Origin of the sequence: Citrobacter sp. MNAZ 1397 (genome assembly GCF_023613995.1) — a bacterium.
Classification (GTDB): domain Bacteria; phylum Pseudomonadota; class Gammaproteobacteria; order Enterobacterales; family Enterobacteriaceae; genus Phytobacter; species Phytobacter ursingii.
This window is the reverse complement of sequence record NZ_JAKIVH010000011.1, coordinates 1-40638: the sequence shown is the minus strand read 5'-3', so window position 1 is coordinate 40638 and position 40638 is coordinate 1. Positions and strand designations below refer to the sequence as shown.

Annotated in this window: 35 protein-coding genes, 4 tRNA genes and 1 rRNA gene; 26 read left to right on the top strand and 14 right to left on the bottom strand. The window is 52.5% G+C overall.

Features of this window, described 5'->3' with window-relative positions:
* From rrf to birA, 3 genes are all read left to right on the top strand, one after another.
* A 5S ribosomal RNA gene (gene rrf, locus L2097_RS25050) occupies window positions 1-94 on the top strand; the annotation flags it as partial.
* 136 nt (window positions 95-230) lie between these two features.
* A complete protein-coding gene (murB, locus tag L2097_RS25045; protein WP_250353868.1) occupies window positions 231-1259 on the top strand; it encodes a UDP-N-acetylmuramate dehydrogenase in 1029 nt (342 codons plus the stop codon).
* Window positions 1256-2218 carry a bifunctional biotin--[acetyl-CoA-carboxylase] ligase/biotin operon repressor BirA gene (gene birA, locus L2097_RS25040; protein ID WP_142516934.1) on the top strand — a complete coding sequence of 321 codons (963 nt, stop codon included), beginning with the start codon at window positions 1256-1258 and terminating at the stop codon, window positions 2216-2218. Before murB ends, birA begins: the two co-directional genes overlap by 4 nt.
* A gap of 30 nt (window positions 2219-2248) precedes the next feature.
* On the opposite strand, the gene coaA is transcribed toward birA, so the two are convergent.
* The gene (coaA, locus tag L2097_RS25035) at window positions 2249-3199 is read right to left on the bottom strand and encodes a type I pantothenate kinase (protein ID WP_047372261.1); all 951 of its coding nucleotides are present in this window, start codon (window positions 3197-3199) and stop codon (window positions 2249-2251) included.
* A gap of 830 nt (window positions 3200-4029) precedes the next feature.
* Here coaA and L2097_RS25030 point away from each other — a divergent pair.
* From L2097_RS25030 to L2097_RS24960, 15 genes are all read left to right on the top strand, one after another.
* Window positions 4030-4105: transfer RNA gene (locus L2097_RS25030), tRNA-Thr, on the top strand.
* Between the two features lie 8 nt (window positions 4106-4113).
* Window positions 4114-4198 (top strand) — tRNA-Tyr (locus tag L2097_RS25025).
* A gap of 109 nt (window positions 4199-4307) precedes the next feature.
* Window positions 4308-4382 (top strand) — tRNA-Gly (locus tag L2097_RS25020).
* A 5-nt stretch (window positions 4383-4387) separates the two neighbouring features.
* Window positions 4388-4463: transfer RNA gene (locus L2097_RS25015), tRNA-Thr, on the top strand.
* 115 nt (window positions 4464-4578) lie between these two features.
* A complete protein-coding gene (gene tuf / locus L2097_RS25010; RefSeq protein WP_047372260.1) occupies window positions 4579-5763 on the top strand; it encodes an elongation factor Tu in 1185 nt (394 codons plus the stop codon).
* Window positions 5764-5991: 228 nt separating this feature from the next.
* Complete coding sequence (gene secE, locus L2097_RS25005; protein ID WP_003033128.1) at window positions 5992-6375, top strand: preprotein translocase subunit SecE; 384 nt, start codon at window positions 5992-5994, stop codon at window positions 6373-6375.
* Window position 6376: 1 nt separating this feature from the next.
* Window positions 6377-6922 (top strand): transcription termination/antitermination protein NusG, encoded by a 546-nt coding sequence (nusG, locus tag L2097_RS25000; protein ID WP_001287521.1) that lies wholly within the window; start codon window positions 6377-6379, stop codon window positions 6920-6922.
* A gap of 141 nt (window positions 6923-7063) precedes the next feature.
* The gene (gene rplK, locus L2097_RS24995) at window positions 7064-7492 is read left to right on the top strand and encodes a 50S ribosomal protein L11 (RefSeq protein ID WP_006688357.1); all 429 of its coding nucleotides are present in this window, start codon (window positions 7064-7066) and stop codon (window positions 7490-7492) included.
* Between the two features lie 3 nt (window positions 7493-7495).
* Window positions 7496-8200, top strand: coding sequence for a 50S ribosomal protein L1 (rplA, locus tag L2097_RS24990; RefSeq protein WP_039076861.1), 705 nt, complete (start codon window positions 7496-7498; stop codon window positions 8198-8200).
* Window positions 8201-8611: 411 nt separating this feature from the next.
* Window positions 8612-9109, top strand: a complete 498-nt coding sequence (gene rplJ / locus L2097_RS24985) for a 50S ribosomal protein L10 (RefSeq protein WP_002438625.1) — start codon at window positions 8612-8614, stop codon at window positions 9107-9109.
* 66 nt (window positions 9110-9175) lie between these two features.
* Window positions 9176-9541: a 50S ribosomal protein L7/L12 gene (gene rplL, locus L2097_RS24980; protein WP_002884142.1), complete on the top strand. Its 366-nt coding sequence runs from the start codon at window positions 9176-9178 to the stop codon at window positions 9539-9541.
* Window positions 9542-9861: 320 nt separating this feature from the next.
* On the top strand, window positions 9862-13890 hold the full coding sequence (gene rpoB, locus L2097_RS24975; RefSeq protein ID WP_047372259.1) for a DNA-directed RNA polymerase subunit beta: 4029 nt from the start codon (window positions 9862-9864) through the stop codon (window positions 13888-13890).
* A 76-nt stretch (window positions 13891-13966) separates the two neighbouring features.
* Entirely contained in the window at window positions 13967-18190 is a 4224-nt protein-coding gene (rpoC, locus tag L2097_RS24970) for a DNA-directed RNA polymerase subunit beta' (protein ID WP_047372258.1), read from the top strand.
* A gap of 518 nt (window positions 18191-18708) precedes the next feature.
* Window positions 18709-19962 (top strand): PTS ascorbate transporter subunit IIC, encoded by a 1254-nt coding sequence (gene ulaA / locus L2097_RS24965; RefSeq protein WP_047372257.1) that lies wholly within the window; start codon window positions 18709-18711, stop codon window positions 19960-19962.
* A gap of 55 nt (window positions 19963-20017) precedes the next feature.
* A complete protein-coding gene (locus tag L2097_RS24960) occupies window positions 20018-20341 on the top strand; it encodes a cupin domain-containing protein (protein WP_047372256.1) in 324 nt (107 codons plus the stop codon).
* A 116-nt stretch (window positions 20342-20457) separates the two neighbouring features.
* On the opposite strand, the gene L2097_RS24955 is transcribed toward L2097_RS24960, so the two are convergent.
* The 10 genes from L2097_RS24955 to L2097_RS24910 form a co-directional block, all read right to left on the bottom strand.
* Window positions 20458-20778: a PTS lactose/cellobiose transporter subunit IIA gene (locus L2097_RS24955; protein ID WP_047372255.1), complete on the bottom strand. Its 321-nt coding sequence runs from the start codon at window positions 20776-20778 to the stop codon at window positions 20458-20460.
* A gap of 4 nt (window positions 20779-20782) precedes the next feature.
* On the bottom strand, window positions 20783-21088 hold the full coding sequence (locus L2097_RS24950) for a PTS sugar transporter subunit IIB (RefSeq protein WP_039076854.1): 306 nt from the start codon (window positions 21086-21088) through the stop codon (window positions 20783-20785).
* Between the two features lie 119 nt (window positions 21089-21207).
* Window positions 21208-22776, bottom strand: coding sequence for a sensor domain-containing diguanylate cyclase (locus L2097_RS24945; RefSeq protein ID WP_250353867.1), 1569 nt, complete (start codon window positions 22774-22776; stop codon window positions 21208-21210).
* Window positions 22777-23101: 325 nt separating this feature from the next.
* Window positions 23102-24256: a 2-iminoacetate synthase ThiH gene (thiH, locus tag L2097_RS24940; protein ID WP_250353866.1), complete on the bottom strand. Its 1155-nt coding sequence runs from the start codon at window positions 24254-24256 to the stop codon at window positions 23102-23104.
* Window positions 24253-25023 (bottom strand): thiazole synthase, encoded by a 771-nt coding sequence (gene thiG, locus L2097_RS24935; RefSeq protein ID WP_139800539.1) that lies wholly within the window; start codon window positions 25021-25023, stop codon window positions 24253-24255. The genes thiH and thiG overlap by 4 nt, the downstream gene beginning before the upstream one ends.
* Before the next feature lies 1 nt (window position 25024).
* Window positions 25025-25225, bottom strand: a complete 201-nt coding sequence (thiS, locus tag L2097_RS24930) for a sulfur carrier protein ThiS (protein ID WP_085007312.1) — start codon at window positions 25223-25225, stop codon at window positions 25025-25027.
* On the bottom strand, window positions 25206-25964 hold the full coding sequence (locus tag L2097_RS24925) for a HesA/MoeB/ThiF family protein (RefSeq protein WP_047372250.1): 759 nt from the start codon (window positions 25962-25964) through the stop codon (window positions 25206-25208). The genes thiS and L2097_RS24925 overlap by 20 nt, the downstream gene beginning before the upstream one ends.
* On the bottom strand, window positions 25957-26592 hold the full coding sequence (gene thiE / locus L2097_RS24920) for a thiamine phosphate synthase (protein ID WP_250353865.1): 636 nt from the start codon (window positions 26590-26592) through the stop codon (window positions 25957-25959). The genes L2097_RS24925 and thiE overlap by 8 nt, the downstream gene beginning before the upstream one ends.
* A complete protein-coding gene (thiC, locus tag L2097_RS24915) occupies window positions 26592-28487 on the bottom strand; it encodes a phosphomethylpyrimidine synthase ThiC (protein WP_250353864.1) in 1896 nt (631 codons plus the stop codon). The genes thiE and thiC overlap by 1 nt, the downstream gene beginning before the upstream one ends.
* Window positions 28488-28849: 362 nt before the next feature.
* The gene (locus L2097_RS24910) at window positions 28850-29353 is read right to left on the bottom strand and encodes an Rsd/AlgQ family anti-sigma factor (protein ID WP_047372247.1); all 504 of its coding nucleotides are present in this window, start codon (window positions 29351-29353) and stop codon (window positions 28850-28852) included.
* Window positions 29354-29442: 89 nt separating this feature from the next.
* Between L2097_RS24910 and nudC the strand changes: the two genes are divergently transcribed.
* From nudC to L2097_RS24880, 6 genes are all read left to right on the top strand, one after another.
* The gene (gene nudC, locus L2097_RS24905; protein ID WP_047372246.1) at window positions 29443-30216 is read left to right on the top strand and encodes an NAD(+) diphosphatase; all 774 of its coding nucleotides are present in this window, start codon (window positions 29443-29445) and stop codon (window positions 30214-30216) included.
* Between the two features lie 161 nt (window positions 30217-30377).
* Window positions 30378-31442: a uroporphyrinogen decarboxylase gene (gene hemE, locus L2097_RS24900; RefSeq protein ID WP_047372245.1), complete on the top strand. Its 1065-nt coding sequence runs from the start codon at window positions 30378-30380 to the stop codon at window positions 31440-31442.
* A gap of 9 nt (window positions 31443-31451) precedes the next feature.
* Window positions 31452-32123, top strand: a complete 672-nt coding sequence (nfi, locus tag L2097_RS24895) for a deoxyribonuclease V (RefSeq protein ID WP_085007318.1) — start codon at window positions 31452-31454, stop codon at window positions 32121-32123.
* Between the two features lie 42 nt (window positions 32124-32165).
* Window positions 32166-32756, top strand: coding sequence for a YjaG family protein (locus tag L2097_RS24890; protein WP_047372243.1), 591 nt, complete (start codon window positions 32166-32168; stop codon window positions 32754-32756).
* Window positions 32757-32942: 186 nt separating this feature from the next.
* Window positions 32943-33215, top strand: a complete 273-nt coding sequence (hupA, locus tag L2097_RS24885; RefSeq protein WP_035890328.1) for a nucleoid-associated protein HU-alpha — start codon at window positions 32943-32945, stop codon at window positions 33213-33215.
* A 13-nt stretch (window positions 33216-33228) separates the two neighbouring features.
* Window positions 33229-33921: a DUF1481 domain-containing protein gene (locus tag L2097_RS24880; protein WP_142516925.1), complete on the top strand. Its 693-nt coding sequence runs from the start codon at window positions 33229-33231 to the stop codon at window positions 33919-33921.
* 3 nt (window positions 33922-33924) lie between these two features.
* On the opposite strand, the gene zraP is transcribed toward L2097_RS24880, so the two are convergent.
* Window positions 33925-34359: a zinc resistance sensor/chaperone ZraP gene (gene zraP / locus L2097_RS24875; RefSeq protein ID WP_250353863.1), complete on the bottom strand. Its 435-nt coding sequence runs from the start codon at window positions 34357-34359 to the stop codon at window positions 33925-33927.
* 259 nt (window positions 34360-34618) lie between these two features.
* On the opposite strand from zraP, the gene zraS reads away from it, so the two are divergent.
* On the top strand, window positions 34619-36001 hold the full coding sequence (zraS, locus tag L2097_RS24870) for a two-component system sensor histidine kinase ZraS (protein ID WP_284454100.1): 1383 nt from the start codon (window positions 34619-34621) through the stop codon (window positions 35999-36001).
* A complete protein-coding gene (gene zraR / locus L2097_RS24865; protein ID WP_250353862.1) occupies window positions 35998-37329 on the top strand; it encodes a sigma-54-dependent response regulator transcription factor ZraR in 1332 nt (443 codons plus the stop codon). The genes zraS and zraR overlap by 4 nt, the downstream gene beginning before the upstream one ends.
* Here zraR and purD read toward each other — a convergent pair.
* On the bottom strand, window positions 37326-38615 hold the full coding sequence (gene purD / locus L2097_RS24860; RefSeq protein WP_085007323.1) for a phosphoribosylamine--glycine ligase: 1290 nt from the start codon (window positions 38613-38615) through the stop codon (window positions 37326-37328). The genes zraR and purD overlap by 4 nt on opposite strands.
* Before the next feature lie 15 nt (window positions 38616-38630).
* Window positions 38631-40220 carry a bifunctional phosphoribosylaminoimidazolecarboxamide formyltransferase/IMP cyclohydrolase gene (gene purH, locus L2097_RS24855; protein WP_085007324.1) on the bottom strand — a complete coding sequence of 530 codons (1590 nt, stop codon included), beginning with the start codon at window positions 40218-40220 and terminating at the stop codon, window positions 38631-38633.
* Between the last annotated feature and the right edge of the window lie 418 nt (window positions 40221-40638).

Sequence of the window (40638 nt, the reverse complement as noted above, 5' to 3'; positions counted from 1 at the left end):
TCCCACCTGACCCCATGCCGAACTCAGAAGTGAAACGCCGTAGCGCCGATGGTAGTGTGGGGTCTCCCCATGTGAGAGTAGGGAACTGCCAGGCATCAAACAAGTGAAGAGCCCATCCTGACGGATGGGCTTTTTGCGTTTTTATTCCTTCCGAAACCTTCCATATAACCACAAGCGCTCACCTTGCATATGCGGTAAACTAGCCGGGTTTTTGCATCAGGACAGCGTCTATGAACCACTCCCTTAAGCCCTGGAATACCTTCGGCATTGATCACAATGCAAATAAAATAATACGTGCTGAAAGTGTGCAGCAATTGCTTGAAGCGTGGCAGGAATCCGTAAGTAATGGACAGCCTGTGTTGATGCTGGGTGAGGGCAGCAATGTTCTTTTCCTGGAAGATTTCGCAGGTACGATCATTATCAACCGTATCCTGGGTATTGAAACTGAGGAAAGCGCCGAAGCCTGGCATGTCCACGTTGGTGCCGGGGAAAACTGGCATCAGCTCGTACAGTATACGCTCTCGCACGGAATGCCCGGACTGGAAAACCTGGCGTTAATCCCCGGTTGTGTTGGTTCATCGCCTATCCAGAACATAGGCGCATACGGTATTGAATTGCAGCGTGTCTGTGCCTATGTCGATTGTATCGAATTGAGTACCGGCGATACCCGGCGATTAACCGCTGAAGCTTGCCGTTTTGGTTATCGTGATAGCATCTTCAAGCATGAGTATCAGGATCGCTACGCAATCGTTGCGGTCGGCCTGCGCTTACCTAAGCAGTGGCAGCCGGTCCTGACCTATGGCGATCTGATTCGCCTGGATCCAGCAACGGTAACGCCGCAGAACGTTTTTGAAGAGGTTTGCCGCATGCGTACCAGCAAGTTGCCTGACCCAAAAGTAAACGGTAATGCTGGTAGCTTCTTTAAAAATCCGGTTGTGAGCGCTGAAGTGGCCGCCGCGCTACTGGAAAAATCGCCGAAAGCTCCTCTTTACCCTCAACCTGACGGTACAGTAAAACTCGCTGCCGGATGGCTTATCGATCAATGCCAGTTAAAAGGCGTATCCATTGGCGGCGCTGCAGTTCATCCGCTACAGGCTCTGGTGCTAATTAATCAAGATCACGCGACCAGTGAAGATGTCGTTCGTCTGGCACGCCATGTACGCGCACAGGTTGGGGCGAAGTTTGATGTCTGGCTGGAGCCGGAGGTGCGTTTTATCGGCCATCGTGGCGAAGTGAATGCCGTGGAGGTGATTGCATGAAAGACAGCACCATTCCGTTAACCCTGGTTTCTATCCTTGCTGATGGCGAATTCCATTCTGGCGAACAGCTCGGTGAACGGTTGGGAATGAGTCGTGCAGCTATCAATAAGCATATTCAAACCCTGCGTGACTGGGGAGTGGATGTATTTACTGTGCCAGGTAAAGGTTACAGTCTTCCTGAACCCATCCAATTGCTGAATGAAGAGCAGATTGTAGCGCAGGTACAAACAGGTAAAGTGGCCGTGTTGCCGGTTATTGATTCTACTAATCAATATCTACTGGACCGTATAAGCGAATTGCGATCCGGCGATGCCTGTGTCGCAGAATATCAACAGGCGGGGCGGGGACGCCGTGGTCGTAAGTGGTTCTCTCCTTTTGGCGCTAATCTTTATCTTTCTATGTACTGGCGACTTGAGCAAGGCCCAGCGGCGGCAATTGGACTCAGTCTGGTCATTGGTATCATTATGGCCGAAGTACTACAGGAATTAGGCGCTGAAAACGTTCGGGTTAAATGGCCTAATGATCTTTATCTGGGCGACCGTAAACTTGCTGGCATCTTAGTAGAACTAACAGGCAAAACTGGCGATGCTGCGCAGATCGTGATAGGGGCGGGTATTAACCTCTCTATGCGACGTGCGGAAAGTGATGTTATCAATCAAGGCTGGGTGAACCTGCAAGAAGCGGGAGTCGTCATTGATCGCAATACGCTTGCAGTGCGTTTAATCAATGCATTACGTTCCGCGCTCCAGTCCTTTGAACAGGAAGGGTTAAGCCCCTGGCTATCTCGCTGGAAGAAACTGGATAACTTTATTGATCGCCCGGTGAAATTGATCATTGGCGAGAGAGAAATATTTGGCATCTCACGTGGTATTGATGCACAGGGCGCATTGTTGCTTGAACAGGATGGGGTAATTAAACCCTGGATGGGTGGGGAAATTTCCTTACGCAGTGCCGAATAATAACAAGGGGAGCATTTCGCTCCCCTTGTTTTATTTTCGCAGGCGTACCTGCTCGACCGCGTGATTGGCGCTTTTGGTCATGACAAGGCTTGCACGCTCACGGGTTGGAAGAATATTTTCTTTCAAATTTAGCCAGTTAATTTCTTTCCAAAGAGATGTAGCTATATTGATGGCTTCTTCTTCTGTCAATTTCGCATAGTTGTGGAAATAAGAATCCGGGTCGGCGAAAGCCCCTTCACGAAATTTCAGGAAGCGATTGATATACCATTTCTGCAACAGTTCTTCCGGCGCATCGACATAAATAGAGAAGTCGACGAAGTCAGAAACAAATACATGATGGGGATCATGCGGGTAATCCATACCGCTTTGTAATACATTGAGTCCTTCAAGTATCAAAATATCTGGCTGGGTTACTGTTTTATCCCCGTCCGGGATAACATCGTAAATTAAATGTGAATATACTGGCGCAGTAACGTTTGGCACGCCGGATTTAATATCGGAAACAAACTTTACCAGACGGTGCATATCATAAGACTGCGGAAACCCTTTCTTCTTCATCAGGCCGCGATCTTTTAAAACCTGATTAGGATGCAAAAAACCATCGGTGGTGATTAATTCAACGCGACGATGCTCTGGCCAGCGGCTTAATAACGCCTGTAGTACGCGCGCCGTCGTGCTTTTACCCACGGCAACGCTACCTGCAATGCTGATAATATAAGGAATTCTTTGCCCATTCGTGCCTAAGAATTGTTCAAGCACGGCCTGACGACGCAAATTCGAACTGATATAAAAATTGAGCAAACGCGACAGCGGCAGATAGATTTCTGCGACCTCTTCCAGAGAGAGATCTTCATTAATGCCTTTTAACCGCGCGATTTCACCCTCAGTGAGCGTCATCGGCACTGAATCACGAAGCGCAGCCCACTGGCTACGATTGAACTGCAAGTACGGAGTCATTAACGTTTGCTCTTTTTTACTCATAAGCTTTTTCTGCCTGCCATGGTGGCTCGCCACGTATGCTTCTGACACGGAGCGAGAAGCCTTCTTTTAAGGTAATGCGATGGCGCGACGTTATTGATATAAGTTAGGACAATGGGCAGGAGGTTAACACCAGATGACAGGGAATAATATGAAAAATCGCGTCTGCATGATGCTTTCCGGAGAAAGCATCACGTTTCAGAGACCGCCGACAATAGCGCAGGTTACCTGACTTACCTCGAATAAACGCGGGAAATAATTCGCAGCTGAATGTGTGCTTCCATCTGTTGAGTCCAGGTAATCTTCTATTTCACCAGCCCGGCGTTATCCCTATATACGGTTGAAACCTTCTGTGTGCGAACCGGTCCGAGAGAAGGTCGTATTGTCGGCATAACCCCGTTTCACAATTGCCTTAATAAGGCATCACCTACAGCGCTCGGCGGGGCCGGCGATGGACTCAATGCATCTTAATGGTTGCATGGTCGGGCATTCGGGCGTCTTTACGGTGCTATAAATCAACGCAGCCAGCATTCCGCCTGTTGAGGAATGACCATCTCTCCCTCCTTAAACGCGGGATTTCTTACTGATGGGTTAAGAAGACCTATGGCGAGAAGGCAAATGCACCTTATGCAAGCAAACGTGAGATACGCCTGGCATAAAAGTTGAAGGGAGATGCCCGTTAATCACGGTTCCGGTACTGGTTTTTTCCGCTGATTTGCTTGAAATAGCAGCATTTAACGGCCTTGTCGTGCAAAATGTGAGCGATAGAACAATTTGTGCAATTTTTTAGTTGCATCAAGCGCGCTGTCTCCCTAGAATGCGCGCTACTTGATGCCGACTTAGCTCAGTAGGTAGAGCAACTGACTTGTAATCAGTAGGTCACCAGTTCGATTCCGGTAGTCGGCACCATCAAGTCCGGTGGGGTTCCCGAGCGGCCAAAGGGAGCAGACTGTAAATCTGCCGTCACAGACTTCGAAGGTTCGAATCCTTCCCCCACCACCATTTTCGGTCACCTTGTGTGACCAGAGTTGGTGTCAAAACTGAATCAACTCAAAGGGAGAGTTTTCTTCTCCTGAAACACAGAAAGAATAGGGTAGCCGAGTTTTAGGATGCGGGCATCGTATAATGGCTATTACCTCAGCCTTCCAAGCTGATGATGCGGGTTCGATTCCCGCTGCCCGCTCCAGACGTGCTGATATGGCTCAGTTGGTAGAGCGCACCCTTGGTAAGGGTGAGGTCCCCAGTTCGACTCTGGGTATCAGCACCACTTCTTTATCTCTCCTCCCCTGTTTCTCTCTGTTTATTGCATTCAACAAGTCGGGCATGTTGCCTGGTTGATGTGGTGATATCACCGATTTATCCGTGTCTTAGAGGGACAATCGATGTCTAAAGAAAAGTTTGAACGTACAAAACCGCACGTTAACGTCGGTACTATCGGCCACGTTGACCATGGTAAAACAACGCTGACCGCTGCCATCACTACCGTTCTGTCCAAAACTTACGGTGGCCAGGCTCGCGCATTCGACCAGATCGATAACGCGCCGGAAGAAAAAGCACGTGGTATCACCATCAACACCTCTCACGTTGAATACGATACTGCGATCCGTCACTACGCACACGTAGACTGCCCGGGCCACGCCGACTATGTTAAAAACATGATCACCGGTGCTGCGCAGATGGACGGCGCGATCCTGGTTGTTGCTGCGACTGACGGCCCGATGCCGCAGACTCGTGAGCACATCCTGCTGGGTCGTCAGGTAGGCGTTCCGTACATCATCGTGTTCCTGAACAAATGCGACATGGTTGATGACGAAGAGCTGCTGGAACTGGTTGAAATGGAAGTTCGTGAACTTCTGTCTCAGTACGATTTCCCGGGCGACGACACGCCGATCGTTCGTGGTTCTGCTCTGAAAGCGCTGGAAGGCGACGCAGAGTGGGAAGCGAAAATCATCGAACTGGCTGGCCACCTGGATACCTATATCCCGGAACCAGAGCGTGCGATTGACAAGCCGTTCCTGCTGCCGATCGAAGACGTATTCTCCATCTCCGGTCGTGGTACCGTTGTTACCGGTCGTGTAGAGCGCGGTATCATCAAAGTAGGTGAAGAAGTTGAAATCGTTGGTATCAAAGATACTGCGAAATCAACCTGTACCGGCGTTGAAATGTTCCGCAAACTGCTGGACGAAGGCCGTGCTGGTGAGAACGTTGGTGTTCTGCTGCGTGGTATCAAACGTGAAGAAATCGAACGTGGTCAGGTACTGGCTAAGCCGGGTACCATCAAGCCGCACACCAAGTTCGAATCTGAAGTGTATATTCTGTCCAAAGATGAAGGCGGTCGTCACACTCCGTTCTTCAAAGGCTACCGTCCGCAGTTCTACTTCCGTACAACTGACGTGACTGGCACCATCGAACTGCCGGAAGGCGTAGAGATGGTAATGCCGGGCGACAACATCAAAATGGTTGTTACCCTGATCCACCCGATCGCGATGGACGACGGTCTGCGTTTTGCAATCCGTGAAGGCGGCCGTACTGTAGGCGCGGGCGTTGTAGCAAAAGTTCTCGGCTAATCGCTGATAACATTTGACGCTAAGCGTAAGAAAAGGGCATCATTTGATGCCCTTTTTGCACGCTCTCGAATCAGAACCTGGCTCATCAGTGATTTTTTTTGTCATAATCATTGCTGAGACAGGCTCTGTAGATGGCGTTAAATCCGAAACGCGCCAGAGCATTTCGGTTTGGTTGCCTCGCCTATGCGGGGCAAAAATGTTTGTCTGATTCTTGTAACAGGTTGGTTTATGAGTGCGAATACCGAAGCTCAAGGGAGCGGGCGCGGCCTGGAAGCGATGAAGTGGGTTGTTGTTGCTGTTCTGTTGCTCGTAGCGATCGTTGGCAACTACCTTTATCGTGACATGATGCTGCCGCTGCGTGCGCTGGCCGTTGTGATTCTGATTGCTGCAGCAGGTGGTGTCGCGCTGTTGACGACGAAGGGTAAAGCGACCGTTGCGTTTGCCCGCGAAGCGAGAACTGAAGTCCGTAAGGTAATTTGGCCGACTCGCCAGGAAACATTGCACACCACATTGATCGTAGCTGCCGTAACTGCGGTTATGTCACTTATTTTGTGGGGACTGGATGGTATTCTGGTTCGCCTCGTTTCCTTTATCACTGGCCTGAGGTTCTGAGATGTCTGAAGCTCCTAAAAAGCGCTGGTACGTCGTTCAGGCGTTTTCCGGTTTTGAAGGCCGCGTAGCGACTTCGCTGCGTGAGCACATCAAATTACACAACATGGAAGAGTTGTTTGGCGAAGTTATGGTGCCGACCGAAGAAGTGGTCGAAATCCGTGGCGGCCAGCGTCGCAAAAGCGAACGCAAATTCTTCCCGGGTTACGTACTGGTCCAGATGGTCATGAACGACGCGAGCTGGCACCTGGTGCGCAGCGTTCCGCGCGTAATGGGCTTCATCGGTGGTACTTCCGATCGTCCGGCGCCGATCAGCGATAAAGAAGTCGATGCGATTATGAACCGCCTGCAGCAGGTGGGTGATAAGCCGCGTCCGAAAACGCTGTTCGAACCAGGTGAAATGGTCCGCGTTAACGATGGTCCGTTTGCTGACTTTAACGGTGTGGTCGAAGAAGTTGACTACGAAAAGTCTCGCCTGAAAGTTTCCGTCTCCATTTTTGGTCGTGCGACCCCGGTGGAACTGGACTTTAGCCAGGTAGAGAAAGCCTAAAAAAAGGCGATCAAATGTTGCACAAGGCGCGAAGTTGGCATACAATTTCGCGCCTTTTGATTTTATGGGTCCAGTACCCGTAAAACGAATTTAAACACGGGGAGCCCTTCCGGGCGCTATAACCCAAACGAGGAAATTTCAATGGCTAAGAAAGTCCAGGCCTACGTCAAGCTGCAGGTTGCAGCTGGCATGGCAAACCCGAGCCCACCGGTTGGTCCGGCTCTGGGTCAGCAGGGTGTTAACATCATGGAATTCTGTAAAGCGTTCAACGCGAAAACTGATTCCATGGAAAAAGGTCTGCCGATTCCGGTTGTTATTACCGTTTACGCTGACCGTTCCTTCACTTTCGTTACCAAAACGCCTCCGGCAGCAGTTCTGCTGAAGAAAGCGGCTGGTATCAAGTCTGGTTCCGGCAAGCCGAACAAAGACAAAGTGGGTAAAATCTCCCGCGCTCAGCTGCAGGAAATCGCGCAGACCAAAGCTGCCGACATGACTGGCGCCGACATTGAAGCGATGACTCGCTCCATTGAAGGTACTGCACGTTCCATGGGCCTGGTAGTGGAGGATTAAGAAATGGCTAAACTGACCAAGCGCATGCGCGTGATCCGTGACAAAGTTGATGCGACCAAACAGTATGACATCAACGAAGCTATCTCTCTGCTGAAAGAGCTGGCCACTGCTAAATTCGTAGAAAGCGTTGACGTTGCTGTTAACCTCGGCATCGACGCGCGTAAATCCGATCAGAACGTACGTGGTGCAACTGTACTGCCGCACGGTACTGGCCGTTCCGTTCGCGTTGCCGTATTTACTCAGGGCGCAAACGCTGAAGCTGCTAAAGCTGCAGGCGCTGAGCTGGTAGGTATGGAAGATCTGGCTGACCAGATCAAGAAAGGCGAAATGAACTTTGACGTTGTTATTGCTTCCCCGGATGCAATGCGCGTTGTTGGCCAACTGGGCCAGGTTCTGGGTCCGCGTGGCCTGATGCCAAACCCGAAAGTGGGTACTGTAACGCCGAACGTTGCTGAAGCGGTTAAAAACGCAAAAGCAGGTCAGGTTCGTTACCGTAACGACAAAAACGGCATCATTCACACCACCATCGGTAAAGTGGATTTTGACGCTGACAAACTGAAAGAAAACCTGGAAGCTCTGCTGGTTGCGCTGAAAAAAGCAAAACCGACTCAGGCGAAAGGCGTGTACATCAAGAAAATCAGCATCTCCACCACCATGGGTGCTGGCGTTGCCGTTGATCAGGCTGGCCTGAGCGCTTCTGCAAACTAATGCCTTTACGTGGGCGGTGAATTTGTCTACAATTTTACCCCCACGATTCTGCAAATAGCAGATTTATATTCGAGATATTCAGGTTGTGGCAAGGCAGCAACCGAGTGAATCGCCAGGAGCATAGATAACTATGTGACTGGTGTGAACGAGGGAAGCTAACGCCGCCACGGGCTGAATAACGACGAATAGAAAAGATTTGTTCGTTGGAGCCTGGCCTAATCCAGGCCTCCGTCGAAGACCGCAGGTGTTTCGTAAGAAACTTAATCCCCTGCGTAGACGGTGACAGAACGCTAAGATTATTTTTTTGATACTCTGGCTTGTTTCTGCTCACCGTATTCAGACGCTCTTCATTTGAAGAGTGAAGTGAGTTCCAGAACATTTTGTTCTGGCAAACATCCAGGAGCAAAGCTAATGGCTTTAAATCTTCAAGACAAACAAGCGATTGTTGCTGAAGTCAGCGAAGTAGCCAAAGGCGCGCTGTCTGCGGTAGTTGCGGATTCCCGTGGCGTGACCGTAGACAAAATGACCGAACTGCGTAAAGCAGGTCGCGAAGCCGGCGTATACATGCGTGTTGTTCGTAACACCCTGCTGCGCCGTGTTGTTGAAGGTACTCAGTTTGAGTGCCTGAAAGACGCGTTCGTTGGTCCGACCCTGATTGCATACTCTATGGAACACCCGGGCGCTGCTGCTCGTCTGTTCAAAGAGTTCGCGAAAGCGAATGCAAAATTTGAGGTCAAAGCCGCTGCCTTTGAAGGTGAGTTAATCCCGGCATCTCAGATCGATCGCCTGGCAACTCTGCCGACCTACGAAGAAGCAATTGCACGCCTGATGGCAACCATGAAAGAAGCTTCGGCTGGCAAACTGGTTCGTACTCTGGCTGCTGTACGCGATGCGAAAGAAGCTGCTTAATCGCAGTTATCTTTGTAAAGCATCTGCTTACGTATAAACTTATTCTGATATTCAGGAACAATTTAAATGTCTATCACTAAAGATCAAATCATTGAAGCAGTATCCGCTATGTCCGTAATGGACGTTGTTGAGCTGATCTCTGCAATGGAAGAAAAATTCGGTGTTTCCGCTGCTGCTGCTGTCGCTGTAGCTGCTGGCCCGGTTGAAGCTGCTGAAGAAAAAACTGAATTCGACGTAATTCTGAAAGCTGCTGGCGCTAACAAAGTTGCTGTTATCAAAGCAGTACGTGGCGCAACTGGCCTGGGTCTGAAAGAAGCTAAAGACCTGGTAGAATCTGCACCTGCTGCCCTGAAAGAAGGCATCAGCAAAGACGACGCCGAAGCACTGAAAAAATCTCTGGAAGAAGCTGGCGCTGAAGTTGAAGTTAAATAAGCCAACTTTTCTGGTTGAAGCCTGAGAAATCAGGCCGATGGCTGGTGACTTTTTAGTCACCAGCCATTTTGCGCTGTAAGGCGCCAGCAGCATTTCACACTGTTTGACTGCTGGTAGTCCTGACAATGTTTGTTTCTATCGACGACTTAATATACTGCGACAGGGTTCTCGCTCTGTGTAAATCGCAATGAAATGGTTTAAGCGTGATAGCAACAGATATTGCGGAAAGTATTCAATTTTCCGGTCAACAAAATGGTGTTGCATAAACTGTCCCTCCGATGGACAGAGTGGGTCGACTTGTCAGCGAGCTGAGGAACCCTATGGTTTACTCCTATACCGAGAAAAAACGTATTCGTAAGGATTTTGGTAAACGTCCACAAGTTCTGGACATTCCATATCTCCTTTCTATCCAGCTTGACTCGTTCCAGAAGTTTATCGAGCAAGATCCTGAAGGGCAGTACGGTCTGGAAGCGGCTTTCCGCTCCGTGTTCCCAATTGCCAGCTATAGCGGCAATTCTGAACTGCAGTACGTCAGCTACCGTCTTGGCGAACCTGTATTTGACGTTAAAGAATGTCAAATCCGTGGCGTGACCTATTCCGCACCGCTGCGCGTAAAACTGCGTCTGGTGATCTACGAGCGCGAAGCGCCGGAAGGCACTGTTAAAGACATTAAAGAACAAGAAGTGTACATGGGCGAAATTCCGCTCATGACCGACAACGGTACTTTTGTCATCAACGGTACTGAGCGCGTTATCGTTTCTCAGTTGCACCGTAGTCCTGGCGTTTTCTTCGACAGTGACAAAGGCAAAACCCACTCTTCTGGTAAGGTGCTGTATAACGCACGCATCATCCCTTACCGTGGTTCCTGGCTGGACTTCGAATTCGATCCGAAAGACAACCTGTTTGTCCGTATCGACCGTCGTCGTAAATTGCCTGCAACCATTATTCTGCGTGCACTGGATTACACCACTGAGCAGATTCTTGATCTGTTCTTTGAAAAAGTTGTCTTCGAAATTCGCGACAACAAGCTGCAGATGGAACTGGTGCCGGAGCGCCTGCGTGGCGAGACCGCATCTTTCGACATCGAAGCTAACGGTAAAGTCTATGTAGAAAAAGGCCGCCGCATTACCGCGCGGCATATTCGTCAGCTTGAAAAAGACGAAATTCAACACATCGAAGTACCGGTTGAGTACATCGCGGGTAAAGTCGCGTCCAAAGACTATGTTGATGAGTCTACGGGTGAGCTGATCTGTCCGGCGAACATGGAGCTGAGCCTGGATCTGCTGGCTAAACTGAGTCAGTCCGGTCACAAGCGCATCGAAACGCTGTTCACCAACGATCTGGACCACGGTCCGTACATCTCTGAAACTGTACGCGTCGACCCAACCAATGATCGCCTGAGTGCGCTGGTAGAAATCTATCGCATGATGCGCCCTGGTGAGCCGCCGACTCGTGAAGCTGCTGAAAGCCTGTTCGAGAACCTGTTCTTCTCCGAAGACCGTTATGATCTGTCTGCGGTCGGTCGTATGAAGTTCAACCGTTCTCTGCTGCGTGATGAGATCGAAGGTTCCGGTATCCTGAGCAAAGAAGACATCATCGAAGTGATGAAAAAGCTCATCGATATCCGTAACGGTAAAGGCGAAGTGGACGATATCGACCACCTCGGCAACCGTCGTATCCGTTCCGTTGGCGAAATGGCGGAAAACCAGTTCCGTGTTGGTCTGGTCCGCGTAGAGCGTGCGGTGAAAGAGCGTCTGTCTCTGGGCGATCTGGATACCCTGATGCCTCAGGATATGATCAACGCCAAGCCGATTTCTGCGGCAGTGAAAGAGTTCTTTGGTTCCAGCCAGCTGTCTCAGTTTATGGACCAGAACAACCCGCTGTCTGAGATTACGCACAAACGTCGTATCTCCGCACTCGGCCCTGGCGGTCTGACCCGTGAACGCGCAGGCTTTGAAGTTCGAGACGTACACCCGACTCACTACGGTCGCGTATGTCCTATCGAAACGCCTGAAGGTCCGAACATCGGTCTGATCAACTCCCTGTCCGTGTATGCACAGACTAACGAATACGGTTTCCTCGAGACCCCGTACCGTAAAGTGACTGACGGTGTTGTAACCGACGAAATCCATTACCTGTCTGCTATCGAAGAAGGCAACTACGTTATCGCTCAGGCGAACTCCAACCTGGATGACGAAGGCCACTTTGTAGAAGATCTGGTTACCTGCCGTAGCAAAGGCGAATCCAGCTTGTTCAGCCGCGACCAGGTTGACTACATGGACGTTTCCACCCAGCAGGTGGTTTCTGTCGGTGCGTCCCTGATCCCGTTCCTGGAACACGATGACGCCAACCGTGCATTGATGGGTGCGAACATGCAACGTCAGGCCGTTCCAACTCTGCGCGCTGATAAGCCGCTGGTTGGTACTGGTATGGAACGTGCTGTTGCCGTTGACTCCGGTGTTACTGCGGTTGCTAAACGTGGCGGTATGGTTCAGTACGTGGATGCCTCCCGTATCGTTATCAAAGTTAACGAAGACGAGATGTACCCGGGCGAAGCCGGTATCGACATCTATAACCTGACCAAATACACCCGTTCTAACCAGAACACCTGTATTAACCAGATGCCTTGTGTGTCCCTGGGTGAACCAATCGAGCGCGGTGACGTGCTGGCAGATGGCCCGTCCACCGACCTCGGTGAGCTGGCGCTGGGTCAGAACATGCGTGTGGCATTCATGCCATGGAATGGTTACAACTTCGAAGACTCCATCCTCGTATCCGAGCGTGTTGTTCAGGAAGACCGTTTCACCACCATTCACATCCAGGAACTGGCATGTGTGTCCCGTGACACCAAGCTGGGGCCAGAAGAGATCACTGCTGACATCCCGAACGTGGGTGAAGCTGCGCTCTCCAAACTGGATGAATCCGGTATCGTTTACATCGGTGCGGAAGTGACCGGCGGCGACATTCTGGTTGGTAAGGTAACGCCGAAAGGTGAAACCCAGCTGACGCCAGAAGAAAAACTGCTGCGTGCGATCTTCGGTGAGAAAGCGTCTGACGTTAAAGACTCTTCTCTGCGTGTACCGAACGGTGTCTCTGGTACCGTTATCGACGTTCAGGTCTTTACCCGCGATGGCGTAGAAAAAGACAAACGTGCACTGGAAATCGAAGAGATGCAGCTCAAACAGGCGAAGAAAGACCTGTCTGAAGAACTGCAGATCCTCGAAGCAGGTCTGTTCAGTCGTATCTACGCGGTGCTGGTTTCCGGTGGTGTTGAAGCTGAGAAGCTCGACAAACTGCCGCGTGACCGCTGGCTGGAACTGGGCCTGACCGACGAAGATAAACAAAATCAGCTGGAACAACTGGCTGAGCAGTATGACGAACTGAAACACGAGTTCGAGAAAAAACTCGAAGCGAAACGCCGCAAAATCACTCAGGGCGATGATCTGGCACCGGGCGTGCTGAAAATCGTTAAGGTTTATCTGGCCGTTAAACGTCAGATTCAACCGGGTGACAAAATGGCAGGTCGTCACGGTAACAAGGGTGTTATCTCTAAGATCAACCCGATCGAAGATATGCCGCACGATGCTAACGGTACGCCGGTAGATATCGTACTGAACCCGCTGGGCGTACCGTCTCGTATGAACATCGGTCAGATTCTGGAAACCCACCTGGGTATGGCTGCGAAAGGTATCGGCGATAAGATCAACGCCATGCTGAAACAGCAGCAAGAAGTCGCCAAACTGCGCGAATTCATCCAGAAAGCGTATGACCTCGGTGCCGACGTTCGTCAGAAAGTTGACCTGAACACCTTCAGCGATGAAGAAGTACTGCGTCTGGCTGAGAACCTGAAAAAAGGTATGCCGATCGCAACGCCAGTATTCGACGGTGCGAAAGAGTCTGAAATCAAGGAACTGTTACAGCTGGGTGGCCTGCCGACTTCCGGTCAGATCACACTGTTCGACGGTCGTACCGGTGAGCAGTTCGAGCGCCAGGTTACCGTTGGCTACATGTACATGCTGAAACTGAACCACCTGGTTGATGACAAGATGCACGCGCGTTCTACCGGTTCTTACAGCCTGGTTACTCAGCAGCCGCTGGGTGGTAAGGCGCAGTTCGGTGGTCAGCGCTTCGGGGAGATGGAAGTGTGGGCGCTGGAAGCATACGGCGCAGCATACACCCTGCAGGAAATGCTTACCGTTAAGTCTGATGACGTGAACGGTCGTACCAAGATGTATAAAAACATCGTGGACGGCAACCATCAGATGGAGCCGGGCATGCCGGAATCCTTCAACGTACTGTTGAAAGAGATTCGTTCGCTGGGTATCAACATCGAACTGGAAGACGAGTAATTCTCGCTCAAACAGGTCACTGGTGTCGGGTTAACCCCCGACACCAGATTGTGCTAACTCCGACGGGAGCAAATCCGTGAAAGATTTATTAAAGTTTCTGAAAGCGCAGACTAAAACCGAAGAGTTTGATGCGATCAAAATTGCTCTGGCTTCGCCAGACATGATCCGTTCATGGTCTTTCGGTGAAGTTAAAAAGCCGGAAACCATCAACTACCGTACGTTCAAGCCTGAGCGTGACGGCCTTTTCTGTGCGCGTATTTTCGGGCCAGTAAAAGACTACGAGTGCCTGTGCGGTAAGTACAAGCGCCTGAAACACCGTGGTGTGATCTGTGAGAAGTGCGGCGTTGAAGTGACCCAGACTAAAGTACGCCGTGAGCGTATGGGCCACATCGAACTGGCATCTCCAACTGCGCACATCTGGTTCCTGAAATCTCTGCCGTCCCGTATCGGTCTGCTGCTGGATATGCCGCTGCGCGATATCGAACGTGTTCTGTACTTCGAATCCTATGTGGTTATCGAAGGCGGTATGACGAACCTGGAACGTAACCAGATCCTTACCGAAGAACAGTATCTGGACGCGCTGGAAGAGTTCGGTGACGAATTCGACGCGAAAATGGGTGCGGAAGCTATTCAGGCCCTGCTGAAAAGCATGGATCTGGAGCAAGAGTGCGAGCAGCTGCGTGAAGAGCTGAACGAAACCAACTCCGAAACCAAGCGTAAAAAGCTGACCAAGCGTATCAAGCTGTTGGAAGCGTTCGTTCAGTCTGGTAACAAACCAGAGTGGATGATCCTGACCGTTCTGCCGGTTCTGCCGCCAGATCTGCGTCCGCTGGTTCCGCTGGATGGTGGTCGTTTCGCAACGTCGGATCTGAACGATCTGTACCGTCGCGTGATCAACCGTAACAACCGTCTGAAACGTCTGCTGGATCTGGCTGCGCCGGACATCATCGTACGCAACGAAAAACGTATGCTGCAGGAAGCGGTTGACGCCCTGCTGGATAACGGTCGTCGCGGTCGTGCGATCACCGGTTCCAACAAACGTCCTCTGAAATCTTTGGCCGATATGATCAAAGGTAAACAGGGTCGTTTCCGTCAGAACCTGCTCGGTAAGCGTGTTGACTACTCCGGTCGTTCTGTAATTACCGTAGGTCCATACCTGCGTCTGCATCAGTGCGGTCTGCCGAAGAAAATGGCACTGGAACTGTTCAAACCGTTCATCTACGGCAAGCTGGAACTGCGTGGCCTCGCCACCACCATCAAAGCCGCTAAGAAAATGGTTGAGCGTGAAGAAGCTGTCGTTTGGGATATCCTGGACGAAGTGATCCGCGAACACCCGGTACTGTTGAACCGTGCGCCAACCCTGCACCGTCTGGGTATCCAGGCCTTTGAACCGGTACTGATCGAAGGTAAAGCTATTCAGCTGCACCCGCTGGTTTGTGCGGCGTATAACGCCGACTTCGATGGTGACCAGATGGCTGTCCACGTACCGCTGACGCTGGAAGCCCAGCTGGAAGCGCGTGCGCTGATGATGTCTACCAACAACATCCTGTCTCCGGCGAACGGCGAACCTATCATCGTTCCGTCTCAGGACGTTGTACTGGGTCTGTACTATATGACCCGTGACAAAATCAATGCCAAAGGCGAAGGCATGGTGTTGACTGGCCCGAAAGAAGCGGAGCGTCTGTACCGTTCTGGCCAGGCTGAGCTGCATGCTCGCGTTAAAGTACGTATCACTGAGTTTGAAAAAAATGCTCAGGGCGAATTTACGTCTAAAACCAGCCTGATCGATACGACGGTAGGTCGTGCGATTCTGTGGATGATTGTGCCGAAAGGTCTGCCGTTCTCTATCGTGAACCAGCCGCTGGGCAAAAAAGCAATCTCCAAAATGCTGAACACCTGTTACCGCATTCTGGGTCTGAAACCGACTGTAATCTTTGCTGACCAGACCATGTATACCGGTTTTGCGTATGCAGCACGTTCTGGCGCCTCTGTTGGTATCGACGATATGGTTATCCCGGCGAAAAAAGCCGAGATCATCGCCGAAGCCGAAGCAGAAGTTGCTGAGATTCAGGAACAGTTCCAGTCCGGTCTGGTAACAGCGGGCGAACGCTATAACAAAGTTATCGATATCTGGGCCGCGGCGAACGATCGCGTATCCAAAGCGATGATGGATAACCTGCAGACTGAAACGGTTATTAACCGTAAAGGTGAAGAAGAACAGCAGGTTTCCTTTAACAGCATCTACATGATGGCTGACTCCGGTGCGCGTGGTTCTGCAGCACAGATTCGTCAGCTGGCAGGTATGCGTGGTCTGATGGCGAAGCCGGATGGCTCCATCATCGAAACGCCAATCACCGCGAACTTCCGTGAAGGTCTGAACGTACTCCAGTACTTCATCTCCACGCACGGTGCGCGTAAAGGTCTGGCGGATACCGCACTGAAAACAGCGAACTCCGGTTACCTGACCCGTCGTCTGGTTGACGTGGCACAGGACCTGGTCGTCACTGAAGATGACTGTGGCACTCTGGAAGGCATCACCATGACCCCGGTTATCGAGGGTGGCGATGTTAAAGAGCCGCTGCGCGATCGCGTACTGGGCCGTGTCACTGCGGAAGACGTTCTCAAACCGGGTACCGCAGACATTCTGGTTCCGCGTAACACGCTGCTGAACGAACAATGGTGTGACCTGTTAGAAGTGAACTCCGTTGACTCCGTTAAGGTTCGCTCCGTTGTATCCTGTGACACCGACTTTGGTGTTTGTGCGCACTGCTATGGTCGTGACCTGGCGCGTGGCCACATCATCAACAAAGGTGAAGCGATCGGTGTTATCGCAGCACAGTCCATCGGTGAGCCAGGTACACAGCTGACGATGCGTACGTTCCATATTGGTGGTGCGGCATCTCGTGCGGCTGCTGAATCCAGCATCCAGGTGAAAAACAAAGGTAGCATCAAGCTCAGCAACGCGAAATCGGTTGTGAACTCCAGCGGTAAACTGGTGGTGACCTCCCGTAACACCGAGCTGAAATTGATCGACGAATTCGGTCGTACCAAAGAGAGCTATAAAGTGCCTTACGGTGCTGTTATGGCGAAAGGCGATGGTGAGCAGGTTGCCGGCGGTGAAACCGTAGCAAACTGGGATCCGCACACCATGCCGGTTATCACCGAAGTGAGTGGTTTCATCCGCTTCACTGACATGATCGACGGTCAGACCATTACGCGTCAGACCGACGAACTGACCGGTCTGTCTTCTCTGGTGGTTCTGGATTCTGCTGAACGTACCGCGGGTGGTAAAGACCTGCGTCCGGCACTGAAAATCGTTGACGGCCAGGGTAACGATGTTCTGATCCCAGGTACCGATATGCCTGCTCAGTACTTCCTGCCAGGTAAAGCGATTGTTCAACTGGAAGATGGCGTACAGATCAGCTCTGGTGACACCCTGGCGCGTATTCCGCAGGAATCCGGCGGTACCAAGGATATCACCGGTGGTCTGCCGCGCGTTGCGGACCTGTTCGAAGCACGTCGTCCGAAAGAGCCGGCTATCCTGGCTGAAATCAGCGGTATTATTTCCTTCGGTAAAGAGACCAAAGGGAAACGTCGTCTGGTTATCACCCCGGTAGACGGTAGCGATCCATACGAAGAGATGATTCCGAAATGGCGTCAGCTCAACGTGTTCGAAGGTGAACGTGTAGAACGTGGTGACGTGGTTTCCGACGGTCCGGAAGCGCCGCACGACATTCTGCGTCTGCGTGGTGTGCATGCTGTGACTCGTTACATCGTTAACGAAGTTCAGGACGTATACCGTCTGCAGGGCGTTAAGATTAACGATAAACACATTGAAGTTATCGTTCGTCAGATGCTGCGTAAAGCCACCATCGAAAGCGCAGGTAGCTCCGACTTCCTGGAAGGCGAGCAGGTTGAATACTCCCGCGTCAAGATTGCTAACCGCGATCTGGAAGCGAACGGCAAAATCGGTGCGACCTTCTCGCGCGATCTGCTGGGTATCACCAAAGCGTCTCTGGCAACCGAATCGTTCATCTCTGCGGCATCGTTCCAGGAGACTACCCGTGTCCTGACCGAAGCAGCCGTTGCGGGCAAACGCGACGAACTGCGTGGCCTGAAAGAGAACGTTATCGTGGGTCGTCTGATCCCGGCTGGTACCGGTTATGCGTACCACCAGGATCGTATGCGCCGTCGCGCAGCGGGCGAACTGCCGGCTGCACCGCAGGTTACTGCAGAAGATGCTTCTGCAAGCCTGGCAGAACTGCTGAACGCAGGTCTGGGCGGTTCCGACAACGAGTAATCGTTGCTGACACGTTGATGTAAGTTAAGCTGCACCCCAAAGGTTGGGTTCCAACTGAATAGGGTGCAGTTTTTTTTTGCCTTTTCATGCCAGATTTTCCTTCCCCCCCTTTTCAGTCAAACCTTCACCACACCACCATTCTCAATAAGTAAAATCCTGGATTAATTAAAATGAAATGGTGTTTTAGTTGTCTTCGTCACAATTTCTTTTCCTCTGTTTGTTAAAATACGCCCCGTTAGCATGCCTTTACCCAGGCCATTTTCGTGACCAGAAAGAAGGGGCTTTATTTTCAAATCCTGATAGTAAGTCTTATGTTCAGATTTATAACGACTGGTTAATTTTAACCAGCGCGTCGCTATAGCATTAAATAATGCAATCCTGTTTAGGTTGCTAAATTATAACAATAATTCTGAGAGTTATTCTTAGGGCTCAGCTCGTTTTAATATTACTGAAATACTAACTAAAAGATACAAATCATTATCAGTTAATAATCAATGCTTACGGTGGAAGGGTTTATTATGGATTACGTCATTAAAATATTAGGTACGCCAGCAATAATTATAGCTTTTATTGCTTTTCTGGGATTGGCTCTACAAAAAAGTAGCATTACGAATATTATCAAAGGAACGCTCCTTGCTTTTATTGGCTTTGTTTTAATAAAAACCGGTGGCAGCATACTTGGTGGTGTTCTGACGATGTTCAGTGATCTGTTCACTAATGCATTCGGCTTACGGGGAGTTGTTCCAAGCAATGAAGCTATCATGGCATTGACTATTGATAAGCTGGGCAGGCCTGCCGCATTTATTTTGTTCTTTGCGATGATTATTAACGTCCTGCTGGCACGCTATACCCGTTTTAAAGCGATATACCTGTCGCTGCATCTGATAGTCTTTATGTCATTTTCCGTTACCGCAGCCCTCATTGGCCTTGGCTATGGTGAGCAATTTGCTATTATTTTTGGCTCTGTGGTCATTGGCACTTACATGGCCGTTTTTCCTACCATATTGTCACGCTTTAGCCGTAAAATTATTGGCCATAATGATTATTGCATAGCCCATGCGGCATCCAGTTCCTATATTATTGGCTCTTATTTAGGGAAATGGTTTGGCAATACAGCGACTAACGTTGAAGAAGTGAAAGTTAGCGATAAATTCAGCTTTCTCAAGAATGCCGATGTTGCCACTTTTCTGACTATGTTTTGTCTGTTGGGTATTTCTTCTATATTCGCTGAACATGCTTTCCTCGATAAGATGTTAGCGGGTAAACCTTATCTGGTTTGGTTATTAGAAAAATCAGCTACCTTTGCTGGTGGTTTGTATATAGCCAAGAAAGGTGTGGTCATGTTTACCGAGGAAATCGTGCCCGCTTTCAAAGGCTTTTCTCAAATTGTTGCGCCTGGCTCTATTCCCGCGGTGGATCCGATGGTGTTGTTTGATAAGTCCCCGAACGCGGTACTCATTGGTTTTCTGGTGAGCTTTATGGCGGAGCTGTGCTGCGTTGCACTGTTCCCGTTTATTGGCCTGCCAGTGATTATTCCCGGCATCATGGCGAGTTTTATTACCGGCGGTAGTGCTGCTATTTTTGGTAATGCGACCGGTGGCTTGCGGGGGGCATTGATCGCCAGTTTCGTAAACGGTCTGCTGCTGTGCATTCTGCCTGCATTAGTACTGCCGTTGTTCAGCCACCTGGGTGTTGACAGTGTGACCTTCGCTGACCCTGATTTCACATTCCTGTCAGCCATTATTAAATACACGTTTGGTTTGGCTCATTAATAGTACTGCAGGCCATATATAAGGCCTGCAAAGTCTGTTTTAGCGAGGTGTAAGAATGTTTATTTATAAAAATGAGACGGTGCTGGAAGATTTGGGTAACGGTGTCAATCGCAGAATTCTGGCCCATGGTGGCACGATGATGGCGGTGGAGGTTAACTTTACAAAAGGTGCCGTAGGACCGATGCATAGCCACCCGCATGAGCAGCTCACTTATGTGTTGTCCGGACGCTTTAGCTTTACGATTGATGGCGTGACGAAAGAGGTCAGCGCTGGCGATACTCTCTACAAAAAGCCACATGTTGAGCACGGTTGTGTTTGTCTGGAAGCGGGAACGTTGCTGGATACCTTCACGCCGCAACGTGAAGACTTTTTGTCCTAAGCGTTTCCGCGCTTAATGACAATAACATCCGTATCGTACCCAGGAATGCGCGTTGGCAATGGCTAAATAGCAAAATGCCCGACTTGTCGGGCATCATGCATGACTGAAAAGAGGGATTATTGATTAACGGGCGGCAGGCGGCGGTAGAGCTCAATCATGTCTCCGGCCAAATCCTGGATGACCATCGCATTCATCAGATGATCCTGAGAATGGACGGTAATCAAGTTGACCGGCAGTTTTCCGGTACCCTCATCAAGACCAATAAGCTGGGTCTGTATTTTATGCGCGTTTTTAACGAACTCATGGGATTCTTCCATGGCCTGCTCCGCGCCGGAAAAATCGCCTTTACGCGCCAGTTGCAGCGCCGTCAGCGCCTGGCTACGTGCTGCGCCTGCATTAACTAACAGCTCCATAATGATGGTTTCTAAATCTTCCACGCGCTTACTCCATCAGCTTGAGGGCTTTTTCCAGAACGACATCACCTTTCATCATGCCGTAATCCATCATATCGATAACCGCGACCTTTTTGCCCAGCGGTTCAGCCTGCGCCTGCAACTTGGCCTGCTCATATTTCACCTGCGGCCCGAGCAGTACAATATCAGCGGTAGCGATATTGTCTTTAAACTCAGCGACGGGAACGGCTTTAATGGAAACTTCTACCCCTTTTTTCTGCGCTGCGTCTTTCATGCGTTGAACCAGCATGCTGGTGGACATCCCCGCAGCACAGCATAAAACGATGTTTTTCATAGTCAGCCTCGATGTGGATGGGATAATTGATAATTATCCCGTGCCGGCCCCTTCAACAACCGCATTTCCATGAATGTGTGTATAGCATCACAAACATTCACTACGCCGCCTGAAACCGGTTACAACGAGGTTGACGAATCGGAGGGAAGCGACTTACTGCACGACACGATTTGGTTTTTGCCCTGCTGTTTCGCCCGGTAAAGCGCCTCATCAACGCTATTAACCAGTTGCTCCAGCGGCTCCATCTGCCACTCGCCTAGCCCGGCGCTAAAGGTTACGTTAAGGCCTTCTTCGCGCCAGTCACGATTGGCCACATTGATGCGCCACTGTTCAAGGAGAGGGTGCGCATTAGCCATATGTTCACCCGGGAAGATAACGGCAAACTCTTCGCCTCCATAACGGTACAGGGAAATATGCTGAGGTTGTAAAACCTGTAGTCCCTCCCTGGCGACGTTCCGTAACACAATGTCACCGCTCAGGTGCCCCCAGGTATCGTTGATGGACTTAAAGTTGTCGATATCAACCAGCGCCAGCGCAAACTCCTTATTTTCGTTCATGAGTGAGGCAATATCGCCATCAAACGCCCGCCGGTTTTTACAGTTGGTGAGCGCATCCATGGTGGCCTGACGCACCCAGTTTTGCTCTCGTTCTTTATTGGTCAAAATCGCCTTACTGAGCATTAGCTCCAGTTTCGGGGCGCTTTTAACATCACCTGTTTCAATGGCATTAATGATATTCATCAACACCGTGCGTGAGGCATGGCGTAAATACAGACCGAACAGGATGATGATTATCGCCGCCGCAGCAAAGCCCCAGATGACCGTTAAACTTTCATGGCGCAGCAGGTTATCCATCGTCGTGTCCGTGACTTTAAAAATCGCAAACCAGTCCGGGTTGGTCAGTGAACTGTAGTAATACCAGCAATGGAATTGCTCATCATAGAGGATACCTTCGCCGCTGGTCATTTCCGCCGTTAGCGCCGGGCGGATTGCTGTATTGAACAATATCCCTGTGTCAGGATGCATCATTATTTTCCCGTCACGATCGACCACGAAAAATTCCCCCTGGGTAGGAGACTGCATTTTTCGCAGGCCGAAACTCATTGAGGCGAGATCAAGATGAAACGCCAGCGTCCCCTTTAAGCGACCTTCCGGTGAAATGACCGGTTTGTAGAGTGTGATGGTGGGTTTATGGGTAAAGTAGTCGCTGTAGGTACCGGTATACTGACTTAACATCCGCGCTTCGGCTTGATGGACAAACCACGGTCGAGTCTGCGGCTGAAAGCGCTGGCTCTCTTCGGTGTTGAGGACTTCCGGCGCGCGCAGATGATGGCCTTGTGGATCCGCAAGGGAGATAGAGGAAACGGAAGGCATTAACGACAGTATCTGCATTAATGTCTGCAAGCCTTCCTCTGCCCCTGAGTTTACCATCGTGTTGAGTCGGTCATTATGGGCAAAATAGCTGGCGGCGCGGTCAAGGATAAATTCATCCTCCTGCAGAACCGTCTCGGTATAATTTGCCGCTATGTTGTGGGTAAATGCTAGGTTAACTTTATGATAATCGTCAAGATTATCTTTGCGCTGGCTCAGTGTCACCAGAGCGGCGATCACCACAAAGCAGACAAAGATACCGATAAAGCTCACCAGAACAGGCATCGTGAAGGAAAGCTTTTTGCTGTGTATTTTCATGATCTTCGGGTGTGATGGACAGTGAACAGAAAAAGTATAGGGAAGCGTAGCGAACAGGGGGAAAACTATTACCGATACTGCATTTTTATGTTTATCTGATCAATATTACATCAATCAGCATACTGTGTGGTAATGGTGCTTTTTTAAATGAGTATTATGCTGACTTATATCAATTAAATAGTTTTATTATAATTTTAAGAGGCGGGGTGGCAGCGAGAAATATGTCCACCCCGGTCAGCATCCATTGCTGACAGGCGCAGAGTAGAAAATTGGGGCGTCGTCCTCAACGTCCCGATAGGCGTGATGCGCGGCGTCTCGAAAGATATCAGCGCGTGACTGCAACGTTGCCATTTTCTTGCGGCGTTCTTCCCAACCAACTGTCCCAGTCTTTCCACACGGGTTGTAAACCTCGTGCTGCCAGCGCGCTGGCTACCTGTTCTGGCCGACGGTTATCATGCGGTGAAAATTGTTCCAGCTCCGGATGATTATCGGCATAACCACCGGGTTGTGTTTTGGAAAATGCGCTGACGTTATTGATGGCCAGCGGCACCACATGATCACGAAACCAGGGGGATTCACGTGTTGAGAGTGACAGTTCGATTTCTGGTGAAAAGAGTCGAAAAGCGCAAATGGTCTGCACTAGCTGACGCTCATCCATAATCGACGCGGGCTCAATGCCGCCAGCGCAAGGGCGTAAGCGGGGAAACGAAACAGAAAAACGGCTTTGCCAGTAGCGCTGCTGTAGCCATAACAAATGCTCCGCCATCATGTAACAGTCCACCCGCCAGCTGTCAGAAAGGCCAATCAACGCGCCAAGGCCGATTTTATCGATACCCGCCTGGCCGAGCCTGTCCGGCGTCTCCAGGCGCCAGAAAAAATCCTGTTTCTTGCCGCGCAGATGATGCCGGGCATACTGTGCTTCGTGCCAGGTTTCCTGATACACCATGACGCCATCCAGCCCCAGTGTTTTCAGCTCGGCATATTCCTCCATGGAGAGTGGCTGTACTTCCATCTGCAATGAGGCGAACTGGCGACGAATCGTCGGCAGGTGACGGCGGAAATAGTCCATTCCCACTTTTCCCTGGTGCTCGCCTGTGACCAGCAGCAAATGTTCGAACCCCATTTCACGGATGGCTGCACATTCGCGCGCGATATCAGATTCATCGAGCGTCTTGCGCTTGATGTGGTTACTCATCGAAAAGCCACAGTAGGTACAGTCGTTGGCGCATAAGTTAGAGAGGTACAACGGGACGTAAAAGCTCACCGTATTGCCAAAGCGCTGGCGTGTGAGACGCTGTGCTTTTTGTGCCAGAGGCTCCAGATAAGCGCCGGCGGCAGGAGAGAGCAGGGCCATTAAGTCATCGCGGGTCGGGCGCGCGGCATTCAGGGCTCGCTCCACATCGACCGCCGTTTTACTGCTAATACGTAGCCGAAGATCATCCCAGTTCAGCGTGCGCCAGTAATCGGTAAACGTCTTCATACGCTGGCCTCCAGAAAACCGGTAAGCGGGCTGGTGGCAACAGCATGCGAATGACGCGCGCCGGGAACCGCCCGCCGTGCCAGCATGCCGGCCTCAACCGCCAGACGGAACGCATGCGCCATTGTTACCGGATCGTCAGCCACGGCAATCGCCGTATTCACCAGAACTGCATCAGCGCCCATTTCCAGCGCCTGCGTTGCATGGCTGGGGACGCCAATACCGGCATCGACCACCACCGGCACGGTCGCCTGTTCGATGATGATCTCCAGCATCGCGCGTGTTTCCAGCCCCTGGTTGGAACCAATGGGTGCGCCCAGAGGCATGACGGCGGCACAACCGACCTCTTCGAGACGCTTACATAACACCGGATCTGCGCCACAGTAAGGCAACACGACAAATCCCTGTTTCACCAGCGCTTCTGCCGCTTTCAGCGTCTCGATAGGGTCCGGCAAAAGCCAGCGGGCATCCGGGTGGATTTCCAGTTTCAACCAGTGCGTGCCCAGTGCTTCGCGTGCCAGTTGCGCGGCAAAAATGGCTTCTTGCGCCGTTTTCGCTCCTGATGTGTTAGGCAGCAGCGTGACGCCGGCTGCCAGTAGTGGCGCGAGGATGGCATCGTTATGCTGACGTAAATCCACGCGTTTCATCGCCAGTGTGACTAACTGGCTGCCGGAAGCGCGAATGGCATCAACCATCAGCGCTGCGTTGGCAAATTTCCCGGTGCCGGTAAACAAATGTGAATCAAATTGTTTGTCTGCAATGCGTAACATCTCAGCCCCCTGCAATAACCTGGAAAAGCAGGATCTGGTCGCCGTCCTGCACGATATGCTCTTCCCACCGCTCACGCGGGAGAATTTGCTGATTAAGCGCCAACGCGGCGCCGGGTTTTAACTGATCAAGTTGCTGCAAAAGGGCCGTGATGCTCAGCGCATCGTCGAGTTGCATTGGGCTGTCATTGAACTGGATGTGCATGTAGCCCTCCGCAAACCGGGCAATCGCTGGCCCGGCGTAATGCCAGGCTGCGCCAGTTGTTGGCGCGGGCGTCGAACAGGCGCAATTCCCCGCTGGTGGTAGTTATCCCGCTCAAAAGCTTGATGGCTTCCAGCGCCTGTAATGTGCCCATTACACCAACCACCGGACCGATCACACCGGCGGTACGACAGTTACGTTCGGGCTCCTGTTCATCTGGCCACAAACAGCGATAGCAACCATGGGTCCACGGCGGTGTGAGCACCATCAACTGCCCCCCGAAACCCACGGCGCTGGCGGTAATCAACGGTGTGCTGGTGCTGACGCAGGCGGCATTAATCGCCTGACGTGTCGCCATATTGTCGGTGCAATCGAGTACCAGATCGGCATTGTCCACCGCGTGGCGCAACGCCTCGCCGGAAAGGCGTTGCTCAAGGGCGAACAGTGAAATTTCCGGGTTGAGCCGCCCCAGGCGCTGCCTGGCGACCTGTGATTTCGACCGCGCGATATCGTCAGTGGTAAACACAATCTGCCGTTGCAGGTTACTCAGATGCACGTCGTCGTCGTCGGCCAGCACCAGCGTTCCCACGCCAGCACCTGCCAGGTAGAGCGCGGCGGGGGAGCCTAACCCGCCTAATCCGACAATCAGCACCCGACTGGCGAGCAGTTTTTGTTGCCCGTCAATGGCGATATCTTCCAGCAACATCTGGCGGCTATAACGCATAAAGTCACGATCATTCATCGCCAACCCCCGCCAGATCCAGTAATTGCGCCGTTGCCTTACGCCAGTCAGCCGCCTGCGTAATAGCGCTGACGACCGCAATACTGCCTGTGCCGGTCGCAAGCACTTCGGGCGCGCGTGCAAGGCTGATCCCGCCGATGGCGACGGTCGGATAATCGGCAAGCCTTTTGATATGGCGTGCCAGTTGTTCCAGCCCCTGCGGTGCCGAAGGCATCTGTTTCGTCTGCGTCGGGAAGACATGGCCAAGGGCGATATAGGACGGGCGTGCGGCGAGCGCCACGTCAATTTCCATATCGTCGTGAGTCGATACGCCGAGACGCAGGCCCGCCGCCTGAATCGCTTTCAGGTCGGTGGTTTCCAGGTCTTCCTGGCCCAGATGTACGCCGTACGCGTTATGTTTTATCGCCAGTCGCCAGTAGTCATTGATAAACAGGCGGGCGTTGTAGCGACGCCCCAGCGCAATGGCAGCAACCACGTCGGGCTCAACCTCTTCGTCACGCTTCTCTTTGATGCGTAACTGAATGGTTCGTACACCGGCTTCAAGCAGGCGTTCAATCCACGCCACGCTATCGACCACCGGGTAAAGGCCTAAACGCAGGGGGACCCGCGGGAAATCTGGTTGGTACATCAGACTTCCTCCTTTTTGAGATAGATCTCACCGCCTTTGGCGCGGAAGGTTTCAGACATATCAGCCATCCCCACTTCAATGGTCTGGCCTGCGGCGTAATCCCGCACTTCCTGGCTGATCTTCATTGAGCAGAATTTCGGTCCGCACATGGAGCAGAAGTGGGCGACTTTACCGGACTCCTGCGGCAGGGTTTCATCGTGATAGGCACGGGCGGTGAACGGGTCAAGCGCCAGGTTGAACTGGTCTTCCCAGCGGAATTCGAAACGCGCTTTGGACATGGCGTTATCGCGGATCTGCGCACCGGGATGGCCTTTCGCCAGATCCGCTGCGTGGGCGGCGATCTTGTAGGTAATCAGTCCTTGTTTCACATCCTCTTTGTTTGGCAGGCCGAGATGCTCTTTTGGCGTGACATAGCAGAGCATGGCGCAGCCAAACCAGCCGATCATTGCCGCGCCAATCCCGGAGGTGAAGTGGTCATAACCCGGTGCGATATCGGTCGTCAACGGCCCCAGCGTGTAGAACGGCGCTTCATGACAATGCTCAAGCTCTTCGGTCATGTTGCGGCGAATCATCTGCATCGGTACGTGCCCAGGGCCTTCAATCATCACCTGCACATCGTATTCCCAGGCAATTTTGGTCAGTTCGCCCAGCGTATGCAGTTCGGCAAACTGCGCTGCGTCGTTGGCATCCTGAATCGAGCCTGGACGCAGACCATCGCCGAGAGAGAGCGAGACATCATAGGTGGCGCAGATTTCACAGATTTCGCGGAAGTGTTCGTAGAGGAAGTTTTCCTGATGGTGAGACAGGCACCACTTCGCCATGATAGAACCGCCGCGCGAGACGATGCCGGTCAGGCGTTTGGCGGTCATCGGCACGTAGCGCAGCAGCACGCCGGCGTGAATGGTGAAGTAGTCGACACCTTGCTCAGCCTGCTCCAGCAGGGTGTCACGGAAGGCTTCCCAGGTCAGGTTTTCGGCGATGCCGTTCACCTTCTCTAATGCCTGGTAGATCGGCACAGTACCAATCGGCACCGGGCTGTTACGCAGGATCCATTCGCGGGTTTCGTGAATATAGCGGCCCGTTGAGAGGTCCATTACCGTATCCGCGCCCCAGCGCGTGGACCACACCAGCTTTTCGACCTCTTCTTCGATGGAGGAGGTGACCGCCGAGTTGCCGATGTTGGCGTTGACCTTCACCAGGAAATTGCGCCCGATAATCATTGGTTCCGATTCCGGGTGGTTGATGTTGGCGGGAATGATGGCGCGTCCGGCTGCCACTTCGTCGCGCACGAATTCCGCGGTGATATTTTCTGGCAGGTTAGCGCCAAAGCTGTGGCCAGGATGCTGCTGGCGCAACACCTCGCCACGGATACGCTCGCGACCCATGTTTTCACGAATGGCGATGAACTCCATTTCCGGGGTCACAATCCCCTGGCGCGCATAATGCAGTTGGGTAACACACTGGCCCGCTTTGGCCCGTTTCGGTGTCAGTAAACCGCTAAAACGCAGGTCGTTCAGGCCATCATCCGCAAGCCGCTCCCTGGTGTACACAGAACTGCGATCGCGCAGTTCTTCGGTATCATCACGGGCGTCAATCCACGGCTGACGCAGTTTTGCCAGCCCTTGCTGTACGTCGATAGCCACATTCGGGTCGCCATAAGGACCGGAGGTGTCATAGACCGGAATCGCCTCATTTTCTTCGTATTGGGGGTTGTCTTTCGAGCCGCCGATAAGCGTCGGGCTAAGCTGGATTTCGCGCATCGGAATACGAATATCAGGCTGGGAGCCGGTGATGTAGATGCGTTTTGAGTTCGGGAATGCGGTGCCTTCCAGCGTGTCGATAAAATGTTGCGCCTGGGCGCGTTGTTCACGGCGTGTAAGTTGATTTGCAGACATAGCTCATTCCGGATGTTAAGGACATGGCTTGTCAGACGACGGATGGAGTAATAACAACAGATCACCGCAAGGGTGATTGATGTGAATGGATTACTCTTGTTCCCTTCGCAGGTTCTAACCTGATCAGGTTCCGCGGATCCCGAATTAACGGTCTCAGCCTTTTCCACTTCATGCTTCGCGCTGTCTCTTTGATGGCTACGTCTGCTAACTCCGTCACTTACTTATGTAAGCTCCCGGAATTCACTGACCTGCCGCCTCAAGGCATCGCGAATGCTGCTGTGGAAATATAGGCACTCCGACAAGAAAAACCCCGTCCAAAGACGGGGGACTGTTTTTTAAACTACGCGTTAATCAGAAAGAACTCAAGCAGGACGCGCCATTCCACTTTCGTCGTTAGCGCCGTCCTTAAGATTGTTGTCGTATGCCAGTACGATCAACTTATCCTCAAGCGTGAAGCGGGCTGCCAGCGCTTCACCGATATCAGACAGCGCCTGCTGGAATTCAACGTAATTGTCATCATCGATAGCGTTTTCCAGGCTGGAGTCGTAATACTCCATAATTTCCAGAGTATTGGCTTCGAGGAGAGGATAAATCTGCGTGGAGGCTAAAAGTGGGCTGGTCCCTTCCATTTCACCGATAATCCGTTCATAAATATTAAAATGACCGGCGGAAAGGTATTCAACCAGGTTATGACAGAATTCGTCCAGCGCTTTTTCATTCAGCTGCATGTACGAGCCTTTTCCAGGTGTTATGCCAACCAGGTTGTAGTAATGAACCAGTAGCTGTTTTCGGTTATACAGCCAGTTGTCGACCAGTTCGTTACTTCCTCCAATTCGTTCCGCCAGGGTTGCTAACTGGTTTAGCATAATTGACTCCGCAATATTAAGATTAAAAAAAGCTCGAATGTAATAATAATGTTAACAACATGCCAGTAAAGCTAAGGTAGTGCAAACAAATGCATCGTATTATCGAGTCATCAGATCATGGCTGGTGGATCGTAAGCCATGAACAAAAATTATGGTTGCCCGGGGGAGAATTACCACTCGGTAATGCAGGAAATTTCGATCTTGTGGGGCAAAGCGCACTGCGGATAGGCGAATGGGACGGCGAACCTGTGTGGATGATCCGCCAGAATCGTCGGCAGGAGATGGGAACCGTTCGTCAGGTCATTGAGCAGGATCCTGGATTGTTTCAACTGGCCGGGCGCGGTGTTCAACTGGCTGAGTTTTACCGCTCACACAAGTTTTGTGGTTATTGCGGGCATACTATGCACCCCAGTAAGACAGAGTGGGCCATGCTATGTGACCATTGTCGCGAACGTTATTACCCGCAAATTGCGCCTTGCATTATCGTTGCCATTCGCCGCGACGACAAAATTCTACTGGCTCAGCACACCCGTCATCGTAATGGTATTTATACCGTTCTGGCCGGTTTTGTCGAAGTGGGCGAAACGCTGGAACAGGCCGTCGCGCGTGAAGTGATGGAAGAGAGCGGTATCAAAGTGAAAAACCTGCGTTATATCACCTCGCAGCCCTGGCCATTCCCGCAATCGTTGATGACAGCTTTTATGGCGGAATATGACAGCGGGGAGATTGTTATCGATCCCAAAGAGTTGATAGATGCCGGCTGGTACCGCTACGACGATCTGCCGCTGTTGCCGCCACCGGGTACCGTGGCCCGTCGTCTGATTGAAGATACGGTAGCGCAGTGTCGGGCAGACTACGAGTGACATGATACACTTCGTCCTTCAATTGGCCTCATTGTTGGCTGCTTTTGCTTGCCTCGGCCACTGACCTGAGTAAGCTCCCGGGGTTCGCTCAGTGACTGCGGCGATGCCACGTAAATGACTTTGTGTATAAACTGGCGGCCAGACGCTAAAGGAATGTAAACATGACCGAATTAAAAAACGATCGCTACCTTCGCGCACTTTTGCGCCAGCCGGTGGATGTGACGCCAGTATGGATGATGCGTCAGGCTGGTCGCTATCTCCCGGAGTACAAAGCGACGCGCGCACAGGCAGGTGATTTTATGTCGCTGTGCAAAAATGCCGAGCTGGCGTGTGAAGTCACCCTTCAGCCTTTACGTCGCTATAACCTCGACGCGGCCATTCTGTTTTCCGATATCCTGACCATCCCGGACGCGATGGGGTTAGGACTCTATTTCGAGGCGGGCGAAGGTCCTCGTTTTACCTCTCCCATTACCTGCCATGCGGACGTGGAAAAACTGCCCGTGCCCGATCCGGAACAGGAACTGGGTTACGTCATGAACGCCGTGCGCACGATCCGCCGTGAGCTTAAAGGCGAAGTGCCGCTGATTGGTTTCTCGGGTAGCCCGTGGACGCTGGCTACCTATATGGTGGAAGGGGGCAGCAGCAAAGCCTTTACCGTCATTAAAAAGATGATGTACGCCGAACCGCAAACGCTGCATTTACTGCTCGATAAGCTGGCCAGCAGCGTCACTCTGTACCTTAATGCGCAGATCAAAGCGGGTGCCCAATCCGTGATGATTTTCGACACCTGGGGCGGTGTGCTGACCGGGCGCGATTATCAGCAATTCTCGCTCTATTACATGCATAAGATTGTTGACGGCCTGCTGCGTGAAAACGACGGCAAGCGTGTGCCCGTGACGCTGTTTACCAAAGGCGGTGGACAGTGGCTGGAAGCGATGGCGGAGACGGGCTGTGATGCGCTGGGCCTTGACTGGACGACGGATATCAGCGATGCACGCCGCCGCGTCGGCCATAAAGTGGCACTGCAGGGCAACATGGATCCCTCGATGCTTTATGCCGCACCTGCCCGCATTGAAGACGAAGTGGCGTCTATACTTGCTGGTTTCGGACAAGGTGAAGGGCATGTGTTTAACCTCGGTCACGGCATCCACCAGGATGTGCCGCCAGAACACGCTGGCGTATTTGTGGAGGCGGTGCACAGGCTCTCAGCCCCGTATCACCAGTAAGGAGTCGTTATGGATCTTGCGTCGCTACGCGCTCAACAAATTGAACTTGCCGCTTCTGTTTCCCGTGAGGATCGTCTGGAAAAAGATCCGCCTTCCCTGATCGGCGGTGCGGATGTGGGGTTTGAGCAAGGCGGCGAAGTGACGCGTGCCGCAATGGTGCTGTTGACCTGGCCTGAACTGGAACTGGTTGAGTATAAAGTGGCGCGTATTGCGACCACGATGCCTTATATCCCCGGCTTTCTCTCTTTCCGTGAATATCCCGCGCTGCTTGCGGCGTGGGAGCTGCTCTCGCAAAAACCGGATCTGCTCTTTGTCGACGGGCATGGAATATCGCATCCCCGCCGTCTGGGGGTCGCCAGCCACTTTGGCCTACTGGTAGATGTACCGACCATTGGCGTGGCTAAAAAACGGCTGTGCGGGAAATTTGAGCCCCTCTCTGACGAACCGGGCGCTCTGGCGCCGCTAATGGACAAAGGCGAACAACTGGCATGGGTCTGGCGCAGCAAAGCGCGCTGTAATCCTCTTTTCGTGGCGACAGGGCATCGTGTAAGCGTGGATACCGCGTTGGCATGGGTACAGCGCTGCATGAAAGGCTATCGCCTGCCTGAACCGACCCGGTGGGCCGATGCAGTGGCATCGGGTCGCCCTGCATTCGCGCGTTGGCAGGAAATTCAGCGTTGATTCAGGTACACTGCCGCTAATTTCTGCATCAGAGAACCTATCATGTTACAAAACCCGATTCACCTGCGTCTGGAGAAGCTGGCAACGTGGCAGCACGTCACCTTTATGGCCTCTCTTTGCGAGCGCATGTATCCCAATTACGCCATGTTCTGCCAGGAAACGGAGTTTGGCGACCCGCAGCTTTATCGCCGCATTCTCGATTTGGTGTGGGAAACGCTGACGGTAAAAGATGCGAAGGTGAATTTCGATAATCAGCTTGAGAAGCTGGAAGAGGCAATTCCCTCGGCTGACGACTACGATATGTACGGTGTCTACCCGGCGATTGATGCGTGTGTGGCGCTTAGTGATCTTATTCATGCTCTGCTGAGCGGTGAATCGATGGAGTACGCGGTTGAGGTGAGTAAGACGTCTATTACCACCGTTGCGATGCTGGAAATGACCCAGGAAGGTCGCGAAATGACCGACGAAGAGCTGAAAGAGAATCCGGCAGTTGAGCAGGAATGGGACATTCAGTGGGAGATTTTCCGCCTTTTGGCTGCCTGCGAAGAACGCGATATTGAGCTGATCAAAGGCCTTCGCGCAGACCTGCGTGAGGCCGGAGACAGTAATATCGGTATAAATTTGCAGCAATGAGACAACAAAACGTGATTTAACGCCTGTTTTGTCGTCCTGGGAGGCTTCCCTTCGCACCCCCGTCTGGTCTACATTTGGGGGGCGAAAAAACGTGGCTATCGGTGCGTGTATGCAGGAGAGTGCTTTTGAGGCATTTCCGTCGCACTCGATGCTTAGCAAGCGATAAACACATTGAAAGGATAACTTATGAACAAGACTCAACTGATTGATGTAATTGCAGACAAGGCTGATCTGTCTAAAGCGCAAGCGAAAGCTGCTCTTGAATCCACCCTGGCTGCGATTACTGAGTCTCTGAAAGAAGGCGATGCTGTACAACTGGTTGGTTTCGGTACCTTCAAAGTGAACCACCGCGCTGAGCGTACTGGCCGCAACCCGCAGACCGGTAAAGAAATCAAAATCGCCGCAGCTAATGTACCGGCGTTTGTTTCTGGTAAAGCACTGAAAGACTCTGTTAAGTAAGACAGGCGTGGCAGTGAACAGTTTTATCGAAGGGGCTTTGCGGCCCCTTTTGTCTTTCTGGCGCCGATCACGGGTGCTGGCGGGCGTGCTGTTCTTAACTGCCTGTAGCCACAACGCCTCACTTCCCCCCTTCACCGCCAGCGGCTACGCCGGGGACCAGGGCGCAGAGCGCCTTTGGCGCAAAGATTCCGACAGCGAGACCCATCTTCTCGCCGCCTTTAGCCCGTGGCACAACGGGAATACCTCTCTGAGCGAATACCGCTGGCAGGGCGATGAACTCCAGCTTATTGAACTCAATATCTATGGTAAAACTCCGGAACATATCCGTGTGCGCTTTGATGATCACGGCGAGCTGAGTTTCATGCAGCGTGAAGTCAACGGTCAGAAACAGCAGCTTTCCAGCGATCAGATAGCGCTCTACCGTTATCGCGCGAACCAACTACGGCAGACCAGCGACGCATTGCGTCTTGGGCGTGTGGTGCTCCGCCAGGGCCGCTGGCATGCCAATGGTTCCGTGACAACATGCGAAGGCCAAACTATCAAACCCGACCTCGATTCTCTGGCTATCAGCCATATAGAGCGTCGGCAGAATCATTCATCGGCGGAAGTGAGCGTTGCGTGGCTGGAAGGGCCAGAGGGTTCTCAGTTGCTGCTGGTGGCCAATGAGGATTTTTGTACCTGGCAGCCAACTGAGAAAAGCTTCTAAGTCTTACCAGTGATTCATTCCCATATGTTCGCGACCTCCGCCGCAACTTCCGCGTCCCATGCCTTCGCTGCGAGGAATACCTGCCTGTGCTAAGGCGATATCAAACTTGACTCGCTGCTGGTCCAGTTTTTGTCTCAGTGTTTCCATCTCCTGGGCTGCGGACTCAATTTTTGTGCTGTCCGGCTTATCGGCGGTTAATAACGCATTGTATTCATAGCGTTTTGAGGTGAGTTGCTGGCGTAACGCACGGGTTTGTTCATAAAAATCATTATGTAGCTTCTGGGCAGTGGCCTGTTGTTCAGTGCTCAGTTGGCTGTAACCCTGCGGGCCCATTCCGTTTCCGTTATTCCCGTGGTGCCTTGCCCATGCTGAGCTGCTACCTAAGGTCAGTGCGGCAAGGGTAATGAGTGTCACTGTTATTTTTTGGTTCCGTTTCATCGTTTATTCTCCTGGGTGGTAGTTATTCAGTGTTTTGCATCTTCCATGCCAGGATGAGAGACCAGCAGATATAGGGTGCTACAGGGGCACAGGCCGATGGCGGCGAGTAAAAATGACTCACGGTAAAGAGTAAGGTGGGTCATTTTTACTCGTTCTCCTTGCGGGTTTATGGCCGCGGGCAGGTTTACCGCGGCAGAAAAATGGCATGATTTCTGCTGAGTGATCGGGAGCAGAAAGAAAGGGAGTCGTAATAAACATGATGCGGTTGTCGAAGGATTCCGTCGCCGTTGGTCTGAGCTGGCTATTGACTGGTTTTATTGTGCTACTGGTGTGCCTGTTCTCCGCGCTTATCGTGCGTGACTATGACCGGGAGAACGATGCCGCGCGGCAAACCATTCAGGAGAAAGGCAGCGTGTTAATTCGCGCCCTTGAGTCCGGAACCCGCGTGGGCTTAGGTATGCGTATGCATCATACGCAACTGCAGGCGCTGCTGGAGGAAATGGCCTGGCAGCCCGGTGTGTTGTGGTTTGCGGTGACGGATGAGAACGGCAAAATTCTCGCCCATAGTGATCCACAGCAGGTTGGTGGGACACTGTACTCCGCCAATACGATGCACGAACTGAAGATTGGCCGGGAAGAACGCTGGCGGCGGCTCGAACAGCCGGAACCGGCACTGGAGATTTATCGTCAATTTCGCCCGCTTAACAGCGGTGGCGGCCATCATATGCGTATGATGCTATCCCGCGAATCTGCTGTTCAGCGTGCCGAGCTACCGCAGGTCATTTTCATCGCTTTTGATACGCGCGAACTGGATGCTGCCAGGGTTCGTGGCCTGCGCAATATGGTCATTATGATCTGCGCTGCAGGGGTCGTCATGATTGCAACCGTGTTGAGCCAGTTCTGGTTTCGCCGTTATCAGCGTTCGCGTAAACAATTGCAGGAGGCGATGGCGCGCAAAGAAAAGCTGGTGGCGCTTGGGCATCTGGCTGCGGGTGTCGCGCATGAGATCCGCAATCCGTTGTCTTCCATCAAAGGGCTGGCAAGGTATTTTGCCGAACGCGCTCCGCCTGATGGAGAAGCGCATCAACTGGCTCAGGTGATGGCGAAGGAGGCCGATCGTCTGAACAGGGTCGTCAGCGAGCTACTGGAACTGGTGCGTCCGGCCCATTTAACCTACCAGTCAGTTGATCTGAATGAAGTGATTAGACACTCGCTTCGGTTGGTGAGCCAGGATGCCGCAAGCCGGGCGATTATGCTCAATTTCAGCCCGCAGCCAGAGTTATGCCGTATTCAGGCCGATCCGGATCGTTTGAAGCAGGTGTTGCTGAACCTCTACCTCAATGCTATCCATGCCATTGAGCATGATGGTGTCATTACAGTTGCAGCGAGTGAATGTGGCGACGGACGAGTTAAGGTAAGCGTTGCGGACAGCGGTAAGGGGATGACGGCGGAGCAGTTACAGGCCATCTTCACCCCGTATTTCACCACCAGGGCCGACGGCACCGGGCTGGGTTTAGCGGTGGTGCAAAACATTATTGAGCAGCACGGTGGAATGATTCAAGTCGAGAGCATTCCCGGCAAGGGGGCGGCATTTATTATCTTTTTGCCGATCAACGGGCAACAGAAGGATGAACAAGGATGAATGGCAGGCAGGTCGATATTCTGGTGGTGGACGATGACATCAGCCATTGCACTATTTTACAGGCCCTGTTACAGGGCTGGGGATATCGTGTTGAGTCGGCCCATAACGGCATGCAGGCGCTGGAACAGGTGCGTCAGCATGTATTTGATCTGGTACTTTGCGATATCCGCATGGCAGAGATGGACGGTATCGAAACGCTGAAAGAGATCAAAACCTTGAATCCGTCGATTCCGGTATTAATCATGACTGCGTACTCCAGCGTTGATACCGCAGTGGAAGCGCTGAAATCCGGAGCGCTGGACTACCTCATCAAGCCGCTGGACTTTGACAAGTTGCAGCAAACATTGTCTCAGGCGCTGGCGCACACGCGTCTGAGTGAGTCCCCCGTAGCAGACACTCCCGCCGCGCAGTTTGGTATGGTTGGCGATAGCCCGGCGATGCGAACTTTGCTGAACAATATTGCCCTGGTTGCGCCATCTGATGCGACGGTATTAATTCACGGCGAGTCGGGAACCGGGAAAGAACTGGTCGCGCGGGCGCTGCATGCCAGCAGTGGTCGCAGCCACAGGCCGCTGATTACCCTCAACTGTGCGGCGCTTAACGAGTCGTTGCTGGAGTCGGAGCTGTTTGGCCATGAGAAAGGTGCGTTTACCGGCGCGGACAAACGTCGGGAAGGACGTTTTGTTGAGGCGGACGGCGGCACGCTATTTCTGGATGAGATTGGCGATATTTCGCCGCTGATGCAGGTGCGTCTGCTACGAGCGATTCAGGAGCGCGAAGTACAACGCGTGGGCAGCAACCAGACCCTTTCGGTCGATGTGCGGCTGATTGCCGCCACCCATCGGCAATTAGCCGAAGAAGTCAGCGCCGGGCGTTTTCGGCAGGATCTTTACTACCGTCTGAACGTGGTGACTATCGACATGCCGCCGTTGCGTCAACGCAGGGAAGATATCCCTCCGCTGGCGCGCTATTTTCTGCAACGTTACGCCGAGCGTAACCGCAAAACGGTACTGGGATTTACGCCACAGGCGATGGACATGCTGATTCACTACGAATGGCCGGGCAATATTCGTGAGCTGGAGAATGCGGTGGAGCGGGCGGTGGTCTTGCTGACCGGGGAGTATATTTCTGAGCGTGAGCTGCCGCTTGCGATTGTCGGTACGCCAGTTTCAGGCAGGCCACTCGACGGTAACCTGATTCAGCCACTGGTAGAAGTAGAGAAGGAAGCGATCCTGGCGGCACTTGAAAAAACGGGCGGGAACAAAACCGAAGCCGCCCGTCAGTTAGGGATCACCCGTAAAACACTGCTCGCAAAACTTTCGCGTTAGTTTTGCTCGCGGGCAATCGCACGATAACCGATATCTTTACGGCTAAAGCTGCCTTCCCACTGAATATTTTCCATTAATGCATAGGCACGCTTCTGGGCGTCGGCAACGGTATGACCCAGCGCAGTGGCGCACAACACACGACCACCATTGGTGAGAACGCGATCATCATCGGCCAGCTTCGTCCCGGCGTGGAAGACCTTCGCGCCGTCCACCTCTTCCAGCGGTAAACCGTGGATCTCATCACCGGTGTTGTAATTGCCCGGATAACCCCCCGCCGCGATAACGACGCCGAGAGACGCGCGTTCATCCCAGTCGGAGGTTTTCTCATCGAGCTTGCCATCGCAGGCGGCGAGACACAGATCCACCAGATCGGATTTCATGCGCAGCATGATCGGTTGCGTTTCCGGATCGCCAAAGCGGCAGTTGAACTCGATAACCTTCGGGTTACCCTGTTTGTCGATCATCAGGCCGGCGTACAGGAAGCCGGTATAGGTGTTCCCTTCGGCGGCCATCCCTTTCACGGTCGGCCAAATGATACGTTCCATGGTGCGCTGGTGGACTTCATCCGTCACTACAGGGGCAGGGGAGTAGGCTCCCATACCGCCCGTATTTGGGCCGGTATCGCCATCGCCGACACGCTTATGATCCTGGCTGGTCGCCATCGGCAGCACATGCTCGCCATCGACCATCACAATAAAGCTGGCCTCTTCACCGTCGAGGAATTCCTCGATCACGATGCGATGGCCCGCGTCACCAAACGCATTGCCCGCCAGCATATCGTTGACGGCGGCTTCGGCTTCCTCAAGCGTCATTGCGACGATAACGCCTTTACCGGCAGCCAGACCGTCGGCTTTAATGACGATCGGCGCGCCTTTTTCGCGCAGGTAAGCCAGCGCGGGATCCACTTCGGTGAAGTTCTGGTATTCCGCAGTCGGAATGTTATGACGCGCCAGAAAATCCTTGGTGAAGGCTTTGGAGCCTTCAAGCTGCGCGGCGCCTTCGGTTGGGCCGAAGATTTTCAGACCTGCCGCGCGGAAGGCGTCAACCACGCCAATCACCAGCGGCGCTTCCGGGCCAACGATGGTCAGATCGATTTTCTCGTTTCGGGCAAAATCCAGCAGGGCCGGAATATCGGTCACGCCGATCGCCACGTTTTGCAGCGTCGGTTCCAGCGCGGTGCCCGCATTACCCGGCGCGACGAAAACGGTGTCGACCAGCGGTGACTGTGCCGCTTTCCACGCCAGCGCGTGCTCGCGCCCGCCGTTACCAATCACTAATACTTTCATTCTTTGCTCCGGGAATTAATGGCGGAAATGACGCATGTCGGTGAAGATCATCGCAATGCCGTGTTCGTCGGCGGCGGCAATCACTTCGTCATCGCGGATAGAACCGCCAGGCTGGATTACACAACTCACGCCAACGGCGGCAGCGGCATCAATACCATCACGGAACGGGAAGAACGCATCAGACGCCATCGCGGAACCTTTCACTTCCAGCCCTTCATCACCGGCTTTGATCCCGGCGATTTTCGCGGAGTAGACGCGGCTCATCTGGCCTGCGCCTATGCCAATGGTCATGTTCTCTTTGGCATACACGATAGCGTTGGATTTCACGAACTTCGCTACTTTCCAGCAGAACAGTGCATCACGCAGTTCCTGTTCGGTTGGCTGGCGTTTGGACACGACGCGCAGTTCGCCTTCACTTACCATACCGAGGTCGCGATCCTGAACCAGCAGGCCGCCGTTCACGCGTTTGAAATCGAGGCCCGGAACACGTGCGGTCCACTCGCCGCAGGTCAGTACGCGGACGTTCTGCTTCGCGGCGGTGATTTTCAGCGCCTCTTCTGTGGCTGAGGGGGCGATGATCACTTCCACAAACTGGCGGGAGATAATAGCCTGCGCGGTTTGCGCATCCAGCTCGCGGTTAAAAGCGATGATGCCGCCGAACGCGGAGGTCGGGTCGGTTTTGTAAGCACGATCGTAAGCATCCAGAATAGAGGAACTGACCGCCACGCCGCACGGGTTAGCGTGTTTAACGATAACGCAGGCCGGTTCGCTGAACTCTTTCACGCATTCCAGCGCCGCATCGGTATCGGCGATATTGTTATAGGAAAGCGCTTTGCCCTGTACCTGCTGCGCAGTCGCAACAGAGGCTTCTTTGATCTCTTCTTCTATATAGAAGGCTGCCTGCTGGTGGCTGTTTTCGCCGTAGCGCATATCCTGCTTCTTAATGAAGTTCAGATTCAGTGTACGCGGGAAGCGGCCAGCCGCTTCTTTTGTCTCGCCGTGATAAGCCGGAACCATGCTGCCGAAGTAGTTGGCGATCATGCTGTCGTAAGCGGCGGTATGTTCGAATGCTTTAATCGCGAGGTCGAAGCGGGTTGCCAGCAGAAGCGAGCCTTCGTTGGCATCCATCTCTTCAATAATAGTGTTGTAGTCGCTGCTCTTTACGACGATGGCCACGTCTTTATGGTTCTTCGCCGCAGAGCGCACCATGGTCGGGCCGCCGATATCGATATTCTCGACCGCATCTTCCAGAGAACAGCCTTCGCGGGCAACGGTCTGGGCAAACGGATAAAGGTTAACAACCACCATATCAATAGGAGAGATGTTGTGCTCGGCCATAATGGCGTCATCCTGGCCGCGACGGCCAAGAATACCGCCATGGACTTTCGGATGCAGAGTCTTAACGCGTCCATCCATCATTTCCGGGAAACCGGTGTAATCGGACACTTCGGTAACCGGCAGGCCTTTATCAGCTAACAGACGGGCAGTGCCCCCTGTAGATAGCAGTTCTACACCGCGTGCAGAAAGTGCCTGGGCGAATTCGACGATACCGGCTTTGTCAGAAACGCTGAGCAGCGCGCGGCGGATTGGACGACGTTGTTGCATGGTAAATCCCCTGGATTTGACGATTACAGAGAGCGTTAGCTGAATTTTCATCAAAAAACTCAGCTAACGCCCCTAACGGGGCATCCTTGTTTTAGCGGGGGCATTTTAACGAAAACGTTTGCGCAACGCTCGCGAATTTTCACTTTTTCGCAGCATTGTGGATAAGTCTGTGTGCAAAAGGGTATAAGGCGGGCTTTTGCTGTGGAATGCAGCAGTCAGTCATTTTTCTGCAATTTTTCTATTGCGGATGCGCGGGAACTCCCTATAATGCGCCTCCATCGACACGGCAGATGTGAATCACTTCACACAAACAGCCGGTTCGGTTGAAGAGAAAAATCCTGAAATAACGGGTTGACTCTGAAAGAGGAAAGCGTAATATACGCCACCTCGCAACGGTGAGCGAAAGCCGCGTTGCACT

Coding starts and splice junctions, on each gene's coding strand:
- hupA (WP_035890328.1), top strand. CDS start 32,943: ATGAACAAGACTCAACTGATTGATGTAATTGCAGACAAGGCTGATCTG.
- zraP (WP_250353863.1), bottom strand. CDS start 34,359: ATGAAACGGAACCAAAAAATAACAGTGACACTCATTACCCTTGCCGCA.
- rplJ (WP_002438625.1), top strand. CDS start 8,612: ATGGCTTTAAATCTTCAAGACAAACAAGCGATTGTTGCTGAAGTCAGC.
- L2097_RS24890 (WP_047372243.1), top strand. CDS start 32,166: ATGTTACAAAACCCGATTCACCTGCGTCTGGAGAAGCTGGCAACGTGG.
- nusG (WP_001287521.1), top strand. CDS start 6,377: ATGTCTGAAGCTCCTAAAAAGCGCTGGTACGTCGTTCAGGCGTTTTCC.
- tuf (WP_047372260.1), top strand. CDS start 4,579: ATGTCTAAAGAAAAGTTTGAACGTACAAAACCGCACGTTAACGTCGGT.
- thiH (WP_250353866.1), bottom strand. CDS start 24,256: ATGAAGACGTTTACCGATTACTGGCGCACGCTGAACTGGGATGATCTT.
- thiS (WP_085007312.1), bottom strand. CDS start 25,225: ATGCACATCCAGTTCAATGACAGCCCAATGCAACTCGACGATGCGCTG.
- birA (WP_142516934.1), top strand. CDS start 1,256: ATGAAAGACAGCACCATTCCGTTAACCCTGGTTTCTATCCTTGCTGAT.
- thiG (WP_139800539.1), bottom strand. CDS start 25,023: ATGTTACGCATTGCAGACAAACAATTTGATTCACATTTGTTTACCGGC.
- ulaA (WP_047372257.1), top strand. CDS start 18,709: ATGGATTACGTCATTAAAATATTAGGTACGCCAGCAATAATTATAGCT.
- L2097_RS24960 (WP_047372256.1), top strand. CDS start 20,018: ATGTTTATTTATAAAAATGAGACGGTGCTGGAAGATTTGGGTAACGGT.
- rplA (WP_039076861.1), top strand. CDS start 7,496: ATGGCTAAACTGACCAAGCGCATGCGCGTGATCCGTGACAAAGTTGAT.
- purD (WP_085007323.1), bottom strand. CDS start 38,615: ATGAAAGTATTAGTGATTGGTAACGGCGGGCGCGAGCACGCGCTGGCG.
- rplL (WP_002884142.1), top strand. CDS start 9,176: ATGTCTATCACTAAAGATCAAATCATTGAAGCAGTATCCGCTATGTCC.
- nudC (WP_047372246.1), top strand. CDS start 29,443: ATGCATCGTATTATCGAGTCATCAGATCATGGCTGGTGGATCGTAAGC.
- zraR (WP_250353862.1), top strand. CDS start 35,998: ATGAATGGCAGGCAGGTCGATATTCTGGTGGTGGACGATGACATCAGC.
- L2097_RS24950 (WP_039076854.1), bottom strand. CDS start 21,088: ATGAAAAACATCGTTTTATGCTGTGCTGCGGGGATGTCCACCAGCATG.
- coaA (WP_047372261.1), bottom strand. CDS start 3,199: ATGAGTAAAAAAGAGCAAACGTTAATGACTCCGTACTTGCAGTTCAAT.
- purH (WP_085007324.1), bottom strand. CDS start 40,220: ATGCAACAACGTCGTCCAATCCGCCGCGCGCTGCTCAGCGTTTCTGAC.
- L2097_RS24925 (WP_047372250.1), bottom strand. CDS start 25,964: ATGAATGATCGTGACTTTATGCGTTATAGCCGCCAGATGTTGCTGGAA.
- L2097_RS24910 (WP_047372247.1), bottom strand. CDS start 29,353: ATGCTAAACCAGTTAGCAACCCTGGCGGAACGAATTGGAGGAAGTAAC.
- hemE (WP_047372245.1), top strand. CDS start 30,378: ATGACCGAATTAAAAAACGATCGCTACCTTCGCGCACTTTTGCGCCAG.
- thiC (WP_250353864.1), bottom strand. CDS start 28,487: ATGTCTGCAAATCAACTTACACGCCGTGAACAACGCGCCCAGGCGCAA.
- rpoB (WP_047372259.1), top strand. CDS start 9,862: ATGGTTTACTCCTATACCGAGAAAAAACGTATTCGTAAGGATTTTGGT.
- L2097_RS24945 (WP_250353867.1), bottom strand. CDS start 22,776: ATGAAAATACACAGCAAAAAGCTTTCCTTCACGATGCCTGTTCTGGTG.
- thiE (WP_250353865.1), bottom strand. CDS start 26,592: ATGTACCAACCAGATTTCCCGCGGGTCCCCCTGCGTTTAGGCCTTTAC.
- nfi (WP_085007318.1), top strand. CDS start 31,452: ATGGATCTTGCGTCGCTACGCGCTCAACAAATTGAACTTGCCGCTTCT.
- zraS (WP_284454100.1), top strand. CDS start 34,619: ATGCGGTTGTCGAAGGATTCCGTCGCCGTTGGTCTGAGCTGGCTATTG.
- secE (WP_003033128.1), top strand. CDS start 5,992: ATGAGTGCGAATACCGAAGCTCAAGGGAGCGGGCGCGGCCTGGAAGCG.
- rplK (WP_006688357.1), top strand. CDS start 7,064: ATGGCTAAGAAAGTCCAGGCCTACGTCAAGCTGCAGGTTGCAGCTGGC.
- murB (WP_250353868.1), top strand. CDS start 231: ATGAACCACTCCCTTAAGCCCTGGAATACCTTCGGCATTGATCACAAT.